The organism is Pedobacter sp. KBW06, from assembly GCF_003852525.1.
Lineage (GTDB): Bacteria > Bacteroidota > Bacteroidia > Sphingobacteriales > Sphingobacteriaceae > Pedobacter.
Genome location: NZ_QAJL01000004.1, coordinates 682435 through 740105, shown reverse-complemented (window position 1 = coordinate 740105; position 57671 = coordinate 682435). Strand labels below are relative to the sequence as shown.

At 42.4% G+C, this 57671-nt stretch carries 58 protein-coding genes (2 of these 58 only partly in view); 37 read left to right on the top strand and 21 right to left on the bottom strand.

What is annotated here, in order from left to right:
* Both DBR43_RS25405 and DBR43_RS25400 read left to right on the top strand, forming a co-directional pair.
* Nucleotides 1-403, top strand: the 3' portion of a protein-coding gene (locus tag DBR43_RS25405) for a peroxiredoxin (protein WP_069378343.1). The gene continues 143 nt to the left of window position 1, outside the view; only the last 403 of its 546 coding nucleotides appear in the window; the start codon falls outside the window, past its left edge; the stop codon is at nt 401-403.
* A 78-nt stretch (nt 404-481) separates the two neighbouring features.
* Complete coding sequence (locus DBR43_RS25400; protein ID WP_124586083.1) at nt 482-1066, top strand: carboxymuconolactone decarboxylase family protein; 585 nt, start codon at nt 482-484, stop codon at nt 1064-1066.
* 382 nt (nt 1067-1448) lie between these two features.
* On the opposite strand, the gene DBR43_RS25395 is transcribed toward DBR43_RS25400, so the two are convergent.
* The 5 genes from DBR43_RS25395 to DBR43_RS25375 all read right to left on the bottom strand — a co-directional run bounded on the left by DBR43_RS25395 (nt 1449) and on the right by DBR43_RS25375 (nt 8828).
* Nucleotides 1449-4037, bottom strand: a complete 2589-nt coding sequence (locus tag DBR43_RS25395; RefSeq protein ID WP_124586081.1) for a phosphoenolpyruvate carboxylase — start codon at nt 4035-4037, stop codon at nt 1449-1451.
* A gap of 242 nt (nt 4038-4279) precedes the next feature.
* On the bottom strand, nt 4280-5827 hold the full coding sequence (locus DBR43_RS25390; protein WP_124586079.1) for a DHA2 family efflux MFS transporter permease subunit: 1548 nt from the start codon (nt 5825-5827) through the stop codon (nt 4280-4282).
* Between the two features lie 4 nt (nt 5828-5831).
* Complete coding sequence (locus DBR43_RS25385; protein WP_124586077.1) at nt 5832-6875, bottom strand: HlyD family secretion protein; 1044 nt, start codon at nt 6873-6875, stop codon at nt 5832-5834.
* A 22-nt stretch (nt 6876-6897) separates the two neighbouring features.
* Nucleotides 6898-8211, bottom strand: coding sequence for a TolC family protein (locus tag DBR43_RS25380; protein WP_124586075.1), 1314 nt, complete (start codon nt 8209-8211; stop codon nt 6898-6900).
* Nucleotides 8208-8828 (bottom strand): TetR/AcrR family transcriptional regulator, encoded by a 621-nt coding sequence (locus DBR43_RS25375; RefSeq protein ID WP_124586073.1) that lies wholly within the window; start codon nt 8826-8828, stop codon nt 8208-8210. Before DBR43_RS25375 ends, DBR43_RS25380 begins: the two co-directional genes overlap by 4 nt.
* Before the next feature lie 132 nt (nt 8829-8960).
* Here DBR43_RS25375 and DBR43_RS25370 point away from each other — a divergent pair, with 132 nt between their 5' ends.
* From DBR43_RS25370 to DBR43_RS25360, 3 genes are all read left to right on the top strand, one after another.
* A complete protein-coding gene (locus DBR43_RS25370; protein ID WP_124586071.1) occupies nt 8961-11462 on the top strand; it encodes a glycoside hydrolase family 9 protein in 2502 nt (833 codons plus the stop codon).
* A 55-nt stretch (nt 11463-11517) separates the two neighbouring features.
* Nucleotides 11518-11700, top strand: coding sequence for a hypothetical protein (locus tag DBR43_RS25365; RefSeq protein WP_124586069.1), 183 nt, complete (start codon nt 11518-11520; stop codon nt 11698-11700).
* Between the two features lie 245 nt (nt 11701-11945).
* The gene (locus DBR43_RS25360) at nt 11946-12500 is read left to right on the top strand and encodes a DUF2911 domain-containing protein (RefSeq protein WP_124586067.1); all 555 of its coding nucleotides are present in this window, start codon (nt 11946-11948) and stop codon (nt 12498-12500) included.
* A gap of 67 nt (nt 12501-12567) precedes the next feature.
* On the opposite strand, the gene DBR43_RS25355 is transcribed toward DBR43_RS25360, so the two are convergent.
* The 6 genes from DBR43_RS25355 to DBR43_RS25330 form a co-directional block, all read right to left on the bottom strand.
* Entirely contained in the window at nt 12568-13053 is a 486-nt protein-coding gene (locus DBR43_RS25355; protein WP_124586065.1) for an anti-sigma factor family protein, read from the bottom strand.
* The gene (locus DBR43_RS25350) at nt 13050-13631 is read right to left on the bottom strand and encodes an RNA polymerase sigma factor (protein WP_124586063.1); all 582 of its coding nucleotides are present in this window, start codon (nt 13629-13631) and stop codon (nt 13050-13052) included. Before DBR43_RS25350 ends, DBR43_RS25355 begins: the two co-directional genes overlap by 4 nt.
* A gap of 60 nt (nt 13632-13691) precedes the next feature.
* Nucleotides 13692-14048 carry a DUF6249 domain-containing protein gene (locus DBR43_RS25345; RefSeq protein WP_233603210.1) on the bottom strand — a complete coding sequence of 119 codons (357 nt, stop codon included), beginning with the start codon at nt 14046-14048 and terminating at the stop codon, nt 13692-13694.
* Between the two features lie 223 nt (nt 14049-14271).
* Nucleotides 14272-14697: a hotdog fold thioesterase gene (locus DBR43_RS25340; RefSeq protein WP_124586061.1), complete on the bottom strand. Its 426-nt coding sequence runs from the start codon at nt 14695-14697 to the stop codon at nt 14272-14274.
* Complete coding sequence (locus tag DBR43_RS25335; protein ID WP_124586059.1) at nt 14697-15203, bottom strand: DinB family protein; 507 nt, start codon at nt 15201-15203, stop codon at nt 14697-14699. Before DBR43_RS25335 ends, DBR43_RS25340 begins: the two co-directional genes overlap by 1 nt.
* Nucleotides 15181-16398, bottom strand: a complete 1218-nt coding sequence (locus DBR43_RS25330; RefSeq protein WP_124586057.1) for a sensor histidine kinase — start codon at nt 16396-16398, stop codon at nt 15181-15183. The genes DBR43_RS25335 and DBR43_RS25330 overlap by 23 nt, the downstream gene beginning before the upstream one ends.
* A 90-nt stretch (nt 16399-16488) precedes the next feature.
* Between DBR43_RS25330 and gltX the strand changes: the two genes are divergently transcribed.
* The 8 genes from gltX to DBR43_RS25290 all read left to right on the top strand — a co-directional run bounded on the left by gltX (nt 16489) and on the right by DBR43_RS25290 (nt 26043).
* Nucleotides 16489-17997, top strand: coding sequence for a glutamate--tRNA ligase (gene gltX / locus DBR43_RS25325; protein WP_124586313.1), 1509 nt, complete (start codon nt 16489-16491; stop codon nt 17995-17997).
* A 72-nt stretch (nt 17998-18069) separates the two neighbouring features.
* Nucleotides 18070-18909 (top strand): neutral zinc metallopeptidase, encoded by an 840-nt coding sequence (locus DBR43_RS25320; protein ID WP_124586055.1) that lies wholly within the window; start codon nt 18070-18072, stop codon nt 18907-18909.
* Nucleotides 18910-19133: 224 nt separating this feature from the next.
* Entirely contained in the window at nt 19134-20258 is a 1125-nt protein-coding gene (locus tag DBR43_RS25315) for a hybrid sensor histidine kinase/response regulator (protein WP_124586053.1), read from the top strand.
* Between the two features lie 17 nt (nt 20259-20275).
* Nucleotides 20276-23872 (top strand): response regulator, encoded by a 3597-nt coding sequence (locus tag DBR43_RS25310; protein WP_124586051.1) that lies wholly within the window; start codon nt 20276-20278, stop codon nt 23870-23872.
* A gap of 28 nt (nt 23873-23900) precedes the next feature.
* Complete coding sequence (locus DBR43_RS25305; protein ID WP_124586049.1) at nt 23901-24269, top strand: response regulator; 369 nt, start codon at nt 23901-23903, stop codon at nt 24267-24269.
* A 6-nt stretch (nt 24270-24275) separates the two neighbouring features.
* The gene (locus DBR43_RS25300) at nt 24276-25097 is read left to right on the top strand and encodes a CheR family methyltransferase (RefSeq protein WP_124586047.1); all 822 of its coding nucleotides are present in this window, start codon (nt 24276-24278) and stop codon (nt 25095-25097) included.
* Nucleotides 25098-25102: 5 nt separating this feature from the next.
* A complete protein-coding gene (locus DBR43_RS25295) occupies nt 25103-25660 on the top strand; it encodes a chemotaxis protein CheB (protein WP_233603207.1) in 558 nt (185 codons plus the stop codon).
* Between the two features lie 14 nt (nt 25661-25674).
* A complete protein-coding gene (locus tag DBR43_RS25290; protein WP_124586043.1) occupies nt 25675-26043 on the top strand; it encodes a response regulator in 369 nt (122 codons plus the stop codon).
* 5 nt (nt 26044-26048) lie between these two features.
* On the opposite strand, the gene DBR43_RS25285 is transcribed toward DBR43_RS25290, so the two are convergent.
* Complete coding sequence (locus DBR43_RS25285) at nt 26049-28490, bottom strand: outer membrane beta-barrel family protein (RefSeq protein ID WP_124586041.1); 2442 nt, start codon at nt 28488-28490, stop codon at nt 26049-26051.
* A gap of 249 nt (nt 28491-28739) precedes the next feature.
* Nucleotides 28740-30422, bottom strand: a complete 1683-nt coding sequence (locus DBR43_RS25280; RefSeq protein ID WP_124586039.1) for a dipeptidyl-peptidase 3 family protein — start codon at nt 30420-30422, stop codon at nt 28740-28742.
* Between the two features lie 138 nt (nt 30423-30560).
* Here DBR43_RS25280 and DBR43_RS25275 point away from each other — a divergent pair, with 138 nt between their 5' ends.
* Nucleotides 30561-31394 (top strand): N-acetylmuramoyl-L-alanine amidase, encoded by an 834-nt coding sequence (locus tag DBR43_RS25275; protein WP_124586037.1) that lies wholly within the window; start codon nt 30561-30563, stop codon nt 31392-31394.
* 253 nt (nt 31395-31647) lie between these two features.
* On the opposite strand, the gene DBR43_RS25270 is transcribed toward DBR43_RS25275, so the two are convergent.
* Nucleotides 31648-33309: a glutamine--tRNA ligase/YqeY domain fusion protein gene (locus DBR43_RS25270; RefSeq protein WP_124586035.1), complete on the bottom strand. Its 1662-nt coding sequence runs from the start codon at nt 33307-33309 to the stop codon at nt 31648-31650.
* Between the two features lie 80 nt (nt 33310-33389).
* Here DBR43_RS25270 and DBR43_RS25265 point away from each other — a divergent pair, with 80 nt between their 5' ends.
* From DBR43_RS25265 to DBR43_RS25235, 7 genes are all read left to right on the top strand, one after another.
* The gene (locus DBR43_RS25265; protein ID WP_124586033.1) at nt 33390-33809 is read left to right on the top strand and encodes a cobalamin B12-binding domain-containing protein; all 420 of its coding nucleotides are present in this window, start codon (nt 33390-33392) and stop codon (nt 33807-33809) included.
* A gap of 3 nt (nt 33810-33812) precedes the next feature.
* Nucleotides 33813-34595: an enoyl-CoA hydratase/isomerase family protein gene (locus DBR43_RS25260; RefSeq protein ID WP_124586031.1), complete on the top strand. Its 783-nt coding sequence runs from the start codon at nt 33813-33815 to the stop codon at nt 34593-34595.
* 175 nt (nt 34596-34770) lie between these two features.
* On the top strand, nt 34771-36171 hold the full coding sequence (locus DBR43_RS25255) for a sigma-54-dependent transcriptional regulator (RefSeq protein WP_124586030.1): 1401 nt from the start codon (nt 34771-34773) through the stop codon (nt 36169-36171).
* A 5-nt stretch (nt 36172-36176) separates the two neighbouring features.
* Nucleotides 36177-37229, top strand: coding sequence for an AI-2E family transporter (locus tag DBR43_RS25250; protein ID WP_124586028.1), 1053 nt, complete (start codon nt 36177-36179; stop codon nt 37227-37229).
* Nucleotides 37230-37282: 53 nt separating this feature from the next.
* Nucleotides 37283-37549 (top strand): YtxH domain-containing protein, encoded by a 267-nt coding sequence (locus DBR43_RS25245; protein ID WP_124586026.1) that lies wholly within the window; start codon nt 37283-37285, stop codon nt 37547-37549.
* Between the two features lie 22 nt (nt 37550-37571).
* The gene (locus DBR43_RS25240; protein WP_124586024.1) at nt 37572-37955 is read left to right on the top strand and encodes a phage holin family protein; all 384 of its coding nucleotides are present in this window, start codon (nt 37572-37574) and stop codon (nt 37953-37955) included.
* Nucleotides 37939-38382 (top strand): hypothetical protein, encoded by a 444-nt coding sequence (locus DBR43_RS25235; protein WP_124586022.1) that lies wholly within the window; start codon nt 37939-37941, stop codon nt 38380-38382. Before DBR43_RS25240 ends, DBR43_RS25235 begins: the two co-directional genes overlap by 17 nt.
* Nucleotides 38383-38470: 88 nt before the next feature.
* Here DBR43_RS25235 and aspS read toward each other — a convergent pair whose 3' ends face one another.
* On the bottom strand, nt 38471-40216 hold the full coding sequence (gene aspS, locus DBR43_RS25230) for an aspartate--tRNA ligase (protein WP_124586020.1): 1746 nt from the start codon (nt 40214-40216) through the stop codon (nt 38471-38473).
* A 285-nt stretch (nt 40217-40501) separates the two neighbouring features.
* On the opposite strand from aspS, the gene DBR43_RS25225 reads away from it, so the two are divergent.
* The 6 genes from DBR43_RS25225 to DBR43_RS25200 all read left to right on the top strand — a co-directional run bounded on the left by DBR43_RS25225 (nt 40502) and on the right by DBR43_RS25200 (nt 46171).
* Nucleotides 40502-41641, top strand: a complete 1140-nt coding sequence (locus tag DBR43_RS25225; protein WP_233603206.1) for an agmatine/peptidylarginine deiminase — start codon at nt 40502-40504, stop codon at nt 41639-41641.
* Nucleotides 41642-41827: 186 nt separating this feature from the next.
* On the top strand, nt 41828-42373 hold the full coding sequence (locus DBR43_RS25220; RefSeq protein WP_124586018.1) for an RNA polymerase sigma factor: 546 nt from the start codon (nt 41828-41830) through the stop codon (nt 42371-42373).
* 2 nt (nt 42374-42375) lie between these two features.
* Entirely contained in the window at nt 42376-42909 is a 534-nt protein-coding gene (locus tag DBR43_RS25215; protein ID WP_124586016.1) for a hypothetical protein, read from the top strand.
* On the top strand, nt 42906-44225 hold the full coding sequence (locus tag DBR43_RS25210) for a hypothetical protein (protein WP_124586014.1): 1320 nt from the start codon (nt 42906-42908) through the stop codon (nt 44223-44225). Before DBR43_RS25215 ends, DBR43_RS25210 begins: the two co-directional genes overlap by 4 nt.
* A 101-nt stretch (nt 44226-44326) precedes the next feature.
* On the top strand, nt 44327-45106 hold the full coding sequence (locus tag DBR43_RS25205) for a TerC family protein (RefSeq protein WP_124586012.1): 780 nt from the start codon (nt 44327-44329) through the stop codon (nt 45104-45106).
* Between the two features lie 9 nt (nt 45107-45115).
* Entirely contained in the window at nt 45116-46171 is a 1056-nt protein-coding gene (locus tag DBR43_RS25200) for a nucleoid-associated protein (protein ID WP_124586010.1), read from the top strand.
* Between the two features lie 4 nt (nt 46172-46175).
* On the opposite strand, the gene DBR43_RS25195 is transcribed toward DBR43_RS25200, so the two are convergent.
* Nucleotides 46176-47075 carry a bestrophin family protein gene (locus tag DBR43_RS25195; protein ID WP_124586008.1) on the bottom strand — a complete coding sequence of 300 codons (900 nt, stop codon included), beginning with the start codon at nt 47073-47075 and terminating at the stop codon, nt 46176-46178.
* Nucleotides 47076-47344: 269 nt separating this feature from the next.
* Between DBR43_RS25195 and DBR43_RS25190 the strand changes: the two genes are divergently transcribed.
* Entirely contained in the window at nt 47345-48874 is a 1530-nt protein-coding gene (locus DBR43_RS25190) for an MFS transporter (RefSeq protein ID WP_124586006.1), read from the top strand.
* A gap of 14 nt (nt 48875-48888) precedes the next feature.
* Nucleotides 48889-49146: a DUF6814 family protein gene (locus tag DBR43_RS25185; protein WP_124586004.1), complete on the top strand. Its 258-nt coding sequence runs from the start codon at nt 48889-48891 to the stop codon at nt 49144-49146.
* Here the strand turns inward: DBR43_RS25185 and DBR43_RS25180 are convergent.
* From DBR43_RS25180 to DBR43_RS25170, 3 genes are all read right to left on the bottom strand, one after another.
* Nucleotides 49143-50327 (bottom strand): class I SAM-dependent rRNA methyltransferase, encoded by a 1185-nt coding sequence (locus tag DBR43_RS25180; protein ID WP_124586002.1) that lies wholly within the window; start codon nt 50325-50327, stop codon nt 49143-49145. The genes DBR43_RS25185 and DBR43_RS25180 overlap by 4 nt on opposite strands.
* Before the next feature lie 30 nt (nt 50328-50357).
* The gene (locus tag DBR43_RS25175) at nt 50358-50993 is read right to left on the bottom strand and encodes a LysE family translocator (protein ID WP_124586000.1); all 636 of its coding nucleotides are present in this window, start codon (nt 50991-50993) and stop codon (nt 50358-50360) included.
* Nucleotides 50994-51266: 273 nt separating this feature from the next.
* Entirely contained in the window at nt 51267-51935 is a 669-nt protein-coding gene (locus DBR43_RS25170) for an SMI1/KNR4 family protein (RefSeq protein WP_124585997.1), read from the bottom strand.
* A 184-nt stretch (nt 51936-52119) separates the two neighbouring features.
* Here DBR43_RS25170 and DBR43_RS25165 point away from each other — a divergent pair, with 184 nt between their 5' ends.
* The 3 genes from DBR43_RS25165 (at nt 52120) to DBR43_RS25155 (ending at nt 53618) form a co-directional block, all read left to right on the top strand.
* Complete coding sequence (locus tag DBR43_RS25165; RefSeq protein ID WP_124585995.1) at nt 52120-52455, top strand: tRNA-binding protein; 336 nt, start codon at nt 52120-52122, stop codon at nt 52453-52455.
* Nucleotides 52456-52929, top strand: a complete 474-nt coding sequence (locus tag DBR43_RS25160) for a nucleoside deaminase (RefSeq protein ID WP_124585992.1) — start codon at nt 52456-52458, stop codon at nt 52927-52929.
* 83 nt (nt 52930-53012) lie between these two features.
* Nucleotides 53013-53618, top strand: a complete 606-nt coding sequence (locus tag DBR43_RS25155; protein ID WP_069378387.1) for a superoxide dismutase — start codon at nt 53013-53015, stop codon at nt 53616-53618.
* 65 nt (nt 53619-53683) lie between these two features.
* On the opposite strand, the gene DBR43_RS25150 is transcribed toward DBR43_RS25155, so the two are convergent.
* Nucleotides 53684-54616, bottom strand: a complete 933-nt coding sequence (locus tag DBR43_RS25150) for a hydrogen peroxide-inducible genes activator (RefSeq protein ID WP_124585990.1) — start codon at nt 54614-54616, stop codon at nt 53684-53686.
* Between the two features lie 171 nt (nt 54617-54787).
* Here DBR43_RS25150 and DBR43_RS25145 point away from each other — a divergent pair, with 171 nt between their 5' ends.
* Entirely contained in the window at nt 54788-55051 is a 264-nt protein-coding gene (locus tag DBR43_RS25145) for a hypothetical protein (RefSeq protein WP_124585988.1), read from the top strand.
* Nucleotides 55052-55125: 74 nt separating this feature from the next.
* On the opposite strand, the gene DBR43_RS25140 is transcribed toward DBR43_RS25145, so the two are convergent.
* Nucleotides 55126-56070: a GDP-L-fucose synthase family protein gene (locus DBR43_RS25140; RefSeq protein WP_124585986.1), complete on the bottom strand. Its 945-nt coding sequence runs from the start codon at nt 56068-56070 to the stop codon at nt 55126-55128.
* Between the two features lie 96 nt (nt 56071-56166).
* Here DBR43_RS25140 and trmB point away from each other — a divergent pair, with 96 nt between their 5' ends.
* The 4 genes in view from trmB to DBR43_RS25120 are tightly spaced (at most 46 nt apart) and all read left to right on the top strand, a layout consistent with a single transcriptional unit that may run on beyond the window.
* Nucleotides 56167-56817, top strand: a complete 651-nt coding sequence (trmB, locus tag DBR43_RS25135; protein ID WP_124585985.1) for a tRNA (guanosine(46)-N7)-methyltransferase TrmB — start codon at nt 56167-56169, stop codon at nt 56815-56817.
* A 25-nt stretch (nt 56818-56842) separates the two neighbouring features.
* Complete coding sequence (locus tag DBR43_RS25130) at nt 56843-57169, top strand: MGMT family protein (protein WP_124585983.1); 327 nt, start codon at nt 56843-56845, stop codon at nt 57167-57169.
* A 46-nt stretch (nt 57170-57215) separates the two neighbouring features.
* Complete coding sequence (locus tag DBR43_RS25125) at nt 57216-57557, top strand: carboxymuconolactone decarboxylase family protein (RefSeq protein WP_124585981.1); 342 nt, start codon at nt 57216-57218, stop codon at nt 57555-57557.
* Between the two features lie 4 nt (nt 57558-57561).
* Nucleotides 57562-57671, top strand: the beginning of a protein-coding gene (locus tag DBR43_RS25120) for a DNA-3-methyladenine glycosylase I (protein ID WP_124585979.1). The gene runs 451 nt beyond the window's last position; only the first 110 of its 561 coding nucleotides appear in the window; the start codon lies at nt 57562-57564; its stop codon lies beyond the right edge, outside the window.

The following is a 57671-nucleotide window of genomic DNA, read 5'->3' as shown; positions in this document are numbered from 1 at the left end:
AGATTTTACTTTCGTTTGCCCTACAGAAATCGCTGAATTTAACAACAACTATGGCGAATTCCGTGACCGTGATACTACCTTGATCGGTGCATCTACGGATTCTGAGTTTGTTCACGCTGCCTGGAGAAACAACCATGATGATTTACGTGGTTTGAAATTCCCAATGTTAGCAGATACTTCTAAATCTTTAGCTGAAGCTCTAGACATTTTAGAACCAAATGAAAAAATCGCTTACCGTGCTACTTTCATCATCGATCCTCAAGGTATCGTTCGTTGGGCTAGTGTAAATGATTTAAGCGTTGGTCGTAACGTTAAAGAAGTAATCAGAGTGCTTGATGCTTTGCAAACTGACGAGCTTTGTCCTTGTAACTGGGAAAAAGGTCAGGAAACTTTAACTGTATAATTTACTGTTCCAAATAATGAGAATCCCTGTAAAATGCATTTTTGCAGGGATTTCTTTTACCCTAAAAATTTGAATATCATGAGTGAAGTGACAGAAACCATCCAGGAATTACTGGCAGTAGTAGGCCTTGATGCTGATTATAGAAATGAAAGCCTGATCCTTTTAGAAAAGGGAAATTCAAGATATGTACGCGATTTAAAACTAAATTTCAGCAGCACTTTTACCTCAGGACACCTGACAGATAAAGAATGTGCCCTGATCGCTTTAAGCATCGCTGTAAATAACAATAATAAAGTCCTTACTGATTTCTTCGAGAAACTGGCTGTAACGAAAGAAGCAACTGCGGAAGAAATTGCTGAAGCAGTAGGTTGTGCGTCATTACTGGCCTTAAACAATGTGTTTTACCGTTTCCGTCATTTTACAGGAAAAGAGAAATACACGCAAATTCCTGCCCGTGTGCGCATGCAAATCATGAGCAGCCCTGTAACAGGGAAAGAGTTCTTTGAGTTGATGAGCATCGCTGTTTCGGCGGTTAACGGATGCGAAATGTGTGTAAATGCACACGAGAAATCTATCCTTGCTTTAGGTGCAACAGAAGAAAGAGTATTTGATGCGGTGCGTATCGCCTCTATTGTTACTTCTGCAGGTAAGGTAATTTACTAATATTCCGCTTTAAGATCTGAATAACGTAGGTCTTACTTAAAAAAGAAGCATTCCTATTCAAAGGCTGAAACCTTTTGCGCTGAAGGAGCGTAAATTTTCTAGGCCTTTTCATAGAGCGCTTCTTTTTTTATGAAATGAAGTTCCCTGCAGGATGCCTATCCAGAAGATTTGGCTGGATAGTGATCGTTTCAAAAAAGCAAATCAGCTTGATACCGTGGTCAGCTTAATTAAACTTCCGGTAAACGACGCCCTACCTTTACCTAGCCCCCCAACCGATGGAGCAGGATTTTTATAAAAAAAGAACTACCCTTTGAAGACATTCGAATATTTGCCCTTCAGCAAAGATTCGGGGATGAAAAGAGTAGTTCCATTTTTTATAAGTTTAAGCGAGATTCCTACCCGCATTTACGATGCCATACACCGTTCTGATGGATAGTTTTTCCAGAGATTGCTGTTCTTCTTCCGTAACTTCACTTTGAAGTTGTTCCAATGCATAATGCTGGATCAAGACCAATGGAAGGACGATCTTCTCTCTAACCGAAATAGAGCGCTTCTCAACGGGGTAATTTTCCATTAAGGTCTCATGTCCGGACAACTTTAATAAGAGCGTCTTAGATAGCTCAAATTCGTCATAGAGCATTTTCCAGAAAGCACCATATTCTTTGTCATTCGCAAAATGGGCCGTAATAGAGAAATCAGCCTTGCTCATAGACATCATACAGTTGTCGATAATGGTTTTGAAGTATCCTGATTCCTGGTAAGTCTTAACCACTTTATCCCAGTTTCCTTCGTTTTCCTGATTCTTCAATGCCGTTCCTATACCATAGAAGCCGGGAATGTTTTGTTTTAACTGGCTCCATGCCGTTACAAAGCTGATTGCCCTCAGGTCTTCCAGTTTCAGGGACCCTCCGGAATTTCTTTTTACCGGCCTGCTGCTGATGGTAATTTTTGAAAGCAGCGTTAAAGGAGAGAATTTCTCCAGATAGCTCAGGAATAATGGATGTTTACGTAAAGACACATAAGACTCGTAGCTGTTGGTCGCCATTTCGTCCAGTAAGTTTTTATGCAGCGGATCCAGTAAAATGTTGTGTTTTTCTTTCATTCCTGCAGAGATCCCGGCATTGATCAATTGCTCCATATTGAATTCTGCACTGTCAATGGAACCATACTGAGAACTGATGGTTTGCCCCTGAATGGTCAGCTGAATGTTCTTATTGGCAATTTCTTTACCCATGGAAGCATAGAAGCGGTGAGTTTTACCTCCTCCTCTTGATGGAGGGCCTCCTCTGCCATCAAAAAAGGCCAGTTGAATGTTGTGTTTATCTGCGGTAGCGGTAAGGGCTACTTTAGCGTTAAAGATTGACCAGTTGGCCATTAAATAGCCACCATCCTTGGTACTGTCGGAGAAGCCAAGCATGATGTGCTGTTTGCCGCCTCTATAAGCCAGGTGCTTTTTATAAAAAGGATGACTGTATAAGGTCTCCATGATTTCTGCCGCATCGGCAAGGTCATGTACCGTTTCAAAAAGAGGCACGAAATCTACCGTGAGGTCATCTTCTGTCCAGCCGTTCCATAGAAAAAGCTCCATCAGTTGAAGGATATCACTTGCCTGCTGACAATTGCTGATGATGAACCTGTGGCAGGCCATCTCCCCGTTGCTTTGCTGGATTTGTTTGAGCTCGGCAATGGTTTCCAGGGTATCCTGTATTAAAGAACCTGGTTGTTCCGTATAATTTATCTTTGCGCTTTTAAAGACCAGTGCTTTGATCTTCTGTTCTTCACTTAGGGTATCATAATTTTCAGGATATAAAGCATTGATTGGCTTGTTGTTCCTGCAGAAAGTATGAACATCCCTTAATACCCTGCTGTCTTGTCTGATGTCCAGAGACGCAAAATGGCTGCCATAAAGCTCTACTTTACGGATAAGGTCTGAAACAAGATCCGAAAATAAGCCATCGTGATCTTCTACCAGGGTTGTTTTTATTTTATTCAGATTTTCAATCAGGAAATCTGCAATGTTCTCGGTTTCAATATTTGGATCAAACGCATTTTTGTACAGGACATCATGAACAAGCGAAATATTGTCTTCTACTCCTCTGAAAGTAATGCGGCGTTTCAGGTTTCTAAAATCCCTGTAATAGCACCTGAAGAGAATCTGACGAAGCATTTTAGACACCTGAATCGTGGAGTCGGCATGTACATTTGGATTTCCATCACGATCTCCGCCCGGCCAGAAGCCCAGTTCTATGATCTTTTTGGATTCCAGGTTATAGTCGTTCAGACTTTGATCGATTTCTGATTGAATGTTTGCTGCGGCAAAATAAAACACATTTTCAAGGTACCAGGCCAGACTCAATGCTTCATCTACCGGGGTCGGCGATTTTTTATTGAAAAAAGGCGTTTTTCCCAGCTGCTGCAGCAATTGATTGATGGTGGAGATATCGTTGGTTTTTATCGCTGAGGTCAGGTCGGTAATGATCGACAGTACACTTCCCGGGTAAAACTGGGTAGGGTGGGCCGTTAAGACCAGCCGTAAAGAAAACTCGTCAATCAGCTTTTCTATTTTTTCGTTCAGGGCTTTGTTGTCGATCCCCTTCTTCAGATAAACCAGTAAAGCACTGTGTTCTTCATCTGCATTCAGTTTATTGAAGGAGGCATCTTCAACAGCATCAAACAATACAACCTGACGTTCTATGTATTGAATGAAGCGGAAAAGTAAGTCTATAATGTCTTTTTTAGAATTATTTTGAGTGTACTTTTCAAAAAATGCATTGATGATTCCTGCTGGCGTTTCGTGGTTCTTGACACCGTCTTCACAATATTTAATGAAGAGTGGAAGTAGGGTTCCGGTATCTTTTACTTTGTAGAAGGGAAGGGTAAGGAAAAGGCTGTTATAAAGTTCAAATCTGGATACAACTTCATTGTTAAAAACAGATTCTCTCTGACCTTTTGCGCGTTGTTTCTGCATCATTTTTTTTAGATCATTTTTTCGAGCTTAAAGTACCAAAAATGATCCAAAAAACTGCGAAAAGACTCAATTAATTAATTTGATATTTTTCGCAGAAATCTGTAACTTAGATTCATAGAGGTTAAACAAATCCTTTTAAAAGTATGTGCGGATTTTAAGGCCCCAGGGGCCATAAATGAAGTAAAATTAATTGTTATTTTTTTGGGTAAAACGGGCGTTAAGATTAATCTTAACGCCCGTTTTGATTAATGGACGTCTGCCGGAATGGCGACGTTTTTCTTGAATTTCTGTAAGTATAGCAAGGGAATCGAACACAACAGGACCAATCCTGCTACCCAGTACGCATCGCTGTAGGTGAGTAATAAACTTTGTTTCGTTACCGTCCCTTCGATGGCTTTGGTGGCCAGAATTTTAGCATCCAGGTAATTATACCCCTTCGCCATGAAGTTATGGATAAAGCCATTAAACCTATCCGTAAATGCCGGATTATATTCGTTCACATTGACCAGCAAATTGCTGCGGTGAAAGCCCTGACGAACGTGGATAAGGGTTGTTAAAGCCGCAATACCGAAAGAACCACCCAATTGTCTCATCATGTTATTCAGACCAGAACCTTGTCCGATTTCTGCACCTTTAAGGTCCTGGATCGCCAGGGTAGTCAATGGTACAAATAACAAGGCCATCCCAATTCCTCTGATCACCAATGGCAGGAAGAAATCTCCGGTTCCTGATTGTAAGGTCGACTTACTCAGCATAGAACAGAAAACGAAGAAAAGGAACATCCCGATGGTGGCCATAAACTGTGCCGGTACGTTTTTCTTCAGCATAATCCCGATAAAAGGCATCATCACAATCGTACACAAACCTCCTGGAAAGAGCAATTCTCCCGTTTGAAGGGCAGAAAAACCCAATAAATTCTGACAGAAAACCGGGAATACGAATACCGAGCCATATAAACCGAAACCTAAAATGAAGGAAGTGAACATCCCGACAGAAAAACTTCGGTGGCGCATAATCTTAAAATTCACAATAGGATGGTCTGTACTCAGTTCTCTCCAGATGAAGAGCAATACCCCCAGCACAGAAGCAATGGCAAGTGCTGTAATGTAAGGTGTGGCAAACCAATCTTCGCTTTCTCCTTTTTCCAGTACAGTTTGTAAACTACCCACTGCTATCGCCAGCAAAATAATACCCCACCAGTCTACAGGCATTCCTTTTCCATCTTTTGGCGTTTCCCTGACAAAGGCGTAGGTACAGTAGGCCGCGAGAATCCCAATCGGAATATTTACGTAGAAGATCCATGGCCAGGAACTGATTTCCAGAAGATAACCCCCGATCGTTGGACCAACAGTAGGACCAACTACGGCACCTAACCCAAATAAAGCCGTGGCAATCCCCACATCCTCACGTGGCCAGGTTTCGATCAGGATCGCCTGCGCAGTAGAAATTAATCCACCTCCGGCAAGCCCTTGCAGGATTCTGAAGGCGATCAGCTCTTCCAGATTCGTTGCATTTCCGCAGAGAAATGAAGCGATCGTAAAGAGAATGATGGAAAAAAGGAAATAATTTTTTCTTCCGAAGCGACTGCCCAGCCAGCCCGACATGGGCAGCACAATTACGTTGGCAACCGCGTATCCGGTAGATAACCAGGCCACATCCTCCAGGGTTGCGCCTAAGTTACCTTGTATCTGGGGTATAGCAACGTTTACAATGGTGGTATCAATCAGCTCCAATAAGGAGGCTGTGATCACCGTAAACGTGATAACCCATTTTTTTAAACCTTTCTCGGCCATTTTGTTAATCTTTTGTAGAAACGGAAACCTTAACACTCATTCCCGGACGTAGCTTCGCCAGGATGTCTTTTGGTGCATTGGTGATCTTAATTTTTACAGGAACACGCTGAACTACTTTCACGAAGTTACCTGTAGCATTGTCGGGAGGAAGAAGAGATCCTTTTGCCCCGGTTATCGGAGCGAAATTGTAGACTTCACCCTGAACATCTGCTTTTGGATAGGCATCGATCTCTATTTTAACCTTTAATCCCGGATTGATGTCTTCTAATTGAGTTTCCTTAAAATTAGCAGTTACATAAATGCTGTTTTCGTTAACGATAGAAAATAACGACTGACCTGCCTGAACAAGCTGCCCTTTTTGAACATTCTTTTTAGAAACAATTCCTGTTGAAGGCGCTTTAATGTCTGTATAAGACAATTGCAATTTGGCAAAATCTACGTCCGACTGGCGTTGGGTAACCCCGTTGTGGCTTACCGCCAATTGAGATTGAGTTGTTCCAACTTGTTTTACCGCTGCAGTATACTGATCGTTTGCAGCAGCGAAAGCAGCTTCAGCAGATTCTTTTTGCGCTTTTGCCTGATCGAATTGCTGTTGCGTAATCGATCCGTCTTTTACAAGATTGGCATAACGTACATAATCCTTTTGCGCCAATGACAGTTTTACCCTTGCTGCTTCAATATTGGCTTTCGCAGTACTGGTATTTGCTGCAGTAGCTGCAATTTGTGATTGTGAAACCCCAACACCTGCACTTGCACCCAGCTGTCCGGCCTGCGCTTGTTCCAGCTTTACTTTATAATCGCTGTCGTCCAGCTTAACCAACACATCTCCCGCATTTACAAGTGTGTTTTCTTCAAAATTGATGTCCTTAACATATCCGCCAACACGAGCTACGACAGGGCTGATGTCTCCGTCAATCTGCGCATCATCAGTGTCTACGTGTTTGCTGTAATAGATGTATTCTTTAATGCCAAATACCGCCCCGATTACGATTAATACCGCTAATATGATGGGGATTACTATATTCTTTTTTTTCTTTTCAGTTGTCATTGGAGTTTGTATTAAGGTTTTTTTATTGGGAAATTTTTCCTGTAGATTTTAATAGGGTATAATAGGCAAGTCCGGCATCCGCCTTTGCGAGTTCAAGATTGATCTTTGCCTGGTATAACAGGGTCTCTGCATCGATTCTGTCGATCGCCGAAGCCACATTATTTTTGTATTTGGAAGCCAGTAATTTGTCGTTCTCCGTTGCCTGTGCAATGGAAGTTTCGAGTACCTTAATCTTATTGATGGCCAGCTGATAGTTTTGATAATTTCTATTGATCTCTGTCTTTACCTGATCGGAAAAGATATCTTTTTGAAATTCAACATCCTTTTGTTGAATCCGGGCATCAGTAATCTTATGCTTATTGGTCCAAAGTGTTCCGATGTTCCAGGAAACATTGGCCGAGATTGTCATAGGGACGATAAACTGATTGCTCGGTGGAATGAATTTTCCACTTGGGTTAATGTAATACAAGTCGGCACCCACACCTACAGTAGGTAAAGTATTCGCTTTTACCGATTTAATGTTCACATCTGCCACTTTATTTCGGATGTCAAACTGTTTCATCTCCTGACGATTAGCGAAGGCAATGTCCATGTAGCTGCTCAGCGTACCTACGGTTTTAACGTTGTCACTGGGATCAGCGGGAACAACCTCTGTATCTTCATTTATTCCCAGGAGAATATCCAGGTTATAATTGAGGATCTTTCTGTTGTTTTCAATCTCCATTTCCGTTAAAGACACGTTGGCCTGCTGTAGCTGGAACCTCAGTACATCGTTTTTGGTCACGATGCCCTGGCTGAAAAACCGTTCTGCCTGTTTCAGCTGACTGGCAATTGACTCCAGGTTTTGCGCAACCACTTTTTTGCTTTGAAGAACCTTAAACAGGGAATAATAAGTATTGATCACCGCGTAGCTGATCTCTTCCTTATCCTTATCTGCATCTAAGCGTGCAACTTCAGTAAGCAGTCGGGTAGACTCTTCTGCGTACCTTAATTTTCCGCCACCATAGATCAATTCTTTAACGCCCAGGGTTCCTATAAACGCGTCTGCACGGTTTGGAAGATGTATTGGATTTGCTCCGCCAATACTTAGCTGGTTGGTTGGAATTTCAGCATGGTTGTAAAGAAATGAAGCTTCTGCCGTTGGGAGCGCATTATCTTTGGCCATATTGAGCTTGGCAACAGATTCGTCGATCTTATTTTGCGAACGCTTCAGGTTCTTACTGTTCTCAACGCCAAGCTGTATGGCTTCGGCTAAGCTCAGGTTTTTTGTGCTTTGAGCGTATAACATCCCCGGCAGGAGCAATGCTATGGCACTTAATTTAATTCTACTTATCATTTTTGGGGTGTTAAATACATAGTGAGAAGGTCGTTCAAATGGGCAATCAGGCGGATCGTAATGAGATCTCTGTCTTCCGGATTGTTAATGTCTAAGCCGGTTCCATAAGTGATCTTTGACGGAGAAATGGCCACATGGCTGATCGTTCCCATCAGGGTGGCAATCAACATTCGTACATCTACTTGTCTGAAACTGCCATCATCAATACCATCATTGATGATTTGTTCAATAACCACAAGGTTATTGGCCATTGTATTTTTGACTTTTAAAAACATTTCAGGACGCTGAGAGAGCGAAAGTTCCCGGTGCATCATTTTATGAAGGCCATGGTTGCATAGGATTCGTTTGGCATAACCCTCAATCACTTTCAATAATTTCTCCATTCCTGAGAGCTTATCCTGACTGATGCTGGTGAGTTGGTTGGTGAAATCAATGATTCTTTGCGACATGATTTCCATAAAGACACCTTCTTTCGATCCAAAGTAATAGTTGATCATTGACATGTTTGCCCCTGATTCCTTTGCAATCTGACGGGTAGAAGTCCCCTCATAACCCAATTCCGTAAACAGCCTTTCAGCCGCCTCCAGAATGTTTGCCTTTTTATCTATTTTTTCCATTCTTGAATTTGACGCGACAAAATTAATCAATCGATTGATTAATTGTGCTTGTTTTCTGAGATATTCCTTAATTATTTACCAAATGCTGACAGATTATGTATTTTTAAATCAATTAACCTAAGAACAATCTCCATGAAAAATCAGGTGTTATTATGGTGTTTTAGCTGTTTTATTGCACTTATTCTGCTCTCATCTTATAAAAATGAGCGATTGCAGGAAAAAGAAACATGGATCAGAATAAATCTTATAGGGTATCAGCAAGAATCGAAAAAGGTAGCTGTATGGATTAGTAAAACAGCAAAACTTCCTGAAAGTTTTCAAATTATAGACAAGAACAGTAAGGAAGTTGTTTTTACTTCCAAAAAGCTGAAATGCTTTGGGGAATACGGACCGTTTAAGAATTCCTGTCGCCTGGATTTTAGTGAATTTAAAAAGACCGGCCGTTACCTCATCCGCACAGACGATGTGTATTCTCCGGAAGTTATCATCAACGAAGAGGTTTATCGCCATACGGCTGATTTTGCTTTGCGATACCTGCGTCAGCAAAGAAGTGGTTTTAACCCATACCTGAAAGACAGTTGTCATACCAACGATGGCTATACAATGTATGGACCTATGCCAGACAGTACCCATATAGAGGTAAGTGGGGGCTGGCATGATGCTTCAGACTATTTACAATACGCCAGCACTTCCGCGAATGCAACCTATCACCTGCTGGCAGCTTACCGTGATTTTCCGGCCGTTTTCGAAGACCAGCATCAGGCAAACGGGTTGGAAGGAAAAAATGGACAAGCGGATGTATTGGATGAGGCAAAATGGGGTTTGGACTGGTTACTCAAAATGCACCCTAAAAAAGACTGGTTGTTTCACCAGATTGCAGACGACAGGGACCATCAGGGGCTCCGTTTGCCCAATGAAGATCTCGTGTCTTATGGAAAAGGACGCGAAAGACCAGTCTATTTTGCCACAGGAGAACCCCAGGGACTGGGTAAATTTAAAAACAGATCGAACGGACTGGCCTCTGTTGCAGGGAAATTCAGCAGCGCTTTTGCGCTGGGAAGCCAGCTCTTTCGTCAGAAAGATCCGCGATATGCGAATCTGCTCCTCAATAAATCCGGGTCTGCCTACCTTTTAGGTTTAAAAAAGCCAGGTATACAGCAGACTGCGCCAAACAGGGCACCCTATTTTTATGAAGAAGACAATTGGACCGATGATATGGAGCTTGCGGCAGCCACACTTTATGAACAAACCGCACAGCAGAAATACCGTAAACAGGCAATGGAATATGCCGGAAAAGAAAAAGTGACACCCTGGATGGGCGCAGATACCGCGAGACATTATCAATGGTATCCCTTTCATAATTTTGGACATTACGAAACGATAAAAGGGAACGGGAAACAAAAACAGCTATTGACCGGATATTATAAAGAAGGATTGGAACGCGTCTGGAATAAAGCTAAAAATAATGCTTTTTATAGAGGAATTCCCTTTATCTGGTGCTCCAATAACCTGACCGCTGCCTTCGCTATACAGAGTTATTTATATTTTAACCTCAGCGGAGATGAAACTTATGAGGAACTTGCCCAGGCAAATTTTGACTGGTTGTTTGGTTGCAACCCATGGGGTACCTCCATGGTGTATGGCCTGCCAAGTGGTGGCGATACGCCGACAGATCCGCATTCTGCCCTCAGCCATCTGAAGGGTTACCCTCTTGATGGAGGATTGGTTGACGGGCCTGTCTATGGAAGTATTTATAAAAACCTGATCGGAATTAAGCTGTCACAACCAGATGAGTACGCAGGATTCCAGTCAGACCTGGTCGTCTATCATGATGATTTTGGTGATTACAGTACAAATGAACCAACAATGGATGGCACGGCTTCACTGGTTTATCTGCTGGCAGCCTACGATCAGCGGACATTGTCTCCTCATCCGCAATTTGAAAGAGATCAGGGGGCCATCATCAGAGGAGATCGTTCAAAAAAACAATTGTCCCTGGCATTTACAGGACATGATTTTGCAGATGGCCTGGAAAAAATCACCGCTGTTCTGAAAAAAAACAAGGTAAAAGGGTCGTTCTTTTTTACCGGAACTTTTTATAACAACCCCAGGTTTAGCGATGCGATAAAAACCTTAAGGCAACAACAGCACTACCTTGGACCTCATTCCGATAAACATTTATTGTATTGCGACTGGAAGGATCGAAACCATTTACTGATCGATCAGGCAACATTTGAAGCGGACCTGAAGGCCAATTATGCCGCGATGGATAAATTCGGTATCTCTAAAGCAAAGGCGAAATTCTTTCTGCCACCATATGAATGGCACAATGAGATCATAAGCAACTGGACAAAGGAAATGGGACTGACATTGATCAATTATAGTCCGGGAACGCGAAGCAACGCCGATTATACCTGGCCGGAAATGGGATCGCGCTATCTCGGAAGCGAAGAGATTTATCGGTCTATCCTTGATTTTGAGCAGAAGTCATCCTTAAATGGTTTTATCTTATTAACACATGTTGGGACCGATGAGAAAAGAAAGGATAAATTTTACCCCCGTCTGGAGGAGCTGATCCGATATCTAAAGGCAAAAGGGTACCAGCTCGTGACTGTTCCTGATTTGTTAAGGTAGAGGTACTTCCTATTTTGAAATAAATCAATATCTTTGAGGCCTAAGTATTAAAAAGATGACTACACAAGAAGATAACAACAGTTTTGATTGGGTTTATTACGTTTTAGGCCTGGTTTTCGGCATTTTGACTGCAGCAATAATATCAGGTGGCTTTCTATGGTCTGTTTTAGGAGGTATTATCGGATTTATTTTCGGTGCTATTTTCTTAAATGCGATCGTTAAAGGTCGTGAGTATTAGTTCCCGGTTATCGTAAAAATCTTTTTCAGTGAAACCATCATAAGTGTCCTGCTTAAAAACAGCAGCGAATCGCTTTTGAAGGCTTCATTACCACTAAAAGATAATTATATTCTTATGAAACCATCATGATCTTACAGATCACGTAACGAACATTAAGATCATGATCGCTTCATTACCATTGAACAGAGTTCAGGAGTTCTTGAGAACCTTTAAAAATCAATAAAGAACACAAAAAATATATTCCAATGAAAAAAACAAGCCTTATAGCTGCTTTTGCATTGTTTTCTACCTTTGCTCAGGCACAGGATGTGAAACTTCCTGCACTAGACCCAAGCCCGGCCGACATCGTTTACTATCCCTTAAATGCGGCTAAAGTGAAAGACGATTCGAGTCCTTCGATTAAGGTCGTTTATTCCAGACCCAGCAGAAAAGGACGTGAAATTTTTGGCGTACTGGAGCAATATGGAAAGGTTTGGCGCCTGGGAGCTAATGAATGTACTGAAATCAGGTTCTTCAAAAATGTAGTGATCGGAGGCAAGAAGATCAAGGCAGGAACTTACAGCTTATATGCCATTCCGGAAAAAGACAAATGGGTCATCATCGTTAATAAACAAACCGATCGTTGGGGCGCCTATACCTATAATGAAGCTAAAGACGTAGTCAGGGTGGAGGTTCCGGTCAAGGCCTTACCGCAACCGGTAGAAACATTATCTATGACTTTTACTCCTCAGCCTGAAGGTGCCAATCTGGTGATTGCATGGGATAAAACAATCGTTGAACTTCCTGTAACTGTCAAATAGAAACAAATTAAAATATAAAAGAGGCCCGGTATTTTACCGGGCCTCTTTCATTTAAAGCGTTTTCAGCTTATGCTCTTCTGCGCCTTAGGTAGCTGTCAATGAAAGCCAGTGCCAGTAAAAGGTCTACAAAGAGAAATATTTTTATAGAGGTAGGCGTTACATATTTTCCGAAGTCAATATGCTCCATCTGGAAGCCCATGTCAAATTTCACATTCGTAAAATCGAAAGTACTATTGCTCAGTATGTAGCCTAATATGGCCAGTATGAAGCAGATAAAAAATGCGGCAATGCTATAAATGATCCGGGTATCTACCTTTGTTTTCATGGATACGGGTGCAATTTCCAGCTTTACCTGTTCCATCACATTTCTGGTGAAAGACATAGAGGGCTCTTCGAGTTCCAATTCATTCATCTGAGCGTTAATTGCAAGAAGCTCCTCGTACAAGGAACCATAAGCGGGATCACCGGCTATTTTAGCCTGTACGGACAGGGCCTGTTCGGGGCTGCTGTTTCCGTCTATATAATCCCAGATTTCTTCTTCCATCGTCATCATAATAACTCCTTTACTTCGTCTTTTAACAAATATTGTAATTTCTCCTTTAACCTGATCCTGGCCCGGTGTAATTTCACCTTCACCGTATTACTCTCCATATTCAGGGCTTTACCGATCTCTTCCAGGCTTTGTTCTCCCTGGTAAAATAGGGTAATGATGCTGGCGTCATCGGCAGATAATAAGGCTATTGCCTGATTTAGATAGACATATCCTGACTTTTTTTCAACGGTATCTGCGTTGAAATCAGAAATGTGATTTTCCAGCTGAATGATGCTGTCTGCCTCATCAATAGATTGAACATCCACCCTTTTTTTACGTAAAAAGCTCATGGAGGTCGTATAGGTAATGGTATACAGCCAGGTAGAAAATTTGGCAGTTTGTTTATAGGTTCCCAGAGCGCGGTAAGCTTTAATGAAACAATCCTGTGCAATCTCTTCTGCATCTTCTCTGTTCTTGGAGAAACGCATAGCCAATGTAAATACAAAGCGCTGATGACGCTTTACCAGTTCGGAGTACACCGAGGTATTGCCTGACAGGACTTCAGTAATTAAATCGATATCCGATTGCTTGTGCTGCATATAGTTTTTTAAGACGCGCGTCTTTTTTAGAGAGGTTAGTAGCTTGTAAGAGAAAAGTAATTAGTTGAGGTCTTTTTGTTTATCCAACCAGTTTTTCTCCACTACATAGGAAAGAATCAGCCCTAACCCTCCGCAAATGCTCAGGAAGCCAAAATAAACAGCTACTCCTTCTTCATCATCCAGGCCCGTTGCCCTTACCGTGAAGAGTGCAATCAGCAAGCCTAATCCCAGGCCCACAAGTAATAGTCCGAATTTTAAACTGATGAAAGGTTTTGGTGCACTTACCCTGGCAGCACTTGGTTCTAAACCACGCTCAATCATCGCCATCTTTTCTTTGTTGGACATGTACCTGAGGCCGAACACTAATGCCGTAGTACATACAAACATTGTTACCGGTACGATTACTTCTGGTCCCATCTTATTTTCAATTTAATTGTTAATGATCTGTTTATTTGAACTGATGTTCTGTAAGCTATGACCACATGAAAACCAATCAGGTTACAGCCTTCCTGAAAAAAAACAGAACTGACCTTAAAAATAAGGATAATCAGGCTGTTAGCGGCCATTATGGCCAAAATATAAAAGTAATGGATAAAAAGAAAATTGCTGTAAAAAAGAAAAAGCCGGAGAATTTCCGGCCTTATATCTGAGGTTTTGGGATGATAGCAACCGTTAAACGGCTAATGCAATTCATCTTTCCCTTGTCATTATAGATTTTAATTTCCCAAACATGGGTCTTTGCCCCGATATGCAGGGGCTTACAAATTCCGGTAACCAGGCCGCTTTTGACTGGCCTCAAATGGTTGGCATTAATCTCCAGCCCTACAGCCATGTGTTTTTCCGGATCGATACACATATAGGATGCGATGCTGCCCAGCGTTTCTGCGAGGACTACAGAGGCTCCTCCGTGAAGAATTCCTGCCGGTTGATGCGTCCGTTCATCTACAGGCATGGTAGCCGTTAGAAAATCATCGCCAACTTCTGTAAACTGAATGTCCAGTAAACCACCAAGATGGTTTTTTGGCCGGTCGTTTAATTGTGCCGGGGTAAATGCTGAAAACCACATTATAGATACCTTTCTTTAAGAACCAGGGTATGGTGCATCAGGTGGCCTGCAATCACAAATAACAAGGCCCGTACAGAAATCTGACGCTCTGAAGCGGTTCCGCTGCGGTCCAGTTCATGTTCATTCAGGGACTTAAAAAGATAAAGGTTCGACTTTCTGAGCAACGAAAACTCCTCTGAGAAACTCAATAGGCTGCGGTCAGAAAAATGTGCATTTGCAACATAGTCATCTTCCTCAAAACCAGGTAGGGCATGTTGTTCACTCCGGGCAAAACAAGTTAAACGGTAAACCAGAATCCGTTCGGTATCGATGATATGTCCCGCCATTTCTTTGACCGTCCATTTACCCGGCGCATAAGCATAATCTGCTTTTTCGATCAGGTCATTAAGGAAATCAGGAAATTCTGTGGCCTGTTTTTCCAGTATGCTCAGAATGTCATCTCCTGAAATTTTACTAATGTAAGTTTCCGCCCATGCGGGATACTCATGTGTTTGAGGTCGGTTCATAAGTAATGCTGCTTTTTAAGATGATTCGGAAAGTTGTCCCTTTTTCCAGTTCGGAATCTTTGACAAAAATCTGTCCGTTATGGTAATTTTCGATAATCCTTTTAGTGAGTGAGAGCCCTAATCCCCAGCCACGCTTCCTTGTGGTGTATCCGGGCTGGAATACGGCATCGAACTTTGATCTGGCAATACCTCTTCCCGTGTCGGTCACATCGATAAAAACCTCCTCTTTGGTGAGGTTTTCTATGATATTGATGACAATTGACCCTTCATTCTCAATGGCATTTGCTGCATTTTTCAAGAGGTTTTCGATCACCCAGTCGAAAAGAGGAACGTTGAGCAAGGCCCGTACCTGCTCATCTCCGGTTATGGTAAAAATAATCTTATCAGAGGTCCGCAGTTTAAAATATTCTACAAAATTATAAATGACAGTATACACCACATGATCCTCCACCACAGGTTTGGAGCCAATTTTAGAAAAGCGGTCTGTGATCACCTCCAGGCGTTTGATATCGTTCTCCATCTCGGCAATCAGAGGGTCATCTTCTGCATTGAAGCGCGATTTCATTAATTCTACCCAGGCCATAAGGGAAGAAATCGGAGTCCCCAGCTGGTGCGCTGTTTCTTTGGCCATTCCCACCCATACCTGGTCCTGTTCGGCCTTTCTTGCCGAGCTGAAAGCCACATAAGCAGTGAGTAAGAACAGCCCGATCACGCCTAATTGTATATAGGGGAAATAGCGAAGCTGAGTTAAAGTTGGCGAATCTTTATAATAAATATACCACCTGCTGCCGTCAAGACCGATAATTGGCGTAGGAGGATGTTGCTCCTTCATGATTTTCAGCTCTCTGACAAAATAAGCGGGATCATAAGTTAGGCCATCCTTTTTTTGAAGGCCATAATTGGTTTTCGTAGAATCCAGCCCCTGATAGGTCAGAATATTTCCTTCGGCACCAATAATCATTATCGGGAGTTTAGTATTGGTTCGGATCAGGTCGATGAGGTCTGTCGTATTCTCATCATCGTACATGGCCATCGTTTTCTCCGTTACCTTTACATATAACTGGAATTGCATCCGTTCTTCACGTTCCATTTTTTTTACGAAAAAGTCGCTATATAAAACAGATGCCGTGCCAATCACGATGGCAAAGAACAATAAGAAGAATTTCCAGCGGCGTTTTTTTTCGTATGGATTCATAGGTTATCTGGCCAAATTACAAAATAGCATTCAAAAATTGATGAATAGAAAGGTAACGCGGTAAAAAATATATCTTTGCAGATAGTAATTATGGAAAAGAAAGTAAGAGTAAGATTTGCCCCCAGCCCAACAGGCGGGTTGCATTTGGGTGGTGTACGTACCGCTTTGTTTAATTATTTGTTTGCTAAGAAACACAATGGAACCTTTATCCTTAGGGTAGAAGATACCGATCAGACGCGCTTTGTAGAAGGAGCAGAAGAATATATTGTTTCTTGTCTGAAATGGTGTGGCATGTCGCCGGATGAAAGTCCGCAGACAGGAGGCCCCTTTGAACCATATCGCCAGAGCGAGCGTAAAGCCACTTACAAACAATATGCAGACCAGCTGATTGCTGATGGTTATGCTTATTATGCTTTCGATACCCCGGAAGAGCTGGATGTTAAACGTAAGGAAATTCCTAATTTCACTTATGGATTGGCTACGCGCGGAGAAATGAGAAACTCACTGACTTTGACGGAGGCAGAAGTGAATGCGCTGTTGGCAGAAAATACACCTCATGTTGTGCGCATAAAAATGCCTGCAAACGAAACGGTTTCTTTTACGGACCTGATCAGAGGTCATGTTAGTTTTGATACGAACCTGGTCGACGATAAAGTTTTATTAAAGGCGGATGGAATGCCTACTTACCACCTCGCTGTTGTTGCCGATGATAAAGCAATGGAAATCAGTCACATCTTCAGAGGTGAGGAATGGTTGCCATCTGCACCTATACATATTTTACTTTGGAGGTACCTGGGCTGGGAAGATGTCATGCCTCAATGGGTGCATTTACCTTTAATCCTGAAACCAGACGGAAATGGAAAACTAAGCAAACGTGACGGAGACCGCCTTGGTTTCCCTGTATACGCGCAAAACTGGACTGATCCCAAATCCGGCGATCTGACCAAAGGATTTAAAGAGCTGGGCTTTATGCCGGAAGCTTTTGTGAATTTACTGGCCATGCTGGGTTGGAATGATGGAACGGATCAGGAGATTTTCTCGATGGCCGATCTGGTAGAAAAGTTCTCTGTAGAACGGATCAGCAAAGCCGGAGCGAAGTTTGATTTTGAAAAGGCCAAATGGTACAACCATGAGTGGATCAAAAATGCAGATGCCAAAACCCTGTTGCCGATTGTAAAAGATGCTTTTGCTGTACAGGGAACAGAGATTACTGAAGATGCCTATCTGGAAAAAATCATTGACCTGATTAAAGATCGTTGTCACCTGTTAACAGACTTTATTCCGCAGAGTGCCTATTTTTTTATTGCACCTCAGGAATATGATTTGCCGGCTGTAAAACCAAAATGGACGGCCGAAAAAGCAGAATTTTTTAACGCCTATACCAGCTTGATTTCAGATGAACTACCGGCAACAGTCCTGGAAGAAAAGTTCAAGGAACTGGCTGCAACGCACAATTTTAAACCCGGAGAGCTCATGCTTCCTTTTAGAATTATGTTGGTGGGAGGTAAATTCGGACCAGGTGTCTTTGACATTGCGGTAGCACTTGGGGCGGCAGAAACGATCCAAAGAATAAAGAATGCTTTAAGCGCTTTTGAATAATCCGGTGTTTTTCGTTTAAATTGGTATAACAATTGTCCCAGATTTTTGTAAACCAATTTAAACGAAATTTATATGCAGTGGTTCGGTAAAGGAAGTGGAAATATTGAAGATGGGAGAGGGAAGCCCAGTGGTGGTGTAATAGGAGGTGGAATCGGGATCCTTGTTGTAATCGTTGGTCTTTTCTTCGGGCAGGACTTAACGGGTTTGGTGAGTCAGTTGCCTTTAGGTGATGTTGGCCAGACGGAAATAAAAAAAGGCGACCCTACAGATAAAGAAGGGAAGTTCGTAAATGGGGTGTTGGAATCCACCAATCTGGTTTGGGAACAACAGTTTGCGGAAATGGGCAAGACCTACGAGAAGCCGATCATGAGGCTTTTTACAAATAGTGTATCCTCTGCATGTGGAAATGCTAGTGCTGCAGTAGGCCCTTTTTATTGCCCCGGGGATCATAAAGTATATATCGACTTAAGCTTCTATCAGGATTTACAAAACCGCTTTGGCGCTGCCGGAGATTTCGCCCAGGCCTATGTCATTGCACATGAGGTTGGACACCATGTTCAGAACCTGCTGGGGATTTCGGAAAAAATGCAGCGCATGAGAGCTCAGCTCAGCGAAAAAGAATACAACCGTTTATCTGTTAAACTGGAGCTGCAGGCAGATTTCTTTGCCGGACTTTGGGCAAATCACGCTCAAAATTTAAAGGACTTCAGACTGGAGGAAGGTGATATCGATGAAGCACTCACTGCTGCAAATGCCATCGGTGATGATAAACTGCAAAAACAGGCTCAGGGTGAGGTCGTTCCTGACGCATTTACGCATGGAACTTCTGCTCAAAGAGTGTTTTGGTTTAAGAAAGGCTTTGAGACCGGAGACATCAAACAAGGGGATACTTTTAATTCAAGCCAGCTTTAATTTCCTGTTTTCAAATAAAACAGCCATGAGGAGGGGATGTCCATCATATAATACCTTCCTGTGCGTTTAATTTGAAGACAAGCTGCAGACTATTTGCAAATTTTTTGATATAAAAGAAGTCTAAACATCTTTTATTCTTCAAACTTGTATAACTTTAGCAGTAAACTATTGCACAATTATGCATTGGCAACTGAGAGATTCAGCAGCCTTATTTATTTTTAATAATGATACTAATTGTAGATGATACTCCCGAGAACCTGATCTCATTAAAAAAGGTTCTGGAGAAAAATAATTTTGAAGTAGATACCGCATCATCAGGAGAAGAGGCCTTAAAAAAAGTTCTTAAAAATGAATATGTACTGATCATTCTGGACGTACAGATGCCGGGTATGGACGGATTTGAAGTAGCTGAAGCCATCTCCGGCTACAGCAAAGCAAGGGAAACAGCCATCATCTTTCTTTCCGCGGCCAATACGGAGAATAAATTTATCACAAAGGGGTATTCCTCCGGCGGGCTCGATTATATCACGAAACCCGTTGATATGGACATCCTGCTTTTAAAGGTGAAAACCTTTTACCGCATTTATGAGCAAAGCCGGAAACTGATCGAGATTCAGAAAGCATTACTGGATGAGATTGAGTTTAGGAAACAGGCCGAGCGAAAAAAGGATGAATTCATCAGCATCGCCAGTCATGAACTGAAAACCCCCTTAACCAGCGTTAAAGGATACGTACAATTGCTCGAAAGAAGCATTGAGAAAGGCGATGTGCCCACTTTAAAAAAGCACTTGCTGAAAGCCCAGGTCCAACTGGAAAAGCTCAATGAGCTCATTACAGATCTGCTGGATATCTCAAAGATTGAAAGTGGCAAGCTGAAATTCAATAAACAGCCATTTATGATGGATACTTTGCTGGATGGCGTTACAGAAATCATCCATCAGTCTAACCCCGAATTTAAGATCATCAAAACCGGAACTGCCAAAAGGGAGATTTGTGGTGATGAGATGCGGATAGAGCAGGTGATCATTAATTTCTTAACCAATGCAATTAAATATTCTCCGGGAACCAGCGAGATCCATATCAAGGTGGAAGAACGCGGAGAGCAGGTCTATGTTGGTGTCAAAGATTTTGGAATTGGGATCAATGCCGACCAGCAAAAGAATGTATTTGAAAAATTCTATAGGGTAGAAGAGACGGCCATCCACTTCCAGGGATTGGGAATCGGACTCTATATCTCCGCCGAAATCATCAGAAGACACAATGGTGAAGTAGGGGTGCATAGCATTCCCGGAGAAGGATCAGAATTTTATTTTAGTATTCCATTACAGTCCACATCCGACTCGGATTAAAACTACAAAACCTCAGTATGCAAAATAAGCAAAAATCTTTAAAAGGAAACCTGCGTGTTGGATTAGGGCTGTCACTGCTCTTGCTGTTTATCAGCTCGCTGGCCTCATATAACAGCATCAGAAGCCTCATTCAGAGCTCTGAAATGGTGCAGCATAGCAATGAAGTGATCAATGGCCTGGAGGAAGTGATTTCTACCCTGAAAGATGCCGAAACCGGACAACGTGGATTTCTGTTAACAGGTGATCAGGTCTTTTTAGACCCCTATAACGGGGCTACTGAACGCTCCGTCTCTCTGCTGGAAAATGTGGCCGTGCTGACCCGGGATAATCCTGTTCAGCAAAAGAATGTAGTCAGGTTAAATGAGCTCATTAAAGAGCGCATGAACATTCTTGCAAGGACAATTGACATCAAAAAGCGTGGAGGAAATGTAACAGTCTCTGAATTGCTCAATGGTAAAACCTATATGGACAGTGCCCGTGCAGTAATTAAGAGTATGGAAACGGAAGAAAAGCGTTTGCTGGAAGACCGTACTTCGGATTTGAATAAACTGGCCGGTTATACCCCAATTCTCATTGTCATTGCCGCGCTGTTGGCCATCCTGATTACCATTTTCTTTTACCGCAGGGTTTCTACCGATTTTAATGAAAGACTGAAACTGGAAGAGGAGCTGAAAGAGGTGAATAAGGAAGTGGAACGGAGAGTGAAAATGATCCGTGACCTTGCCGCACAGATTTCAAAAGGAGATTATCACGTCAGACTGGATCAGGATCAAAAAGATGACCTTGGAAAAGTGGCAGTTTCGCTGAATTCCATGGCCGAATCCTTACAGTATTCTTTCGCATTGCTGGAAGATAAAGAATGGCTACAATCAGGAATCGCCAGTTTGAACGACCAGATGGTTGGTGAAAAGAATGTTCCAGAACTCGCAAATGACATTTTAGAAAGCATTGTTTCACATACCCGAAGTCATGTGGCAGCTTTTTATCTGTTGGAAGACGAAAGCCATCTGGAACAAATAGCAGGGTATGCCCTGTTAAATCAGGACAAAAGAAGTCTGCTGAAGCAGGGAGAAGGCCTGGCCGGACAAGTATGGAAATCTGCGAAACAAATCCTGATCAATGACATTCCTGATCAGGAGATGACCATCAGTTATGCCGCTGGGAATACCAGACCAAAAAATGTCGTTGCTGTACCGGTATTGCGGAACGAACAAGTCGTTGGCGTGATAGAGTTAGGTTCTTTAAATACCTTTACCCCCCTGCAACTTGAATTTTTAAATAACATTTCTGTCAACATCGGAATCGCAATCCATGTTTCTCAAAACAGAAAAAAACTGCAGGAATTCCTGGAAGAAACCCAGGCTCAGGCAGAAGAATTACAGGCACAACACAGTGAACTGGAAGGATTAAATGCAGAACTGGAAGCCCAGACTCAAAAAATTCAGACTTCTGAGGAAGAGTTAAGGGTGCAACAGGAAGAACTGTTGCAGAGCAACCAGGAGCTGGAAGAGCGGACGAGCCTGCTGGAGGAAAAAAACCAGCTGATCCAGGAAAGAAACATGGACATTCAGCATAAAGCAGAACAGCTGGAGCAGAGCACCAAATACAAATCGGAATTTTTAGCCAATATGTCTCATGAATTGAGAACGCCTTTAAATTCAATCCTGTTGTTGTCCAAGCTGATGTCCGACAATAAAGAGCTGGATCCGGAATACATTGAATATGCGGAAGTGATTCAGAGCTCGGGCCAGGGATTACTGGCATTGATCGATGAAATCCTGGACCTTTCCAAGATAGAGGCAGGAAAAATGAAACTGGAGTTTGCAGAAGTCAGCATGAAAGAAGTCTCTACCGACATGCGTTCCCTTTTTGCACCGCTGGCAGAGTATAAAAAACTGCAGCTGATTGTGGAAACGGAAGAAGGACTGCCAAATATCAATACAGATAAGATGCGTTTGGAGCAAGTGCTGAAAAACCTGCTTTCTAATGCTATTAAGTTTACCGGTAAAGGAACCGTTAGCCTGACGATCAAAAAAGACGATTCCTATAAGTTCATCTTCTTTAAGGTCACAGATACCGGAATCGGCATTCCTGCCGATAAGCAAGGACTAATCTTCGAGGCTTTCCAGCAGGCGGATGGTTCTACCCGCCGCAATTTTGGAGGTACAGGACTGGGCTTGTCCATCAGCAGGGAGCTGGCCAAACTATTGGGTGGTGAGATTGAACTGAGCAGCAAGGAGCATGTTGGAAGTGAGTTTACCCTTATTTTACCGGTAAAGCAGGCAGATGCCATCAACCATAACGTAGAGGAAGAGTTGATCAGCCCGCTGCCCTATGTCGAAAAAGTAATGGAATCGCAGGAGGAGCGGTTTACGGTAGATAAGATTCCCCAGGAAATCGAAGATGACCGACATGACATTCAGCAGGGAGACAAGGTCATTCTGATCATTGAAGATGATACCAATTTCGCCAAAACACTTTTAACCTTTACCAGAAAAAGAGATTATAAAGGAATTGTAGCCGTAAGAGGGGATGTCGGCATCGAGCTGGCTCATCAATACAAGCCCCTGGCCATATTACTCGACATCCAGTTGCCGGTGAAAGACGGCTGGCAGGTGATGGAAGAATTGAAGTCCAATCCGGCAACAAAGCCCATCCCGGTACACATCATGTCTTCGCTGGAAGTAAAGAAAGAAAGCATTTTAAAAGGAGCGGTTGATTTTATCAATAAACCGGTCGCACTGGAACAAATGAAAAATATCTTTCAGAAACTGGAAGATGCATTGAGCCGGTCGCCGAAGAAAGTGCTGATCGTCGAAGAAAATAAACAACACGCAGAAGCATTGAGCTACTTTTTAAGCAATTACAACATTCAGACAGAAGTAGTCAATAATGTCGGACAAAGTATCGGGGCACTCCATAAAAAGGAAGTAGACTGTGTCATCCTGGATATGGGCATCCCGGATAAAAATGCTTATGAGACATTGGAAACGATTAAAAAAAGCGAAGGACTGGAAAATCTGCCGATCATCATTTTTACGGGTAAAAACCTCTCTAAAGGCGAAGAAATCAGAATTAAACAATATGCCGATTCTATCGTCGTAAAAACTGCACATTCTTACCAGAGAATTCTGGATGAAGCAGGGCTTTTTCTGCACCTGGTGGAGGAAAAACAAATAGAAGGAAAAGCTAAAAAACCAATGTCCGACCGACTGGGAGGGCTGTATGAAGTGCTGAACAATAAAACCGTATTGATTGCGGATGACGATGTCCGGAATATCTTTTCACTCACCAAAGCCCTCGAGCAGCACAAGATGAAAGTATTGGCCGCTACAGACGGAAAAGAAGCCCTGCAGATCCTCAGGGAAAATCCACTGGTAGATATTGTGCTCATGGACATGATGATGCCGGAGATGGACGGATATGAGAGCACAAGGGAAATCAGAAAGATCAATGCTTACAAACATTTGCCTGTTTTGGCTGTTACTGCCAAAGCAATGATGGGAGACCGTGAGAAATGCATCGCCGCAGGTGCCTCCGATTACATCTCTAAACCCGTAGATATCGACCAGTTGATTTCTTTATTAAGGGTTTGGCTTTACGATAAAGTTTAAGTAGAATATTTACCGTATTTTTAAATATATGGCCGATAATAAAATATTAATAGTAGACGACGACAACAGGAATATTTTTGCCCTGTCAGCAGTGCTAAAAGCAAAAGGATATAAATGTGTCTCTGCAACCGGAGGAGAAGAAGGCCTTGACCTTTTGAAAAAAGAGAAAGGAATTGCAGTGGTATTAATGGATATGATGATGCCGGGAATGGACGGATATCAGGCAATGGCAGAAATGAATGACCATCCTGAATTGAAAGATATTCCGGTCATTGCAGTCACGGCACAAGCCATGGTCGGCGACAGAGAGCGCTGTATCAATGCAGGCGCAGTGGGCTATGTCTCCAAGCCAATAAATGTAGAGGAATTAACCCGCTTGCTTACCCAGTATATCTAAGGAAATTTGGAATTACCTGTTGTAAATGATGAACAAGTCGAAATCCTGCTTTCAGATCTTCTGGAACAGTATGGCTACGACTTTACCGGATATTCCAGAGCATCATTAAAAAGAAGGATCATCAGGCTTTATTCCCTGGATAAAGCCCTGAGTTTTGCCGAATTTCGATATAAAGTGAACAACGACTCTGCCTACTTTAAGCGTTTCGTAGAACAGGTTACCGTAAATGTGACAGAAATGTTTCGGGATCCTCAGTTCTTTAAAACATTGAGGGAAACCGTTCTTCCGAAACTTGGAACATATCCTTTTATCCGGATCTGGCTTGCGGGCTGTTCGACGGGAGAAGAAGCGTATTCCATTTCCATCGTTTTAAAGGAACTGAACCTGCTGCATAAATCGCTGATTTACGCGACAGATTTAAACCCCTCAGTCCTGGAAAAGGCTGCTCAGGGAATGTTTTCACTGGGACAGATGAAACAATATTCAGAAAACTATATTGCTGCTGGTGGAACGATGGATTTCTCCGGCTATTACAGTGCGAATTATTCCCTTGCAAAGTTTGATGAGGAGCTGAAAAGCAAAATCATCTTCTCTACACACAACCTCGTCTCAGACCATTCTTTTAATGAATTTCAGCTGATCCTTTGCAGGAATGTCCTGATTTATTTTGACCGGGACCTTCAGAACAATGTGCTGGAATTATTTGACGAAAGCCTGGAAGACCTGGGCTACCTGGCATTGGGAACGAAGGAGACGATAGACTTTTCTCCGATTAATAAAAAATATAAACGGCTGCCTGCCAATAAAATATGGAGGAAAGTTAGCTGATGAGCATGTGTGACGCATTTATTATAGGAGGTTCTGCGGGAAGCCTGGATGTACTGTTAAAAGTGCTTCCGGAAATTCAGCCTGATATTCCTTTTCCAATAATCATTGTGATCCACCGGAAACATGGCGCAGACTCACTATTGCCCGATCTGTTGTCTTCCAGGACAAAACTCATTGTGAAAGAAGCAGATGAGAAAGAAAAAATTGTTGCAGGAACAGTATATATTGCACCTTCAGACTATCACCTGCTGATCGAAATGGACCGTACCTTTTCTTTGGATTACTCTGAAAAAGTAAATTATTCCAGGCCGGCAATAGATGTGACCTTTCAAACCGCTGCGGAAGCCTATAAAAATAAACTGGTCTGCCTGTTGCTTTCCGGTTCAAATGCCGATGGGGTAAAAGGACTGAAAACAGTCAAAGCATGGGCGGGAAAGGCGGTTATTCAGGATCCGGAATCCGCACAAGTTGCTTACATGCCGGAACAGGCAAAGAAACATGTTGAAATAGATCGCATTTTACGCATAGAAGATGTTGCAGAATTTATAAATTTACTGCGCTAGATTAAAAAAAATAAATGGGGAACTCAAAAAAGGTTTTTGTATTTGATGATAACGCTGACATATTAGAGTTATGTACGATTATCCTGGAAGATGCAGGATTTGAGATTAAAACATCATCCACGTCTAATCAGATTGTAGATCAGGTAATGGCCTATATGCCGGATATCATCTTTATGGACAACTGGCTGCCCGATGTTGGAGGAATTGATGCGACCAGGGAGCTGAAAGGACATCCGACCTTAAAAGGCATTCCGGTGATTTATTTTACGGCCAACAACGATGTAAAGTCATTGGCCGAACAGGCAGGTGCTGATGGTTATTTATCAAAGCCATTTGACATTCAGGAGCTGGAGAACATCATCAACAAGCACCTGGGACTCTAAGCCTCTTAATTCTTCATTCTGCCTTTTTCTTCTTCTACTCCGGTAACCCTTTTCCTTGCGGGCTTAAGTTCATTCTTGCCAAATTTATAGGAGAAGGTGATTCTGGCCACACGGGTTTCATTTTTCTGGTAGAGCTTATAGCTGAGCCCCGGAAGGGTACTGCTCAAACGGGTAACCTGGGTATTGAAAACATCACTTAAAGCGAGTTTAATATTGATTTTCTTATTCATCAGCGACTTGCTCATGCCGATGTCTATGCCATGACGTTCCCCAATAGATAAAGTTCCATATTCCAGCGGGGACTCATACCTCGCACTCAGTTCTGCATTCAGATCCGGATTGATGATAAAAGTATGCTGTGATTTAATGACAAAAGAGCTTTTGGAGGTATTTAAAGGTTTCCCTGCCAGATCCGGAGTGCTAAATTTCAAATGGAACACATTGAGGTTGTTATTGGTTTGCCACCATTTAAAAATGCTGATGGGCACATTGAAATTCGCTCCGTAAACAACGTTCCTGGCAAGGTTGGCATTGGTCTGGAACAGCGCCTTTTTTTCTTCGTTAGGCAGGAGTACTTCCGTAATGACATCTTTCACTACACTATAGTTCAGGCTGAGAGAATAGCGTTTAAGGGTGTAATTTGCTTCGAAATTGTGGGTATACTGAGGGTTGAGGAAGGGATTTCCCTGGTTATAAGTATACTGGTCAAGGTAATAGATAAATGGATTCAGTGCATCATAACTCGGACGGTCTATTCTTCTGCTGTAAGATACGCCGATTGTCTGGTCTTTAGTCAGGGTTTGATTGACGAATACACTGGGGAAAAAGTCCAGATATGATCTTTTGGTAATCCTGTTTTCCGTAATGGAATTCCCCTTGGAGTTGGTCTGTTCTGCTCGCAATCCCAATTGAACACTGGTGGATTTAAACTGTTTGCTCAGGTTAAAATAGGCTGCGTTCACATTTTCATCGTAAATAAACCGGTTGCTGCGGAGCGGATCGTTTTTCCATTGACTATCCTTCAGTTCTTCGGCGATAAAATTATTGTCCGTCTCTACCGAACTGCTTTTAATTCCGGTTTCCAATTTCATGGTCTTATTCAGGGGCAGGGTATAATCCACTTTAAAGGCTTTAATATTGATCCTGGAAGGACTCTGGTTCCTGAGGAAGCTGGTGGGCTTGAGTTCTGACCCATCGGCGTATATAAAGCGGTTGACATAATTGGCATCGTCGCCGGAATGGTAACGTGAATAATCCAGATCCGCAGTAATTTCCTGTCCGGAAGTATCCAGAACGGATTTATAATTAAGGTTATAAGCATAATTCTGGTAATTACTATGAATGACGTTTTTGGCGAGTACCGCAGAGTCAGGCTGACCGAAAGAGCGGCCAATCCAGGTATTATTGTCCATCAGGTCATCTGAGGTATTGGCATAACCACTGAATAAAACCCCCAGTGTATTGTTTTTATTCAGGAAAATATCCATTCCCGCCTTAAAATTATGACTGTTATTCTTACGCTGATCCGTTGATGACTGTTCAAAATAGGTTTTTGGGGTGCCTTCCTTCCCGGCAATACGGTCAATGGTCATATCCTGGTTCCGCTTGGTCCCGCCAAAATTATAGTTCCCAAAAAGATTTACTTTTTCCGAACGGTGGTTTAAGTTTAAACTGGCGTTTTCATTCAGGTTCTGACCATAACCCAAAGTTCCGGAAAGACTCCCGTTGGTTCCGCCATTTTTACTTTTCCTGGTTTTAATATTGATGATGCCGGAATTTCCTGCAGCCTCATATTTGGCGGAGGGATTGGTAATCAGTTCAATACTTTCTATCTGTGAACTTTGCATGCTTCTGAGGAGGTTGCTCACGTCTGCATTGCTCATATACGTTTGCTTTCCATCGATCTGAATCATTACCCCCTGTTTGCCTTGCATAGAGATGTTGTCATTCTGATCTACCGTCACGCCTGGCGCCTTTTCGAGGACTTCCAGGGCGGTGCTTCCGGTCATCAAACTGCTGTTCTCTACATTCATGATCAGTTTATCTGTTTTTCGCTCAAATAAAGGCTTTACAGCCGTAATCTTAACTTCGCTGAGGTCTTTACTCCCTGAATTTAAACGAAGGTCCTGAAGCTTGATATGAAGGTTTTTTGCATCTATTTTAAAAAGCTCGCTTTTTGAAGTAGAATACCCCATCAGAGAAGACTTTATGTAATAATTTCCGGGTTTGATTTGCAGAAACTGAAATTTTCCGGAAGCGTCTGTAATGGCTGATCTTACAAGGGAGGAATCCGCCTGGTTAAACAAGGCCACTGTTGCATAATCCAAAGGTTTCTTTTGCTCATCGGTGACCGCTCCGGTAACGGTGGCCTGAACGGCACTATCTTGTGCCATGGCTATTCCTGAGCTGATAAAGAGAAAAAATAGATTTAAATAAAGTGTTTTCATGAGTTCTGGTCTGTTTAAAAAAAAGCACGCAAAATCCCCATAGCGTAAAATCACACTCCATGTTAATGAAGAAAAATCAGGGCGTTTTTAAAACAGATGGTTTTCTGTTGCTTCTATAGTTAAGACGGTAAAAAAATCAAAACGTTACAAATAATTGATTTTATTGCAAATAAATTGCCTGAGTGGCGCATAAAAAAGAAAAGGCCATCAGTGTGATACTGATGGCCTCTTTTATGAATTTTAACGGGTTTATTTTACGCCAAGAACGTCTACGCCCTGCTCAAAGATCACATCCACAGGAATGCCTTTTTGAGTCAGACGGTCTAAATCTTTTTGAAGTTCTGCGCTAATCACGGCTTTCTCTTTTTGTGTTTTCTCTACTGCAGCTTTATCTCCGTTACCCTGAAGCGTAATGATCAGTTTGCTTAACTTGTTCATCGCCGTTTCAAATTTGGCGAAATCTACTTTATAGGTTCCGTTTTCATTGCGTATGAATGCGCCATTCTCTTTAAAGAAGTTGAAACATTGCATATTTGCTTTTCCATGTGCACTCGCTGCACCAAACCTTACCGAACGAAGGATTCCAGCCATATAAGTGGTATAAAAGGTCTTGATATCGCCTTCCAGCTCTCCTTTTTTAAGCAATCCGGTAACCATATACAAGCCCAAAACATCGGCCTTACCTTCTTCTAACCATGAGTATTGCTCCTGCAACGCTTCTTTTACAAAGCCTTTTCCGGTAATGGTTTTTTTGATTCCCAGGCCATGTGCAACTTCATGGAACATCACGTTGGAAAAGAAAGCATCGAAATTGATGTATTGCTGCTGGTCTTTATCGATCAGTTCTTTTGCAATTGGCACAAGGATCTTATCAAATTTTGCTTTCATGGCATTTTTTAACTGGGAGCGTCTGGTTCCTTTCTTTTGCTGAATGATCTCATCATTAGGAAGGTTTACAGCGATGGTTTTTGATCCCGCATTACAATCTCCGGCATAATAAACGACATCGTAAGCATTTAACTCCGAATCTGTTCCCGGCTTTTCTTTTTTGTATTTAGCATCCACCGGAAGTCCTTCCTGTAGTTGAGGTAGCATGCTCACATATTTTGCAAGGCGTTTGCTCCATACTTTATCCTTTACCAATACATAGGCCTCATAAGAAGCCCTGGCATTGAACAATTTGTCCTCATAATTTTCGATCGGGCCGATAATGATGTCCAGGTTATTGGTTTTCATATCCAGCCAGGCATAATCACTGGCGGTATAATCATCCGAAACCAACGCATCTGCGCGCAGGTTCAGGTATTTTTTAAATCCCGCATCTTCCGCAAGTAATGCCGCTTGTTTAAGTAATGCTGATGCATTTTGTAGCTCTGAAGCATATAAAACGTGGTAAGGAACAGCGCTCAGTTTTCCCGTGCTGTCTTTCTTTATCACCGAATACTGACCTAGTTTATCTTTCACATCCGATTTCTCTAACTCGGCTTTGGTCATTCCGGCAGGGTAGAAGCTGGCCGCATCCGGCTTTGCACCAATCCCTGAAATGAATGGTTTATCTCCGTTTAAACGGTCCCAAGGCCCGTAGTTGATCCAGACAAAAGCTTTTGTCTTTTCATCCTTTATGGTGCTCAATAAGCTGTCACGCTGTGGATATGCCTGTTTCCAGAAAAGCTCGTCCATAATTTGGGCAGCCTGGATCAATAAAGGTAAAATCTTACGTTCATTGGCAGATAATTCATTCAGGTTGGTGCTCAGTTTAACCTTTTCGTAAATCGCGATCCGGTCATTTACATAACGTTGCAAACTATCTTCACCTGAACTGGTATCTTTAACAGTGGTATTGGTGTTTCCATTTGGGTTGCTACAAGAAGAAATTCCTGTAACCAGGGCACATCCGGCAATAATAAGCGTTAACTTGCTTAAGTTTCTCATATTGAATTTTTGTTTTTTTATCGATGCAAAGCTACATCAAATGCAGGCATTTTCGTCGCTCTCCTTTGGTTGATCTCCTAACAAGATGGCAACTAAATTAGTAAAAAATAGTAATTTCACCAGTTCTATACTTCTATTATGATACAACAGCAAAAAATTACCCGGGGCAGCTTATTTATTTTCTCCATGTTTCTGCTCGCAGCATGTTCTTCGAATAAGTACGCCGCAACGAACAAAATATATAAGGATCAGGTAAATGGCTTTGCAGAGATGGTAAAGGCCACACCTCCTGCCAATCAAACCGTCGCGACATTAGACGCGGCGCAGCAATCCTGGATCGGTTCCGTTAACTTCGGCATCCGTCGTCCTAATTTTGTCATTATCCACCATACCGCTCAGGATTCATTGAACCAAACCGTAAAAACTTTTATCAATAAAAAGGCAGGAGTAAGTGCGCATTATGTGGTAGGAAGAGATGGTAAGGTGGTGCAGATGGTAAACGATTACCTGAGGGCAAACCATGCCGGAGTTGGGAAATGGGGCAACGATGCCGACCTGAATTCTTCCTCCATTGGGATTGAGCTTGACAATAACGGTAAAGAACCTTTTGCTGATGCACAGCTGAGAAGTTTGGTTGAGTTGCTTGGCGCATTGAAAAAGCGATACAACATTCCAACCGCCAATTTTATCGGGCATTCGGATATCGCACCAAGGCGAAAAGTAGATCCTTTAAATTTTCCCTGGAAAGTTTTAGCGAAAAAGGGATTTGGTTTATGGTACGACGAGGTGTTGAAAATGCCCCCTGTAGATTTTAATGCTGAGCTGGCATTGAGGGTGATTGGTTATGATGTCAGCAATCCTACTTCTGCGATCGTTGCCTTTAAAATCCATTTTGTACAAACCGATATAATCCCGGTACTCACACCCACAGATAAGCTGATCTTATATAACCTGTACACTAAATATTTATAACCCTGCGTTAGGGCTGACTGTACATTGCTTTCCTGTTTTTGAAACCGGCAAGTAATTTATAAAAGACCCTTTATAGGCCCTGGGGATCTATCAGGGATCAATCAACCCCCTATTACGGATCAATGGCAAGTCAATTGGACCTGGACGCATTTTCAACGGAATTGCTAAGAACACCTGAAGCATAAAAAAGCCGGATCACGTTTACGTTGATCCGGCTTTTTGGTAATGTCCAAGGTTTAAAAATTAAACCAGACTATTTATTTCCTTTAGCCCAGGCATCTTTTAAGCCAACGGTACGGTTAAATACCAGGTGTTCAGGAGTTGAATCCTTGTCCACACAATAGTATCCCTTTCTAATGAACTGATATCTGGAATCGATATCAGCATTGGCAAGGTAGGGCTCTATATACGCTTGTTTAATGACGTCAACGCTGTTTGGATTCAGGTAATCCTTAAAGTCTCCTTCTTCAGCATCCGGTGATTCTACTGTAAATAAACGGTCGTAAGTTCTGATTTCTGCACTTTTCGCATGTTTCGTACTTACCCAGTGTATCGTTCCTTTCACGTTGATACCGCTGGTATCTTCGCCGCTTTTAGATTCAGGGATATAGGTACAATGTACTTCAGTTACATTTCCTTCCGCATCTTTACGGAAATCTTCACATTTTACAATGTAAGCATGTTTCAGTCTCACAGTTGCTCCGGGAGCCAGTCTGAACCATTTTTTTGCAGGCTCTTCCATAAAGTCTTCACGTTCAATCCACAATTCATTGCAGAAAGGAATCTCCCTGATGCCGCCTTTATCTTCTGCTTCTGGATTATTTTCTCCATGAAGTACTTCTTCCTGTCCTTCAGGATAATTGGTAATCACCAGTTTAATCGGATCCAATACCGCCATGACCCTGTTTGCTGTTTTGTTCAGGTGTTCGCGAACACAGAATTCCAGTAAGCTCAGCTCGATCAGGTTTTCTCTTTTGGCAATTCCGATTCTTTCACAGAATTCGCGGATACTTTCCGGAGTATATCCTCTTCTTCTTAACCCGCTGATGGTAGGCATGCGTGGGTCATCCCATCCGCTCACCACACCTTCATTTACCAGTTGCAGGAGCTTTCTTTTACTCATTACCGTATAAGAAAGGTTTAAACGGGCAAATTCATATTGTTTGGAAGGGAAGATGTCCAGGTGTTCAATGAACCAGTCGTACAATTCCCGGTGAGATACATACTCCAGGGTACAGATGGAATGGGTAATCGTTTCGATACTGTCACTTTGTCCATGTGCAAAGTCATACATCGGATAGATGCACCACTTGTTGCCTGTACGGTGATGTTCTGCATGTTTGATGCGGTAAATGATCGGATCACGCATGATCATATTCGGGCTGGACATATCTGCTTTTGCCCTTAAAATACGTGCGCCATCTGCAAATTCACCTGCTTTCATGCGGGCAAAAAGATCCAGGTTTTCAGCAATACTGCGCGAGCGGTACGGACTGTCTTTGCCTGCTTCAGTAGGTGTACCCTTCAATGCGGCAATTTCTTCAGCACTGCTGTCATCTACATAAGCAAGGCCTTTTTCGATCAGTTTAACTGCGAAATCGTATAAAGTATCAAAGTAATCTGAGGTATAAAGCTCATTTTTCCATTCAAATCCAAGCCATTTAATGTCTTGTTGCTGACTGTCTACATATTCTGTTTTTTCCGTTATCGGGTTGGTATCATCAAACCTCAGGTTTGTATAGCCACCATATTTCTTGGTCAGACCAAAGTTCAGGCAGATTGCCTTCGCATGTCCGATGTGCAAATATCCATTGGGTTCAGGCGGGAAACGGGTAATTAACGTTTCATATTTTCCGCTGCTTAAATCGTTCTCAATGATCTCCTCAATAAAGTTCAATGATCTTTCCTCACTCATAAAAACTGTAAATTTAGTCTTCAAAGTTAACATAAAAGCGCTAATTTACTTACATTTACAGCCTACTATTCGTATATTTTATGAGCAAGACATTAAACAGGCCCATTAGGGTTTTAGTGGCTAAAGTTGGATTGGATGGGCACGACAGAGGGGCTAAAGTAATTGCAACCTCTCTGAGAGATGCCGGGATGGAGGTCATCTATACCGGATTACGTCAGACCCCGGAGATGGTGGTAAACACAGCCTTACAGGAAGATGTTGATGCCATAGGGATCTCGATTCTTTCCGGCGCCCACATGACAGTCTTCCCTAAAATAGTGGAAATCATGAGGCAGAAAGAGGTCAAAGATGTATTGCTCACCGGTGGTGGAATCATTCCGGAAAGTGACATGAAGAAACTCAAGGACATCGGCGTAGGTGAATTGTTTGCACCGGGGACCACCATGGAAACGATCGTAAATTATATCAAAGGCTGGGTTGTCGAAAACAGAAACTTTTAGATTATGGCATATCAGAATATCTTATCAGAAATAAGGGCGCAAGTGCTTTATGTGACCATTAACAGGGAACAAAAGCTAAATGCTTTAAATAAAGAGACATTAAACGAACTGGCAGAGGTGATTGCTTTTGCAGGTCAGAGTGAGGAAGTCCGCGCGGTGTTATTGACCGGAGCAGGGGAGAAAGCCTTTGTTGCAGGTGCCGACATCTCGGAATTCGCTGCCTATAGCAGTGAAGAAGGCGAAAATCTGGCCAGAAATGGACAACATACCGTATTTGATGCCATAGAAAATTGCCCGAAGCCGGTGATTGCAGCGGTCAATGGTTTTGCTTTGGGCGGAGGATTGGAACTGGCTATGGCCTGCCACATCCGTGTCGCTTCAGATAACGCTAAACTGGGCTTGCCTGAGGTTTCCCTGGGCCTGATCCCCGGTTATGGAGGAACGCAAAGATTGACACAACTGGTTGGAAAAGGACGGGCCATTGAAATGATCACCACTGCGGATATGATCACTGCAGCACATGCCGAAAAAATCGGATTGGTCAATTACGTGGTTCCGGCAGCAGAGCTTTTGTCAAAAGTGGAAGAAATTCTGGCAAAGATAAAATTGCGCGCACCACTGGCTGTTGCCAGTGCAATCCGATCGGTAAACGCTTCACTTCTTTTTGATGAAAACGGTTTTGAAACTGAAATCAAAGAATTTGGTAAGTGTTTTGATACAAATGATTTTAAAGAAGGTACTACTGCTTTTTTAGAAAAAAGGAAACCCACATTTTTAGGTAAATAAAGCCTGTTTATAACGTATTTAAGGCCCATTGAACACATTTCAATGGGCTTTTGCTATAGCCGGAATACTGACCTCTTTATAGGTCGGTAGATTTAAAAGTGTAGAAAATATTTCCCATACTAAAAAATGTATTTATATTTATCTATTATTATGCAGTAAACTATTTTATTTCCCTATGAGAAAAATATTAATTGTTGATGATGAAATAAACATTGGTTTATTACTATCTAAGTTTTTAACCCGAAATTCATTTAGTGTCTCAACAGCTACAAGCGGTGTTTCCGCGATGGAATATCTGGCAAAGGAAAGTTACGACCTTGTGTTGTGTGACTATCGTTTGGAAGATACCGATGGGAAGGAGATGCTGATCAAGATTAAGGAAAGTTATCCAAGTACCGGTGTGATTATCATCACCGGGTATTCTGATATTAAGCTGGCTGTGGAGCTCATCAAACTGGGCGCGTACGATTATATCACCAAGCCGCTGTATCCGGATGAAATATTAAATACCATCAATAAAGCGATTGATACACAAACCGCTTTAAATGAAAATAGAATGGAAACCCCTGCTGAAGCACCTAAACAAAAGGGAAGCAAGCAGATCTACAATCAAACGGACAATTTCGTTGCCGGACAAAGTGCGGCTTCCAAAGAGCTGTTAAAGCAGATTCAGCTGGTTGCACCAACGGCCTACAGCGTGATCCTGACCGGCGAAAGCGGAACAGGAAAAGAGTCTGTTGCCATGGCCATTCACCTGAACAGCCCAAGAAAGAACAATCCTTTCGTAGCGATGGACTGTGGTTCCCTAACCAAGGAACTGGCAGGAAGTGAATTTTTCGGACACGAAAAAGGATCCTTTACCGGAGCACTTTATACCAAAATCGGCCATTTCGAAATGGCAAATGGCGGCACCCTCTTTCTGGATGAAGTAGGAAACCTTTCCTATGAAATTCAGGCAGCCCTGCTCAGAACTGTACAAGAGCGTAAAATCAAAAGAATCGGAAGTACAAAAGAGATCGATCTGGATGTGAGGATTATCGTCGCAACCAATGAAAACCTGACAAATGCCATTCAGAAAGGCAGGTTCAGGGAAGATTTATACCATCGTTTCAATGAGTTTTCCATTGCACTTCCGCCATTGAGTCAGCGTGGACGTGACATTATGGTCTTTGCCAATACCTTTTTGGAAGTGGCAAACCAGGAACTGAACCGAAACGTACAGGGCTTCTCTGAAGAAGTAGAAGAATGTTTCTTAACCTACAACTGGCCTGGAAACGTCCGGGAATTAAAGAATGTGGTTAGAAGGGCTACCTTGCTTACCGAAACACAGGAAATCCAGTTAAAAGCACTTCCTTTAGAGATCTCTACCTATGCAAAAGCTTCTGCGATGGAAAGCTCCATTTCGCGGACAGAAAAGCCCAGAGACTTGAAAAACGCAGCTTTAGAGGCAGAATATGAAGCCATCTTAAAAGTGCTGAGAGAAGTTAACTTTAACAAAACCAAAGCGGCAAAAATCCTGAATATCGACCGGAAGACGCTGTATAATAAAATGAGGGCAATCAATCTGGAAACCTAAGGTTCATGTCATTATTCAACTACAAACAAAGGAATAACATCACCCTGCTGATCATCATCGTTATGGGGTGTTTAATTGCTTATTCCTTACAGGGAATCTTTAGCTCTATCCTTGGAACCCTGGTGTTGTATACCATTCTGCGACCCGCATTCCTATACCTGGTAGAAGAGAGAAAATGGAATAAACGCCTTTCTGCTCTTCTGCTGTTATTTGTTTCTGTGCTGGTGATCGTTCTTCCTTTTTATGCGGTCAGCACAATGGTGATTGAAAAGATTGCCGAACTGCAGAGCGACCATATCTATTTTAAAAACCTGATTTTCAAAGTGAAACACCTGCTTCCGGTGGGAGGGGATTTTCAGAGCCTGATCGAAGATGGCCTGAAAAAAGCGGGAACCTGGGCTACAGAACTTTTCCCTTCTTTGATCTCCGGTGCATTTAACATTGTACTGGGGCTGCTGATCATGTATTTCCTGCTGTATTTCATGTTGATAGAAAACGAAAAATTCGAAAGTTCGTTGCTAAAATATGCGCCTTTCCGCGAACAGAATGCTTACCGATTTGCGGAAGAGATGCGGAATACGACCTATGCAAATGTGCTCGGACAGGGCCTGATCTGTGTGGTGCAGGGTTCATTGGTCAGTTTGTCATTCTATGTACTTGGTTACTCCGATCCTTTATTCTGGGGCGTAATGACCACCTTTATCTCTTTCGTCCCTGTATTGGGACCCCCGGTCATCTTTGTTCCGGCGGCACTCCTCCAGATGGCCAATGGCAATAGCTTTGGCGCCTGGGCAATGCTGATTTTCGGATTTGTGGTGATTATCAATATTGATAACGTCCTTCGTTTTATGATTGCGAAAAAAGTTGGCAATATTCACCCCATTATTACGGTAATTGGCGTAGTTATTGGTATACCCTTATTCGGAATATCGGGTCTGGTCTTCGGTCCACTGTTATTGTCGTACTTCATATTGATGATCAAAATATATGAAACCAGCGCAATGGCCTCCGAAAGATTGGAAAGAATTAAAACAATTTCTGAGCAGGAATCGTTATAATCAGTATATTCCAGAGTCAATAAAGGAAATATTAAACACAAAATTTAAATGTCATGAATGATAATTCAAAAGTATTAATTGGGCTATTGGCCGGTTTAGCTGCAGGTGCGGCATTGGGATTACTGTTTGCTCCGGAAAAAGGAAGTGAAACAAGAGATAAGTTGAGCCAGTCTTTAAAAGACCTTGGTGATGCGATTAAAGACAAAGCGGCAGATGAAATCAATAACCTGGCGAACCTGAAAGATAAAGTGGTGACTTCTGTAAAAAGTAAACTTCATCAGGCAGAAGAAGAGTTTGCTGATGATGTAGAGCACGCATAAATTACCCCTAAAACCAAAGATAATGCAGGAAAATAAAGAAAAAGATCTGGAGGACCTGGTAGAGGATGCAAAAGGTTATGTCAATACCCGCCTGGAATATACCCGGCTATACCTGGTAGAGCGAGGTTCCAAGATGTTTGCCGATATGGTGACAAATGCCACCGTTGCCATTTGTTTTCTGCTGGCTTTCCTGTTTGGTACTTTTACTTTAGCACTGTTTTTATCAGATGTTCTGGGAAGCTATACAAGAGGCTTTGGCTGTGTTGCTTTGATCTATATCCTATTGGCCATGATCGTTTATTTTACGAAAGAAAAGTATATTGAAAAGGCCATAATTAACTTTACAATCAGACGCTATTTTAATAAATTAGCAGATAAGGAAGAGGAAGATGAGCAGAAAGTATAACATCAATAACCTGGAAGACCTTCACCAGCAGGTGCGTTTGCTTAAAGCAGAATATCGCTTTAAAGGAGATGCGCTGGTTGGCGATTCTAAAAAATACCTCCACCAGTTTACCATAGGCGGATTTATTAAAAAATATGCAACCCCTTCTGCCTTTCTTAAAATAGACGATAAGTTTAACATCAGCAGTAAGGTGATGTCACTGATTCTTCCTTTGGTGATGAACAGTACCTTTTTTAAGGGCTCAGGCCTCGTAACTAAGGCCCTGGTAGGCCTGGCATCAGGTAAGGTTGGAAAGACGCTGGACGCAGAGCATTTATCGGCGATATTCAATTCCGTGAAATCCTGGTTCAGCAAGACAAAGAAAAATAAAGAAACAACTCCGGCATACGTGGATTACGGCATTCCGCCGGATAGCGAAACCTATTAACAAAAAAGGAAGCCCTGAAGCTTCCTTTTTTTATGGATAAACATTTCATTTTTTATGGATGAACATGTTATCCTGTTTCAACAGGAGATTAAACCGTTGATTTGATTTTTAGTTCGTTCATTTGTTTCTCGTCAATCGTAGAAGGGCTGTCGATCATGACATCTCTTCCTGAATTGTTTTTAGGGAAAGCAATCACATCACGGATGCTGTCTAATCCTGCGAAAATTGAGCATAAGCGGTCAAATCCGAAGGCAATTCCACCATGTGGAGGAGCACCAAACTCAAAAGCGTCCATCAGGAAGCCAAATTGTTTCTGCGCTTCTTCCGGAGAGAATCCTAAATGTTTAAACATCAGCGCCTGTAAAGTCCTGTCATGGATCCGGATAGAACCACCACCGATTTCGGTACCGTTTACCACCATATCATAAGCATTTGCCCTTACTTCGCCTGGCTTGGTATCCAATAAGGCGATGTCCTCCGGTTTTGGAGAAGTAAAAGGGTGGTGCATGGCATGGTAACGTTCTGATTCCTCATCCCATTCCAATAGCGGGAAGTCAAGTACCCAAAGTGCACTGTATTTATTTTTATCACGTAAACCTAAGCGTGTACCCATTTCCAGGCGCAGTTCACTTAATTGTTTGCGTACTTTATCCTGTACTCCGGCCATGATCAGCACTAAATCTCCCGGTTGGGTATTCAGGGCTGCGGACCATTTTTGTAATTCTTCTTCATTATAGAATTTATCTACAGATGATTTCAATGAGCCATCTTCGTTATGTCTCATATAGATCAGTCCTGTTGCACCGATTTGCGGGCGTTTGATAAAGTCTGTCAGTTCGTCCAGTTGCTTACGGGTATAAGAAGCACAGCCTGTGGCATTGATTCCGATCACCAGTTCCGCATTGTCAAATACAGGGAAATCTTTTCCTTTAGCCAATTCGGTCAGCTCCACAAAACGCATGTCAAAACGGGTATCCGGTTTATCGGAACCATAAAGGCGCATGGCATCTGAATATTGCATTCTTGGTACTTCAGGAAGGTCAAAACCTTTGATGTCTTTGAATAAGGTACGGATCAGTCCCTCAAATGTATTTAAGATATCTTCCTGTTCGATGAAAGACATCTCACAGTCAATCTGTGTGAACTCCGGCTGTCTGTCGGCACGTAAATCCTCATCTCTGAAACATTTTACAATCTGAAAATAACGGTCAAAGCCGGATACCATCAACAATTGTTTAAAGGTTTGCGGAGATTGGGGAAGGGCATAAAACTGTCCTTCGTTCATTCTGCTTGGTACTACGAAATCCCTTGCACCTTCTGGTGTAGATTTGATCAGTACCGGGGTTTCTACTTCAATAAAGTCCAGGTTATCTAAATAACGACGAACCGCCTGAGCCATTTTATGACGTAAAACCATATTGTTACGAACCGGATTTCTACGTAAATCCAGGTAACGGTATTTCATCCGCAAATCATCACCACCATCTGTTTCATCATCAATCATGAATGGAGGTAATTTCGCTGCGTTTAGTATTTCCAATGCAGTGATTTTGATTTCTACTTCACCTGTAGGCATTTTCAGGTTTTTGTTAGAGCGTTCTACGACTAAGCCGCTGGCTTTAATTACAAATTCCCTGCCCAGGCTACGTGCTGCCTCGCATAATTCCCGGTTGTCGTCCATATTGAAAACCAATTGGGTGATTCCGTATCTGTCGCGAATGTCAATAAAAGTCATTCCTCCTAAATCCCTGGATTTTTGTACCCAGCCGCACAAGATTACATTTTCGCCTAAATTCTCAATAGCTAGAGCTCCGCAAGTAGTTGTTCTTAACATTATTAAAAGTATTAAGTAGCAAAAATATTGATTTTGAACCGGATATTTCAACCTACAATGAATTTAGCTTGGGATATTGAAAATATGTTACCGGTATCCCAGCCTTCAGGGATTTTGCCGCTCAGGTGTTTTTTGTTTTAAAATGACCTGATGATTTCGGGGGTTAAGAACGATAATGCTTTTTATATCAGTAGGTTGGTGTTCATTATTTTTAAGTATTTTTACTAAGGCGGTTGTAATCCGTATGTTTTATGCTTTCGTAAATATTTACTTAATTCCCAGACTATGAAATCATTATATGTATTGCCTTTTTTTATTGCTTTTTGTTATTCAGGGGCGAAAAGACCAGATGCAGGGACCATTGTTGCAAAAGAACATGCTGCAGAGCAGAAATCTGTTCAGATATTATACACGATGCCGGAAGAAGGGATGCCACATGAAGGAACCTGGCTGCAATGGCCACATCAGTATCAGTATGGTGAAGCCTACCGGGACAGACTGGATGATGCCTGGATTGCCATGACAGACGCACTTTCTGAGGGAGAAAAGGTCCATATTATCGTTTACGATGATGAGGAAGAAGAAAGGGTGAGAGAGATGCTCGAAGAGGATAAGATCTCGCTGAAGAACATTGATTTCAAAGTTTACAAGACGGATGATGTCTGGGTACGTGATAACGGGCCGATTTATGCGAGAGACCAGAAGGGAAACCTGGTGATTGAAGACTGGGGCTTCAATGGCTGGGGGAAAAAGGCAGAATTTGAAAACTGTGATGACATCCCGGAGCGCATTGCCCGGGATCAAAATAAAAAATATCTGGATTTAAATGAGGTCATGATCAATGAAGGGGGAGCGGTAGAAATTGATGGAAACGGAACATTGATGGCCACTAAAAGTGCCATCCTGAATAAGAACCGCAACCCGGGAATGAGCCAGGCAAAAGCAGAAGAGATTTTTACCAGGTACTATGGGGTCACTAATTTTATCTGGCTGGAAGGGAAGGCCGGTCTGGAAATTACGGACATGCACATCGATGGTTTTGCCCGTTTCGCAGACAAGAACACGATTGTCACGATGAGCCCGGATGACCTTTTGGAATGGCAGGTTCCTCAGAATGATATCAATAAACTGTTTAAGTCGACCAATAAAAACAGGAAAAAATACAATTTTGTCAAATTGCCGCTGACACAGGAGAATGTAACGACCGCCTATGGCAAAAAGCTGGATTATCCCGGCTCCTACGTCAATTATTACATTGCAAACAATGTGGTTTTGGTGCCGAACTATAAAGATCCCAACGATGCTGTTGCGAATGCCATCATTCAGAAACTATACCCAAACAGGGAAGTTGTAGGGATTGACGTCAGGAATTTATACGCCAATGGCGGAATGATTCACTGTGTAACGCAACAGCAGCCTAAATAGCCAGGAATTCCGATCGCTTTATAAACCTGTCTTATCCGTTCTGATGGGATAAAACAGGACTTATCTGTCCTTTTTCCTGGCGGTATTTCAGCGTATAATGAAATTATCTGCTGATATTGAAAATATTTTTGTTCTTGATGCAACGTTTCAAAAAATCAATTGTCATTTATAGCGAACTGGAAAACATTGGAAACTGTATACATCGATAAACACGTCACACTCGTGAACGAGTGCCGGCAGGGAAGCCGGAAAGCACAATTTGAAATATACAAATTGTATGCTAAAGCTATGTATAACGTGGCGCTGAGGATTGTCAACTTTGACGATGAGGCAGAAGATGTTTTACAGGAAGCATTTCTGGACGCATTTACGCGGATAGAAAACTTTAGAGGGGATACGACCTTTGGCCTGTGGCTAAAACAGATCGTGATCAATAAATCCATCAATTACCTCCGCAAAAGGAAAGTGGAGTTTGTAAATATTGAAGAAGTGGATGTGCCGCAGGAAACTGAAAATGAAGACGATGACCTGCAATGGAGAGTGGAAGAGATCAGAGAAGCGATCACACAGCTTCCCGACCGGTATAGAGTGGTATTGACACTGTATCTTTTTGAGGGCTACGATCATGAAGAGATTTCTCATATTTTGAAAATCTCGGAAAGTACTTCCCGCACCCAGTATATGCGTGCAAAAATAAAATTGAATAGCTTATTAGTAAAGAGAGGAGTATAAAGATGAACAATAAGGGTATTGAAGAGTACATTAAAGAACACAAGAAGGAGTTTGATTTTAAAACGCCGTCAGACCAGCTATGGGGCAGGATAGATGCCGCATTAGACAAAGAAAAAATAAAAAAAAAATCGGTAATGCCGTTGTGGTTAGGTATAGCTGCGTCCTTGATCCTGATCATGGGACTTACTTTTATCTATACTTATCGTAACCAGGGTAGCAAAGAACTGGAAATTGCAGACATCAACCCGGTATACGGAAAGAAAGAACTGAAATTTGCCAGTCTGATCGAAGAGAAAAAAGACAGTTTGCAGGCCTATGCGAAAAAGAACCCGGCTTTGTATGCTAATTTTAGTGCGGATCTGAACAAGCTGGACAGCGATTATGAGCAGCTGAAAAAAGAGCTGCAAAATAGTCCAAATCAGAAAGTGGTGGTGAAGGCCATGGTGAAAAATCTGGAACTTCAGTTGCAGGTGATCAACCAACAGCTGTCGATCATCAACGAAGTGAATCAAATCAATGAGGAAAATCAGATATGAAAAAGTTAATTTGGGGGTTAGCGAGCCTGGTATTGGCTACAAATTTCGCTCAGGCACAATCTAATGTATTGGAAGGAAGCAAGGGACCAAAGCTTGCAGTATTGACGCCTTTAAGGGGAGATTTGCAGGGGGCACCAATTTCGCCGGAGCCGCTTCCGGTTCCTTTGGACCAGCTGAAAGAAGTTGTTCAGGACGACCAGAACGATGGGGCGCGGTCAAAAACTTTTTCTAAATCCTTTGCGATGGACAGTGGTGATAAACTGAACCTGAGCAACAGATATGGCGATGTGCAGATCAAAATATGGGATAAAAGAGAAGTCCGGGTTGATGTGGACATCAAAACCTATAGCAGTCAGGATGGAGAAGCACAGCGCTTATTGGATGAGACCACGATAGAGGCCGGTAAAAGCGGGGATATGATTTCTTTTAAAACCAATATGGGAAACCGCGATGGTAACTATGGCAGCCGCTTCAGGAATGGAAAAATGGTTTGGAAAAGAGAGGTCAAGGTAAATTATGTGGTCTATATGCCCGCATCAAATTCTTTATCGATGAGCACGCAGTATGGAAACATGACAATGGGCAATTTCTCAGGCCCTCTTTATGCAAAGGTACAATACGGAAACTTTACTGCCGGAAGCCTGAACAGCAATAACAATTACATTTCGGTTCAGTACGGTAAAGCAGATATAGAGGAAATTAATGTAGCAACCATCAAACAACAATATGGCTCAGGATTAACCCTGGGCACCGTAGGGACCTTGGACCTGAATGCCCAATACGTTGGGGTAGACATTAAAAAGATCAGGGGGAACGCGGTCATTAAGCAACAATATGGACAGGGATTGACCCTGGGTTCCGTTGATAATCTGGAGCTGGACGCCCAATATGTCAATGTGACGGTCGGCACAATCAATGGAAATGCGACGGTTAAACAGCAGTATAACAACATTTCTATCGCCGCTGTGAACAAGCTCGTGATTAAAGGCCAGTATGCCAATGTTAAAGTCGGTACATTGAAAGGAGATGGAAATTTCAAAGTAGGCTATAACAAACTGATCATCGATCAGGTGAATTCAGGATGCAGGAACCTGATCATTGATGCAGACTATGCCGGAGTGTCATTAGGCTTTGGCAGCGGTTACCATGCCGATTTTGACGTAAAGACGAATTACGGCAAATTTAAATCCGGGCCGGCAGTATATAAGGCCATTGTTGACGAAGACAATACCAAACAATATAGTGGTAAAATCGGAAACGGAGGGAATGCTAAAATCAGTATTAAAGCAGATTACGGCTCGGTCTCCTTTAACTAAAAAGACTATTTTATTCTGATAAAAATACAATTAGGAGAAGGCTTGCTGATAAATTCAGCAAGCTTTTTTTATATCTTAGCGACTTGATTTATTTTTAGAAAATGGAACTTTTAAGCAGCCCTGAAGCCTGGATATCACTCTTTACCTTAACCATATTAGAGATCGTTTTGGGAATTGATAATATCGTTTTCATATCGATCCTTGCAGGAAAACTTCCCCTGGAACAGCAGGCTAAAGCCCGGAAGGTCGGTTTGGGACTGGCCATGATCACCAGGGTATTGCTGTTGTTATCCCTGACCTGGGTGATGAAACTGACCGCTCCTTTATTTAATGTGGGAGACTGGATCGGGATCAGCGATGAAGAATGGCTGGACAAACTGGCGATCTCCGGAAGAGACCTGATCCTCATCATCGGTGGATTATTCCTGATCTATAAAAGTACACATGAGATTCATCAGAAGCTGGAAGGCGAGGAAGAGGCCGGCATCAAAGGAAAAGTTCATTCTTTCATCGGAATTATCATCCAGATTCTGATTCTTGATATCGTATTCTCTCTTGACTCTGTCATTACCGCTGTCGGAATGGCCGATCATATTGAGATCATGATTGCTGCAGTAGTGATTGCTGTCGGAATTATGCTGGTATCTGCATCTGCAATCAGCGATTTCGTAAACAAGCATCCAACCGTAAAAATGCTGGCTTTATCTTTCTTATTATTAATTGGAGTTTCCCTGTTGGCCGAAGGTTTAGATCAGCACATTCCTAAGGGCTATATTTATTTTGCAATGGCATTCTCAGTACTGGTAGAAATGCTGAACCTGAAAATGAAAAAAGGCAAAAAGCCTGTTGAACTTAGAAATACTCCGCACGAAAACAAGTAAAAATACCGTATGATTTCTTTTTTTGAGGCCGCTCTGGCCGAACTGTCTATACACCGTATTGGGAACAAATCTCAGGATGAATTCTATGTGTTGTCTGAAAAGTCTATTCCGATAAAAGACAATATGCTCAGTAATTTATTACAGCAGTATTTTCTGGGGCCTTATGCCAAAGTGAATGAAGTATACCGCTTTTTTCATCCCAACAACGACCTGAACCTGAATGAAGTTTATCATTTTGCAGCCAGGATTTTTGAAGATGGGACGACCTTTCATGAAAACAGCATAGAAATGGCCAAATACCTGTATGATGTTTCCGGACACCCTAAGATCAAACCGGGCGAATTATACCTTGCTTATTTTGAAAATGTGCAGATCGAAGGAGAACTTCATGACGCCATCGGGATCTTTAAATCGGAAACCAAAGAATCCTTCCTTAAGGTATATCCTGAAGAAGGTGGTTTTGGCCTTGGCTATGAAGAGGATGCCATTAACATCAATAAACTGGACAAAGGCTGTCTGATCTTTAATACCGATAAGGAAGAAGGTTACCGCGTAGCGGTGATTGACCAGACCAACAGGAGTGCGGAAGCCGTATATTGGAAAGATGAATTTTTGAAGTTAAAGATCAGAAATGACAACTTTAACCAGACCAGCAGCGTGCTTGGGGTTTATAAGAACTTTGTGACCGAAAAGCTGGACCAGGAATTTGACATCTCTAAAGCAGATAAGATTGACCTGTTGAACAAGTCCATGAAATACTTCAAGGAGAAAGAAAGCTTTGACCTGGAGGAATTTTCAAATGAAGTGATCGGAAATGCCGAAGGAATTGAATCTTTCAAAAGCTATAAAAAGAACTTTGAGGAAGAGTTTGACACCCCTATTGCGGATACCTTTGACATTTCCGGAGCTGCGGTTAAAAAGCAGGCCAGGGTATATAAAAGCGTTTTAAAGCTGGATAAAAACTTCCACATCTATATTCATGGCGATAAGGAACTCATCGAAAAAGGATTCGATGACGATAAGTCGATGAATTATTATAAAGTATATTTCAGAGAAGAAGAGTAGTCCTTTACAGGACATACTCATCATTAATAGGTTTTACAGGTTCGGGAATGTTGGTTTCTCCCAGCATTTCCAACAGGTTGATCTCTATGGTCCTGGTGATCTGGTTTAATGGAATGGAGGCAGAATTGTTCTCAAAAGGATTGATCAGTCCCATTCCGTTAATTTGTGTGGAGACAAATACAAAGCCAAGCAGCCAGCCAATAAAAATCGACCAATATTCTACGTACGAACTGATCACAAGGGTAATAGATACAACAAACAACCAGATGAAGACCTTGGTAAGATAGGTGTAGGTGGTTGGGAATATGGTATTTTTGATCCGTTCAGACATCCCCATCTGGTTAGAAAAATTGACCAGCAGCTCGTTCAGTTCCATAAAACGGAAACCATCGATATAGCCCTTTTTAGATAACATTTGCAAATCCCGCGACTGGATATTCAGAATTGCATTGTGCATATTGCTCTGCTGCTGAATTTCTTTAAGCTCTTCTGCGGTCAGGTATTTGCTGTAAATGTTGTCGTCGTAATTGCGGAGTGATCCCTTCAGCGTATACAAAAATGCGATGTGCCTGCAGATCATTTTTTTGATCAGTGGCTTCGAATCTTCGTGTTCATCCACGTAATTGATCAGGCTTCTGGCCCAGGAACGGGAATCATTAACGAGCATTCCCCAGATTTTGCGGGCTTCCCACCACCTGTCGTAAGCCTGGTTGTTGTTAAAACCGATAAAAAATGCAATCGCAGTGCCCAGGACACTTGGAATGATTGCCGGAATGTCCAGATTATGGGTAATTAAAAACTCTCTGGCAAAATAGGTGATGCTGCAGGAAACAATCATAATTAAATCCACCTGCCAGGTATTGATCAGGATTCTGCTGAGCTTGATGTGTTGAGCAATGAGCATAGGTATTGGGGTTGATGTTTTGATTTCAATTTACAAACAAAAGAGACTAATTGTTTGCCTTGCCTGAAAATATCTTTTCCGGTTTTTTGAGCCTGTTTTTTTGCAGGCGTGTTTTCATCGCCTGAAGACCTCTTTTGATAAATGGTATTTCTAAGGGAGCAGCTTCGTCTGCCCGGATTTAAGCGGATCTTTATTTTTTGATAAAGGCCTGAGGGATAATTGGGAATAAATGGTAGATTTATTTCTGAAGCCAAATATTCCCTTAACGTATGAGCCAGGAACTACAAAAAAACAGTATTTTCAAAGTCATTGGTGCCTCTTCCCTGGGGACACTGATTGAATGGTATGATTTCTATATTTTTGGCAGCCTGGCCACGATTATCGGGGCACAGCTCTTTCCGTCGGATGCAGGAGCGTCTGCGCTTATCAACACTTTGGCAATTTTTGCCGCAGGGTTCATTGTCAGGCCTTTTGGGGCATTGGTATTTGGCCGACTGGGCGATTTAATTGGCCGTAAATACACTTTCTTACTGACGCTGGTCTTAATGGGCGGTTCTACCTTTTTAATTGGCCTGATCCCTTCTTATTCCAGTATCGGCTATGCAGCGCCCATCCTGGTACTGATCCTTCGTCTGGTGCAGGGATTAGCCCTTGGAGGAGAATATGGTGGAGCGGCAACCTATGTGGCAGAGCATGCGCCTGCAAATAAAAGGGGATTTTTTACCAGCTGGATTCAAACGACGGCTACCGGAGGGCTATTTCTATCTTTAGGAATCATCGTCTTGACTAAAAATCTGATCGGAGCTGCTGGTTTCGCAGATTGGGGATGGAGGATTCCTTTCCTGCTTTCCATCTTGCTGGTAGGTGTTTCCATTTACATCCGCTTGAAAATGCATGAATCTCCTATGTTTACCAAATTGAAAACAGAAGGGAAGGTCTCTAAAAACCCTTTAAAGGAAAGTTTCAACAACAAAACGAATTTTAAAATGGTGCTGCTTGCCCTTTTTGGTGCAACAATGGGCCAGGGCGTGATCTGGTATACCGGTCAGTTTTATGCACAATCTTTTATAGAAAACACCTGTAAGGTTGATTTTAATGATTCCCGGTATATTCTGCTCTGGGGAATTGCTTTTGCTACCCCGTTTTTTGTCGTCTTTGGTTCCTGGAGCGATAAAGTAGGACGTAAATGGATTATGCTGACGGGAATGCTGCTGGGGATTATTTTCTACCGGCCAATCTATCAGATCTTTCTTGACGATACCGACTTTACTCAGGTTACGCAGCAGGATATTCAGTCTGTTGCTGATCCCCTGGTTACCCGGACCCCGATCGAAGGAACTGCCGATAGTCTGATCTCAACCAGTGCCAGGGTGACGCTGTTATCGGGTGCTTCTTATCAAAAGATCCAGTCCCATATCGAATTTAAAGAAAAGGGAAAGGCTGCCGCTGTTCAGCCGGACCAGCTTAAAGACAAGCAACTCTCCACGGCGGTATTCTGGAAATTTGTGGCCCTGGTTTTCTTCCAGATTTTGTTGGTGACGATGGTCTACGGGCCCATCGCCGCATTTTTGGTAGAACTATTCCCTACAAAAATCCGCTATACTTCCATGTCTTTGCCTTATCATGTCGGAAATGGGGTATTCGGAGGGCTTGTTCCTTTTATCGCCACATTGATTGCCAGTTATTCCGGATCTACGCCCTTATCCGGATTGTGGTATCCGATTGGAATCGCCAGCCTGAGCTTTATCATCGGGGCAATTTACCTGTCTAATAAAAAACCAGCCGAAACAGAAGCCTAAATAAAGAAAAAACTATGAACGGATTGAAAAAAGGATTAGGACTATTTTGGATGCTCCTCGGACCGGCATCCATTATCTTTATGTTTTTACAGGCTTATGAGAAAGTGGGCCTGGCCGCAGAAGGGGTTCAAAAAACAAATACAGCCCTGCAATGGGGCATCATTTTATTTATTTTTATCCCAATCAGCGCAGGCCTGGTAATTTTCGGCTATTATGCGCTGAAAGGGGAATATGATCAGTTGCCTTCCGGTTCCGAAGAACAGAAGGGCTAAAGGACTCTTAACAATAAACCTTTAAGGTATTCTCCCTCAGGGAAAGAAACCCTTACCGGATGGTCTTCCGGCTGATGGAATTGTTTGATGATCTGTACTTCTTTGCCTGCATCCAAAGCAGCCCAGGCAATGATTTGCTTAAAGGTTTCCATATCTACGGCACCGGAGCAGGAATAAGTAGCCAGTATGCCGCCTTTTTCCAGTAAAAGCATACCAAGTCTGTTGAGGTCTTTATAAGCTCTTGCAGCCCTGTCTAAGGCCGAACGGGAGGGCGCATATTTTGGAGGGTCTAAGACCACGATGTCAAATTTCTTTCCTTCTTCTTTAAACACACGCAATTGTTTGTTGACGTCAGACTGGATGCTGAGTTGCTGAGCGGCATCAAAACCGTTCAGTTCCAGGTTATGTGCTAAAGTTTCTATGGCAAGCGCAGAGCTGTCCACACTGGTTACGTGTGCTGCACCATGTTTCAGGCTGTTTAAGGTAAATCCGCCACTGTAACAGAAACAATCCAGCACGTTTTTATCTTTGGAATAAGCGGCAAGGATCTCGCGGTTATCACGCTGGTCGCAGTAAAATCCGGATTTCTGGCCATCGGCGATGTTGATGTGGTAAGCGATTCCATTTTCTCTTACTTCAATAAATTCCGGAGGTGTTTCTCCCCAGAGTAAGCCTTGTGTTGCTTCCAGGTTTTCATGCTTGCGCGCTCCTGCGTCACTTTTATCGAAGATTCCCCTGGGGTTTAATTCCTCTTTTAAAAGCGTAATGATTTCTTCTTTTACATTTTCTATTCCGGCACTTAATATTTGCAGAGAAAGAAAATCGGCATATTGATCTACAATCAGACCGGGAAGAAAATCAGCCTCACTAAAAACCAGGCGGCAGGTATTGGTGTCTGCATTGAGGAGGTGTTTTCTCGAAGCAATGGCATTGCGGAGTTTCTCCTGATACCAATCTTTATCGATGGTCTTGCTTTCATCCCATTCCAGTAACCTCAATGCAACCCTTGATTGATCGTTGTAATACGCGTAGGCAAGAAATTCAGCACTTGCCGAACAAACCTTAACGATTTCACCATTTAATGGCTTACCCTTAATTTTATCAATTGCTCCTGAAAAGATCCAGGGATGGTGTAGCATTGCAGCCTTTTCTTTTCCTTTTTTAAGTATTACATCAATCATGCTGCAAAGTTAGAAAAAACAATGTTCTTTTTACTTTTCCTTGCTGACTGCCATCTTTAAGGCCAGCATGAGCAGCACACTGGCCATAAACCATTTCTGGATTTTTACCCATGTCGGATTTTTGGCGAAAAATAAGGAAACCTGAGCCGCAGTCAGTACAATCAGAAAGTTAACGGTAAAGCTGATGCTGACCTGCGTAATTCCCAGTTGCAGGCTTTGAAGAAATACCGATCCGTATTCCGGTTTGATGAAATAGGGAAAGAAAGATAAGTAGAATACCGCTACCTTGGGGTTCAGTACAGTGGTGAGTATGCCGATCCTGAACAATTTGCCGGGTTTATCATTGGAAAGGTCTGTTCTCGTTTCAAAGAGGCCCTTTCCACTGGGTTTAATTGCCTGATAAGCGAGGTATAGCAGGTAGAATACACCCAGCGTTTTAATTGTCGAATAGACAAAAGGAACGGCGAACAGCACTGCAGTCAGCCCAAAAGAGACGAGAATGATGTGAAAAAGAAAACCACACATGATTCCGGCCAGGGAGATTAATCCTGATTTCCGGCCCTGGGTGATGGAACGGGAGATCAAGTAAATCATATTTGGACCGGGACTGATCACCAGAACCAGCGCCGCAAGGGCAAAATAGGAGATTTCTTTAAGAGGGATCATTTCATCGCTGTTTTAATGGTTTTGGAATGAGTAAACTGTATGTTTTACAGGAGAAAGCGGGAATGATCAAAAATAGAGAAAATCGGGAGATTCCCAATTTCTGAGTAAGACTTAAATCAGAATTTTTCAAAGGGATTCTGATCCGTCCGGAGGATCGGTTTTCGGCATAGAACGGATTGCAGAACTGTTTGAAGAGCGGTTCGGAAAAAGCAATGATCGAGGCAAAATAGAAGGCGGATCCCTGTTCTATCCGGGGTTTATGCGAAGCAGTTTCTAACTTTTCTGAACTAATTTCATCTCCGCTTCAATGCGTTTTTTGGTTAGCAGAAAAGTTTTAAGGTCAATTTGCCCGCTGGTTCTGTTTTCGTTCAGTGTTTTCAACTCCTGGCGGAGTCTTGCATGGGTTTTTTCTGTGTCACTGAGCTCCCGAACCGGGTAAAGCTGGTCCAGGTCCTCCTCAATGTTATGCGATTTAGACAAGACCTCAGCGAGGGAATACCCCAGTACCACGGTATCCTCCTCAGACAGGTTGCCTGAGGCGACCGCAACAATGGGCGAGGTTCCCTCTTTACTAAAGTCGTAAGCATAAAATATTCCACCACCATTAAATGCGATGGGCAAAAAGTCGGGAAGGTACTTTGGAAACCCATAGGCAAAATAGTAATAGCGGATCTCCTGCAGGGAAAAATAGCCAAATTCCCTTTCTCCGCTGAGGATTGCGCCGCCGTTAGAAAAAGTCAGCAGGCCGGCCAGATCTGCAGGCAAATAAAGGGTTGCGGGAACAGGAAATTTTGCCGGGTCCTCAAAATCAGGGTGCAGCTCGAACAGGTGTGGAAATAGCTTGATTTCTTCTTCAGTCAGTGGCCTGGAAAAGAAATCATTTTCCGGCATCCCGTTCAAGCCAGGCTCGCTGGCGTAAAAATTTAAGTTATCGTACCACATCCTGTAAAATCCTCCAGGTCAAATTTAGCGAAAACACGCCTGTTTTTCCTACTCATTTCTTCGCTTAAAAGGGCCCGGATCATTCCGGAAAGATAAAGAGCACTGATCTGATCCCTGGATTTTAATTTAAGGGTGGCGCCTGGATAAAACATGGAATTTTGCCGATAAGTTGTATTTTTAGCGCATGGAAGAAATTAACTGGAGTGATTTTGAGAAGGTCGAGCTTCGTGCAGGGACCATCCTGGAGGTCTTCGATTTTCCGGAAGCAAGAAAGCCTGCTTATAAAGTAAAAGTAGATTTCGGCGATTTTGGTGTAAGAATGAGCAGTGCTCAGATCACAAAACACTACTCAAAAGAAGAACTGATAGGAAAACAGATCGTTGGTGTGGTCAACTTTCCTAAAAAACAGATTGGAAAATTCATGTCTGAATTCCTGATCACGGGTTTTGCAGATGAAAATGGAGATATTGTATTGACGTCTTTAAATGGTACTGTGCCAAACGGCAGTAAATTGTGTTAAATGAGTTATTATAATTTTTCAGAAGAAAATAGTCCGGTAGCCGAGGACGAGCATTACATGAGGCTGGCCTTACAGGAAGCACAGAAAGCCTACGATTCAGAAGAGATTCCGATAGGGGCGATCGTGGTATGTAAAGGCCGGATTGTGGGCCGTGGACATAACCTGACAGAGCAATTGAACGACGTGACCGCCCATGCCGAGATGCAGGCCTTTACCGCAGCTTCTCAGACTTTAGGCGGCAAATACTTAAAAGAATGCACTTTGTACGTGACTATTGAGCCCTGCGTCATGTGTGCCGGAGCGAGTTACTGGACACAAATTGGCCGCCTGGTATATGGTGCCACAGAGCCGAAAAGAGGTTTTACCTCTAAGAACAGCCAGCTGCTTCATCCTAAAACCGAACTGGTCGGAGGGGTTTTGGCAACAGAGTGTGGAGCCCTGATGACGCGTTTTTTCGCGAATAAAAGAGGCTAAACTTGACAAAGTATTGAACAAAAATTAACGTTTGAATGTTATCTTTGTGTTAGAAATAAGTTTTAACCTTAAAATAAAATAATATGGCTTTTGAATTACCTGCGTTACCTTACGCAACAGATGCACTAGAACCGCATATTGATAAACTTACCATGGAAATCCACCACGGTAAACATCACCAGGCATACGTTACCAACTTAAATAAAGCTTTAGAAGGCAAAGCAGAAGCTAGCCAAAGCATCGAAGAAATTGTTAAAAACATCTCTAAGTTTCCTGCAGCTGTAAGAAACAATGGTGGTGGTCACTATAATCACTCTTTATTCTGGGAAGTTCTTGCACCAAACAAAGGTGGTGAGCCTAAAGGAGAACTGGCAGAAGCAATCAATGCTGCTTTCGGATCTTTTGCAGATTTCAAAACTAAATTTGCTGAAGCTGGTGCAACCCGTTTCGGTTCAGGATGGGCCTGGTTAATCGTTACTGCTGACAATAAATTAGCGGTTACTTCTACGCCAAACCAAGACAATCCATTAATGGATATCGCTGAAGTAAAAGGTACTCCGGTATTGGGTATGGACGTATGGGAACATGCTTACTACTTAAAATATCAAAACAGACGCCCTGATTATATTTCAGCTTTCTGGAATGTAGTAAACTGGGATGCTGTTGCTGAACGCTTCAAAAAAGCATAATCCAGCAATCATAAACAAAGAAAGCCTGTNNACAGGCTTTCTTTGTTTATGGTTTTTTTGGCGATTTAAAGGCCTACCACATCTTTTCTCTTCTTCTGCTTCATTGTCTTTGGAATAATGGCCAGGATCTCTTCTTTTAAGGCATTGAGCATTCTTTTCTTGATGAAGTTCTTATGGGTGATCAGACTGATCTCCCGAACAGGTTCCGGCGACCTGAAATAGCGGACTTTACTCAGCTGTTTGTTGGTAAGTTCTGCCAAAGCCAATTCCGGTAAAAGCGTAGCTCCGTTGTTTACGTCTACCATCCGGATCAGCGTTTCCACACTTCCGGTATTATAGGTCAGGCCCTGGAGGCGGTTGTCTTTCGTGGAACGGCAGATGTTTAATACCTGCGAACGCATGCAATGTCCCTCATTTAACAGCCAGATATTTTCATCTTCCAGGTCATTGGCATCTATGGTTTTCTTTTTAAAGAGCTTACTGTTTTTACTGATATAGGTCACAAAGTTCTCGTAATACAGCGGAAGCTCTGTGATGTTGTGATCGGCAAGGGGAGTGGCCAGTATGCCGCAATCTAAAACACCTGTTTTCAGGTGGTGGATAATGTCTTCTGTGGTGTATTCCCAGATCAGTAACTTGAGGTCAGGAAATTTTTCCATCATTCCGGAGATCACCTTTGGAAGGAGGTAAGGAGCTACTGTAGGAATAATACCTACTTTTAATTCCCCTACTACGTCCTGTTGCTGACTGCTGATGATTTCTTTGATCTTCTGACTTTCCTGGAGCACCATTCTCGCCTGTTCAATCACCTGGGCACCAATCTCAGTAGGAATTACAGGCTGCTTGCTGCGGTCAAAGATTTTTACATTCAGCATTTCTTCCAGCTTCTGTACCTGCATACTTAAGGTTGGTTGGGTTACAAAGCACTTTTCTGCGGCACCAACGAAGCTTCTGTAGGTATCTACTGCGACGATGTATTCCAGTTGAACTAGGGTCATATAGTTAAAGTTTATTTACTTCTTCAAAGCTATCAATTTAAACTATGATAGTTTTAAGGTTTTTGTCACAAAAATATTATGATGTGTTTTGGATGGCAATATCTTTTTAGTTTAAAAAATATGCTAAATTGTTTGTTAATCAACTAATTATTAACTAACCGAACTGTGAACATGAAAAAAGAAAATTTTAATGAAAAACAATTATTGTCCCGAAAGGACCTGAAAAAGGTATTGGGCGGAGATCCCGGAGTAACAGACAGGGATTGTCCTGAAGGTCAGTATAAACATTATTGTCCGGGAGGATTTATTGGAGAAGATGGCGTCTATCAGCACATTAACGTCCCATTGTGTACCTATATTAATCAACCCCCTATCTGTGGAGATGGATCCGGCGGTGGGGGTGGTGGCGGTGCTGAACCGGGCACAACTACCTAAAATAAAAAATCCCTTCAACATGTTGAGGGGATTTTTATTTTATATCCGCATGCAGCGGAGAAAGAATTATTGCGCTACAGCGCGCGGTTTTCCTGTTGTTTGCTTAGGAAATCCTGATAAGCAAGCTGAATGCCTTCTTCCAGTTCTATCTGGTGCTTCCAGCCCAGGGCGTGTAATTTGGAAACATCCATTAGTTTCCTTGGTGTGCCGTCTGGCTTGCTGCTATCGAACGTCAGCCCGCCTTCAAAGCCAACTATTTTTTTAACGAGTAAGGCCAGGTCTTTTATGCTGAGGTCATGCCCGGTTCCGATATTCAGGAAGCCGCCCTCATTAAAGTTTTGCATCAGGAAGTAACAGGCTTCTGCAAGGTCATCTGCAAAAAGAAATTCCCTTAACGGAGATCCGGAACCCCAGATGCTCACTTCTGCCAACCCATTTTCTTTGGCTTCATGAAACCTGCGGATCAATGCGGGTAAAACATGTGAATTTTGTGGGTGGTAATTGTCGTTATAGCCGTATAAATTGGTCGGCATCACCGAAATGAAATTGCAGTTGTATTGCGCCCTGTAAGCATCACACATCTTGATTCCTGAAATTTTTGCAATGGCATAAGGCTCATTGGTCTCTTCCAGCAATCCTGTAAGGAGGTATTCTTCTTTTAAAGGCTGGGGAGCAAGTTTGGGATAAATACAGCTCGAGCCTAAAAACATTAATTTTTTGACCCCTGTTTTATAAGCCTGGTGGATGACATTGTTTTGGATGGAAAGGTTTTCATACAGAAAATCCGCTCTGTAGGTGTTGTTGGCAACAATGCCTCCCACTTTTGCCGCAGCTAAAAACACATATTCCGGCTTTTCGGCTTCAAAGAAATCCGTTACAGCCTGCTGATTGCGTAAATCAAGCTCAGCAGATGTCCTGGTCAGCAGATTGCTGTATCCTTCCTTAACCAGTTTCCGGTAAATTGCCGAGCCTACCATACCTCGGTGACCGGCTACATATATTTTTGCGTTCTTTTCCACTTAGAGATTCTATTATGCCTGCAAAAATACGAAATAGTTGGCATCATCTTTAAGAGACTGATTTAATTGTATTTTTGCATAAAAAATATTTTAGTAGTGGGTAAAGATAAATTAAGAAAATTTGCAGAGATAGATACTTTTTCCAATGTCTACCAGATGGAAGAAGGAAAGGTCCTGCAAGGCAAATGGGCTTCTGAGCATTTCAAAAATGAGGCACCAATCGTATTGGAACTGGCTTGTGGTAAAGGAGAATACTCCGTAAATATGGCTAAGTTTTTTCCGGAAAAGAACTTTATAGGGATCGATCTGAAAGGAAACCGCATCTGGAGAGGGGCAAGAACCGGAGTAGATGAAAATATAAGCAACCTGGCCTTTCTAAGAATTCAGATTGAAGACATTGCAGAATACTTTGGAAAAGGAGAAGTAGATGAAATCTGGATTACTTTCCCGGATCCTCAGCCGCAGGACAGCAGAGAAAAGAAAAGGCTCACTTACGACCGCTTTCTGGACATGTACAAAACCTTTTTAAAGCCGGGTGGAAAGATCAACCTGAAAACAGATAATGATGGTTTATACGCGTATACGGTAGAGAAAGTAGCTGAACTGAATTTAATCTGCCATAAAAAAACCGACCATCTGTATACTTCCGAATTCTATGATGACGTTTTAAAAATCAAAACACATTATGAGCGGATTTACCTTAAACACGATAAAAACATCAATTATATTCAGTTCTCTTTTGAATAATTAACCTATAAAAAAGGATCACCATATGGAGCAATCATTTTATGACCAGGTTTTTGAATTGGTAAGGCTGATTCCTAAAGGAAGGGTTTCTTCCTATGGGGCCATTGCCAAAAGTTTAGGTGCCGGTGGCTCTGCCCGTATGGTGGGCTATGCGATGAGCAATGCCGGAGCAGCAAATCCGCCTATTCCCGCCCACAGGGTGGTCAACAGCAGTGGATTACTCACCGGAAAATTTCATTTCAAAACACCGGAGCTGATGCAGGAATTGCTGGAAGCCGAGGGAATCGTGGTTAAAAATGATAAAGTGCAAAACTTTAAGGCGCTGCTCTGGAATCCTCTGCTGGAATTATAAACTGAGCAGCTGAATTGCATCAACAGAACTTACTTACAATTTTAATATGGGCAAATTAGTAGAAGAATTTAACGACTATCGGACCAAAATGAACGATAGGATCATGGAAACCTCGAATACCAATATCAAGCGCTTCTTCGCTTTGGATACCACGACTTATGCCGAAGGTGCCCTGAATGTGAAGACCAAAGAGATGCTGGGATTAGTGGCCTCTATGGTTTTGCGTTGCGACGATTGCATCAAGTACCACCTGGAAAAATGTTTCCATGAAGGGGTAAGTCAGGAGGAAATCAATGAGGTCTTTATGATCGCCAATCTGGTGGGTGGTTCCATCGTAATCCCTCATTACAGAAGAGCTGTAGAGTACTGGGACGAACTTAGTCTTTAAGGATATGGAAGAAGTAATCAGGTGCGGATGGTGCGGTACAGATCCGCAATACATCAAATATCATGATGAAGAATGGGGAAAGCCGGTTTATGACGACCAGACCTTGTTCGAGTT

Coding starts and splice junctions, on each gene's coding strand:
- DBR43_RS25400 (WP_124586083.1), top strand. CDS start 482: ATGAGTGAAGTGACAGAAACCATCCAGGAATTACTGGCAGTAGTAGGC.
- DBR43_RS25395 (WP_124586081.1), bottom strand. CDS start 4,037: ATGATGCAGAAACAACGCGCAAAAGGTCAGAGAGAATCTGTTTTTAAC.
- DBR43_RS25390 (WP_124586079.1), bottom strand. CDS start 5,827: ATGGCCGAGAAAGGTTTAAAAAAATGGGTTATCACGTTTACGGTGATC.
- DBR43_RS25385 (WP_124586077.1), bottom strand. CDS start 6,875: ATGACAACTGAAAAGAAAAAAAAGAATATAGTAATCCCCATCATATTA.
- DBR43_RS25380 (WP_124586075.1), bottom strand. CDS start 8,211: ATGATAAGTAGAATTAAATTAAGTGCCATAGCATTGCTCCTGCCGGGG.
- DBR43_RS25375 (WP_124586073.1), bottom strand. CDS start 8,828: ATGGAAAAAATAGATAAAAAGGCAAACATTCTGGAGGCGGCTGAAAGG.
- DBR43_RS25370 (WP_124586071.1), top strand. CDS start 8,961: ATGAAAAATCAGGTGTTATTATGGTGTTTTAGCTGTTTTATTGCACTT.
- DBR43_RS25365 (WP_124586069.1), top strand. CDS start 11,518: ATGACTACACAAGAAGATAACAACAGTTTTGATTGGGTTTATTACGTT.
- DBR43_RS25360 (WP_124586067.1), top strand. CDS start 11,946: ATGAAAAAAACAAGCCTTATAGCTGCTTTTGCATTGTTTTCTACCTTT.
- DBR43_RS25355 (WP_124586065.1), bottom strand. CDS start 13,053: ATGATGACGATGGAAGAAGAAATCTGGGATTATATAGACGGAAACAGC.
- DBR43_RS25350 (WP_124586063.1), bottom strand. CDS start 13,631: ATGCAGCACAAGCAATCGGATATCGATTTAATTACTGAAGTCCTGTCA.
- DBR43_RS25345 (WP_233603210.1), bottom strand. CDS start 14,048: ATGGGACCAGAAGTAATCGTACCGGTAACAATGTTTGTATGTACTACG.
- DBR43_RS25340 (WP_124586061.1), bottom strand. CDS start 14,697: ATGTGGTTTTCAGCATTTACCCCGGCACAATTAAACGACCGGCCAAAA.
- DBR43_RS25335 (WP_124586059.1), bottom strand. CDS start 15,203: ATGAACCGACCTCAAACACATGAGTATCCCGCATGGGCGGAAACTTAC.
- DBR43_RS25330 (WP_124586057.1), bottom strand. CDS start 16,398: ATGAATCCATACGAAAAAAAACGCCGCTGGAAATTCTTCTTATTGTTC.
- gltX (WP_124586313.1), top strand. CDS start 16,489: ATGGAAAAGAAAGTAAGAGTAAGATTTGCCCCCAGCCCAACAGGCGGG.
- DBR43_RS25320 (WP_124586055.1), top strand. CDS start 18,070: ATGCAGTGGTTCGGTAAAGGAAGTGGAAATATTGAAGATGGGAGAGGG.
- DBR43_RS25315 (WP_124586053.1), top strand. CDS start 19,134: ATGATACTAATTGTAGATGATACTCCCGAGAACCTGATCTCATTAAAA.
- DBR43_RS25310 (WP_124586051.1), top strand. CDS start 20,276: ATGCAAAATAAGCAAAAATCTTTAAAAGGAAACCTGCGTGTTGGATTA.
- DBR43_RS25305 (WP_124586049.1), top strand. CDS start 23,901: ATGGCCGATAATAAAATATTAATAGTAGACGACGACAACAGGAATATT.
- DBR43_RS25295 (WP_233603207.1), top strand. CDS start 25,103: ATGTGTGACGCATTTATTATAGGAGGTTCTGCGGGAAGCCTGGATGTA.
- DBR43_RS25290 (WP_124586043.1), top strand. CDS start 25,675: ATGGGGAACTCAAAAAAGGTTTTTGTATTTGATGATAACGCTGACATA.
- DBR43_RS25285 (WP_124586041.1), bottom strand. CDS start 28,490: ATGAAAACACTTTATTTAAATCTATTTTTTCTCTTTATCAGCTCAGGA.
- DBR43_RS25280 (WP_124586039.1), bottom strand. CDS start 30,422: ATGAGAAACTTAAGCAAGTTAACGCTTATTATTGCCGGATGTGCCCTG.
- DBR43_RS25275 (WP_124586037.1), top strand. CDS start 30,561: ATGATACAACAGCAAAAAATTACCCGGGGCAGCTTATTTATTTTCTCC.
- DBR43_RS25270 (WP_124586035.1), bottom strand. CDS start 33,309: ATGAGTGAGGAAAGATCATTGAACTTTATTGAGGAGATCATTGAGAAC.
- DBR43_RS25265 (WP_124586033.1), top strand. CDS start 33,390: ATGAGCAAGACATTAAACAGGCCCATTAGGGTTTTAGTGGCTAAAGTT.
- DBR43_RS25260 (WP_124586031.1), top strand. CDS start 33,813: ATGGCATATCAGAATATCTTATCAGAAATAAGGGCGCAAGTGCTTTAT.
- DBR43_RS25255 (WP_124586030.1), top strand. CDS start 34,771: ATGAGAAAAATATTAATTGTTGATGATGAAATAAACATTGGTTTATTA.
- DBR43_RS25250 (WP_124586028.1), top strand. CDS start 36,177: ATGTCATTATTCAACTACAAACAAAGGAATAACATCACCCTGCTGATC.
- DBR43_RS25245 (WP_124586026.1), top strand. CDS start 37,283: ATGAATGATAATTCAAAAGTATTAATTGGGCTATTGGCCGGTTTAGCT.
- DBR43_RS25240 (WP_124586024.1), top strand. CDS start 37,572: ATGCAGGAAAATAAAGAAAAAGATCTGGAGGACCTGGTAGAGGATGCA.
- DBR43_RS25235 (WP_124586022.1), top strand. CDS start 37,939: ATGAGCAGAAAGTATAACATCAATAACCTGGAAGACCTTCACCAGCAG.
- aspS (WP_124586020.1), bottom strand. CDS start 40,216: ATGTTAAGAACAACTACTTGCGGAGCTCTAGCTATTGAGAATTTAGGC.
- DBR43_RS25225 (WP_233603206.1), top strand. CDS start 40,502: ATGAAATCATTATATGTATTGCCTTTTTTTATTGCTTTTTGTTATTCA.
- DBR43_RS25215 (WP_124586016.1), top strand. CDS start 42,376: ATGAACAATAAGGGTATTGAAGAGTACATTAAAGAACACAAGAAGGAG.
- DBR43_RS25210 (WP_124586014.1), top strand. CDS start 42,906: ATGAAAAAGTTAATTTGGGGGTTAGCGAGCCTGGTATTGGCTACAAAT.
- DBR43_RS25205 (WP_124586012.1), top strand. CDS start 44,327: ATGGAACTTTTAAGCAGCCCTGAAGCCTGGATATCACTCTTTACCTTA.
- DBR43_RS25200 (WP_124586010.1), top strand. CDS start 45,116: ATGATTTCTTTTTTTGAGGCCGCTCTGGCCGAACTGTCTATACACCGT.
- DBR43_RS25195 (WP_124586008.1), bottom strand. CDS start 47,075: ATGCTCATTGCTCAACACATCAAGCTCAGCAGAATCCTGATCAATACC.
- DBR43_RS25190 (WP_124586006.1), top strand. CDS start 47,345: ATGAGCCAGGAACTACAAAAAAACAGTATTTTCAAAGTCATTGGTGCC.
- DBR43_RS25185 (WP_124586004.1), top strand. CDS start 48,889: ATGAACGGATTGAAAAAAGGATTAGGACTATTTTGGATGCTCCTCGGA.
- DBR43_RS25180 (WP_124586002.1), bottom strand. CDS start 50,327: ATGATTGATGTAATACTTAAAAAAGGAAAAGAAAAGGCTGCAATGCTA.
- DBR43_RS25175 (WP_124586000.1), bottom strand. CDS start 50,993: ATGATCCCTCTTAAAGAAATCTCCTATTTTGCCCTTGCGGCGCTGGTT.
- DBR43_RS25170 (WP_124585997.1), bottom strand. CDS start 51,935: ATGTGGTACGATAACTTAAATTTTTACGCCAGCGAGCCTGGCTTGAAC.
- DBR43_RS25165 (WP_124585995.1), top strand. CDS start 52,120: ATGGAAGAAATTAACTGGAGTGATTTTGAGAAGGTCGAGCTTCGTGCA.
- DBR43_RS25160 (WP_124585992.1), top strand. CDS start 52,456: ATGAGTTATTATAATTTTTCAGAAGAAAATAGTCCGGTAGCCGAGGAC.
- DBR43_RS25155 (WP_069378387.1), top strand. CDS start 53,013: ATGGCTTTTGAATTACCTGCGTTACCTTACGCAACAGATGCACTAGAA.
- DBR43_RS25150 (WP_124585990.1), bottom strand. CDS start 54,616: ATGACCCTAGTTCAACTGGAATACATCGTCGCAGTAGATACCTACAGA.
- DBR43_RS25145 (WP_124585988.1), top strand. CDS start 54,788: ATGAAAAAAGAAAATTTTAATGAAAAACAATTATTGTCCCGAAAGGAC.
- DBR43_RS25130 (WP_124585983.1), top strand. CDS start 56,843: ATGGAGCAATCATTTTATGACCAGGTTTTTGAATTGGTAAGGCTGATT.
- DBR43_RS25125 (WP_124585981.1), top strand. CDS start 57,216: ATGGGCAAATTAGTAGAAGAATTTAACGACTATCGGACCAAAATGAAC.